51 protein-coding genes, 5 tRNA genes and 1 pseudogene (2 of these 57 cut by a window edge) are annotated in these 55,239 nt (G+C 73.2%); 27 read left to right on the plus strand and 30 right to left on the minus strand.

Going from position 1 to position 55,239, the window contains the following annotated elements:
• Both ACIP9D_RS13275 and ACIP9D_RS13280 read left to right on the plus strand, forming a co-directional pair.
• Window positions 1-105, plus strand: partial view of a histidine kinase gene (locus tag ACIP9D_RS13275; protein WP_350875294.1) — the final stretch only. Its footprint begins 1,455 nt before the window's first position; the window shows 105 of its 1,560 coding nt (coding positions 1,456-1,560); its start codon lies beyond the left edge, outside the window; its stop codon occupies window positions 103-105.
• Window positions 102-779: a response regulator transcription factor gene (locus ACIP9D_RS13280; protein WP_350875296.1), complete on the plus strand. Its 678-nt coding sequence runs from the start codon at window positions 102-104 to the stop codon at window positions 777-779. The genes ACIP9D_RS13275 and ACIP9D_RS13280 overlap by 4 nt, the downstream gene beginning before the upstream one ends.
• A gap of 10 nt (window positions 780-789) precedes the next feature.
• On the opposite strand, the gene ACIP9D_RS13285 is transcribed toward ACIP9D_RS13280, so the two are convergent.
• The 5 genes and pseudogenes from ACIP9D_RS13285 to ACIP9D_RS13305 form a co-directional block, all read right to left on the minus strand.
• Window positions 790-1,620, minus strand: a complete 831-nt coding sequence (locus tag ACIP9D_RS13285) for a polysaccharide deacetylase family protein (RefSeq protein WP_350875298.1) — start codon at window positions 1,618-1,620, stop codon at window positions 790-792.
• A 95-nt stretch (window positions 1,621-1,715) separates the two neighbouring features.
• Window positions 1,716-2,537 (minus strand): ABC transporter permease subunit, encoded by an 822-nt coding sequence (locus tag ACIP9D_RS13290; RefSeq protein WP_350875300.1) that lies wholly within the window; start codon window positions 2,535-2,537, stop codon window positions 1,716-1,718.
• Complete coding sequence (locus tag ACIP9D_RS13295; protein WP_350875302.1) at window positions 2,534-3,469, minus strand: ATP-binding cassette domain-containing protein; 936 nt, start codon at window positions 3,467-3,469, stop codon at window positions 2,534-2,536. Before ACIP9D_RS13295 ends, ACIP9D_RS13290 begins: the two co-directional genes overlap by 4 nt.
• 589 nt (window positions 3,470-4,058) lie before the next feature.
• Window positions 4,059-5,224 (minus strand): annotated as a pseudogene (locus tag ACIP9D_RS13300) (cytochrome P450); the annotation flags it as partial.
• 1 nt (window position 5,225) lies between these two features.
• On the minus strand, window positions 5,226-5,894 hold the full coding sequence (locus ACIP9D_RS13305; protein WP_350875304.1) for a 50S ribosomal protein L11 methyltransferase: 669 nt from the start codon (window positions 5,892-5,894) through the stop codon (window positions 5,226-5,228).
• Window positions 5,895-6,067: 173 nt separating this feature from the next.
• On the opposite strand from ACIP9D_RS13305, the gene ACIP9D_RS13310 reads away from it, so the two are divergent.
• Window positions 6,068-6,910 (plus strand): hypothetical protein, encoded by an 843-nt coding sequence (locus ACIP9D_RS13310; RefSeq protein WP_350875306.1) that lies wholly within the window; start codon window positions 6,068-6,070, stop codon window positions 6,908-6,910.
• 82 nt (window positions 6,911-6,992) lie between these two features.
• Here ACIP9D_RS13310 and ACIP9D_RS13315 read toward each other — a convergent pair whose 3' ends face one another.
• The 3 genes from ACIP9D_RS13315 to ACIP9D_RS13325 all read right to left on the minus strand — a co-directional run bounded on the left by ACIP9D_RS13315 (window position 6,993) and on the right by ACIP9D_RS13325 (window position 11,406).
• Entirely contained in the window at window positions 6,993-9,893 is a 2,901-nt protein-coding gene (locus ACIP9D_RS13315; protein WP_350875308.1) for a M36 family metallopeptidase, read from the minus strand.
• A gap of 192 nt (window positions 9,894-10,085) precedes the next feature.
• Window positions 10,086-10,667 carry a TIGR03086 family metal-binding protein gene (locus ACIP9D_RS13320; RefSeq protein ID WP_350875310.1) on the minus strand — a complete coding sequence of 194 codons (582 nt, stop codon included), beginning with the start codon at window positions 10,665-10,667 and terminating at the stop codon, window positions 10,086-10,088.
• Window positions 10,668-10,803: 136 nt separating this feature from the next.
• A complete protein-coding gene (locus tag ACIP9D_RS13325; protein WP_350875312.1) occupies window positions 10,804-11,406 on the minus strand; it encodes a TetR/AcrR family transcriptional regulator in 603 nt (200 codons plus the stop codon).
• A gap of 302 nt (window positions 11,407-11,708) precedes the next feature.
• On the opposite strand from ACIP9D_RS13325, the gene ACIP9D_RS13330 reads away from it, so the two are divergent.
• From ACIP9D_RS13330 to ACIP9D_RS13345, 4 genes are all read left to right on the plus strand, one after another.
• Window positions 11,709-11,781: transfer RNA gene (locus ACIP9D_RS13330), tRNA-Gly, on the plus strand.
• Window positions 11,782-11,815: 34 nt separating this feature from the next.
• Window positions 11,816-11,886, plus strand: a tRNA-Cys gene (locus tag ACIP9D_RS13335).
• A gap of 19 nt (window positions 11,887-11,905) precedes the next feature.
• A tRNA-Val gene (locus ACIP9D_RS13340) sits at window positions 11,906-11,980 on the plus strand.
• A gap of 522 nt (window positions 11,981-12,502) precedes the next feature.
• Entirely contained in the window at window positions 12,503-13,174 is a 672-nt protein-coding gene (locus ACIP9D_RS13345; protein ID WP_350875314.1) for a YceI family protein, read from the plus strand.
• A gap of 13 nt (window positions 13,175-13,187) precedes the next feature.
• Here the strand turns inward: ACIP9D_RS13345 and ACIP9D_RS13350 are convergent, their stop codons facing one another.
• Window positions 13,188-13,922: a GNAT family N-acetyltransferase gene (locus ACIP9D_RS13350; RefSeq protein WP_350875315.1), complete on the minus strand. Its 735-nt coding sequence runs from the start codon at window positions 13,920-13,922 to the stop codon at window positions 13,188-13,190.
• Window positions 13,923-14,012: 90 nt separating this feature from the next.
• The gene (locus tag ACIP9D_RS13355) at window positions 14,013-14,993 is read right to left on the minus strand and encodes a DUF5937 family protein (RefSeq protein WP_350875317.1); all 981 of its coding nucleotides are present in this window, start codon (window positions 14,991-14,993) and stop codon (window positions 14,013-14,015) included.
• A 70-nt stretch (window positions 14,994-15,063) separates the two neighbouring features.
• On the opposite strand from ACIP9D_RS13355, the gene ACIP9D_RS13360 reads away from it, so the two are divergent.
• Window positions 15,064-15,879 carry an isocitrate lyase/phosphoenolpyruvate mutase family protein gene (locus tag ACIP9D_RS13360; RefSeq protein WP_350875319.1) on the plus strand — a complete coding sequence of 272 codons (816 nt, stop codon included), beginning with the start codon at window positions 15,064-15,066 and terminating at the stop codon, window positions 15,877-15,879.
• A gap of 139 nt (window positions 15,880-16,018) precedes the next feature.
• On the opposite strand, the gene ACIP9D_RS13365 is transcribed toward ACIP9D_RS13360, so the two are convergent.
• Window positions 16,019-16,258: a DUF6458 family protein gene (locus ACIP9D_RS13365; protein WP_396698150.1), complete on the minus strand. Its 240-nt coding sequence runs from the start codon at window positions 16,256-16,258 to the stop codon at window positions 16,019-16,021.
• A 158-nt stretch (window positions 16,259-16,416) separates the two neighbouring features.
• Between ACIP9D_RS13365 and ACIP9D_RS13370 the strand changes: the two genes are divergently transcribed.
• From ACIP9D_RS13370 to ACIP9D_RS13380, 3 genes are all read left to right on the plus strand, one after another.
• Window positions 16,417-16,489 (plus strand) — tRNA-Gly (locus tag ACIP9D_RS13370).
• Window positions 16,490-16,540: 51 nt separating this feature from the next.
• Window positions 16,541-16,615, plus strand: a tRNA-Val gene (locus ACIP9D_RS13375).
• Window positions 16,616-16,777: 162 nt separating this feature from the next.
• Window positions 16,778-17,782 carry an NAD-dependent epimerase/dehydratase family protein gene (locus tag ACIP9D_RS13380; RefSeq protein WP_350875323.1) on the plus strand — a complete coding sequence of 335 codons (1,005 nt, stop codon included), beginning with the start codon at window positions 16,778-16,780 and terminating at the stop codon, window positions 17,780-17,782.
• A 100-nt stretch (window positions 17,783-17,882) separates the two neighbouring features.
• Here ACIP9D_RS13380 and ACIP9D_RS13385 read toward each other — a convergent pair whose 3' ends face one another.
• Window positions 17,883-18,851: an Acg family FMN-binding oxidoreductase gene (locus tag ACIP9D_RS13385; RefSeq protein ID WP_350875325.1), complete on the minus strand. Its 969-nt coding sequence runs from the start codon at window positions 18,849-18,851 to the stop codon at window positions 17,883-17,885.
• A gap of 211 nt (window positions 18,852-19,062) precedes the next feature.
• Here ACIP9D_RS13385 and ACIP9D_RS13390 point away from each other — a divergent pair, with 211 nt between their 5' ends.
• Complete coding sequence (locus tag ACIP9D_RS13390; RefSeq protein ID WP_350875327.1) at window positions 19,063-19,701, plus strand: response regulator transcription factor; 639 nt, start codon at window positions 19,063-19,065, stop codon at window positions 19,699-19,701.
• 200 nt (window positions 19,702-19,901) lie between these two features.
• Here the strand turns inward: ACIP9D_RS13390 and ACIP9D_RS13395 are convergent, their stop codons facing one another.
• The 5 genes from ACIP9D_RS13395 to ACIP9D_RS13415 form a co-directional block, all read right to left on the minus strand.
• Window positions 19,902-21,578 (minus strand): GAF domain-containing protein, encoded by a 1,677-nt coding sequence (locus tag ACIP9D_RS13395; RefSeq protein WP_400449916.1) that lies wholly within the window; start codon window positions 21,576-21,578, stop codon window positions 19,902-19,904.
• Between the two features lie 97 nt (window positions 21,579-21,675).
• Window positions 21,676-22,683: an Acg family FMN-binding oxidoreductase gene (locus ACIP9D_RS13400; protein WP_350875329.1), complete on the minus strand. Its 1,008-nt coding sequence runs from the start codon at window positions 22,681-22,683 to the stop codon at window positions 21,676-21,678.
• Between the two features lie 135 nt (window positions 22,684-22,818).
• A complete protein-coding gene (locus ACIP9D_RS13405) occupies window positions 22,819-23,757 on the minus strand; it encodes a universal stress protein (RefSeq protein ID WP_350875331.1) in 939 nt (312 codons plus the stop codon).
• Window positions 23,709-26,111 carry a phosphoketolase family protein gene (locus ACIP9D_RS13410; RefSeq protein ID WP_350875333.1) on the minus strand — a complete coding sequence of 801 codons (2,403 nt, stop codon included), beginning with the start codon at window positions 26,109-26,111 and terminating at the stop codon, window positions 23,709-23,711. Before ACIP9D_RS13410 ends, ACIP9D_RS13405 begins: the two co-directional genes overlap by 49 nt.
• Before the next feature lie 70 nt (window positions 26,112-26,181).
• On the minus strand, window positions 26,182-27,042 hold the full coding sequence (locus tag ACIP9D_RS13415) for a universal stress protein (protein WP_350875335.1): 861 nt from the start codon (window positions 27,040-27,042) through the stop codon (window positions 26,182-26,184).
• A gap of 166 nt (window positions 27,043-27,208) precedes the next feature.
• On the opposite strand from ACIP9D_RS13415, the gene ACIP9D_RS13420 reads away from it, so the two are divergent.
• The 9 genes from ACIP9D_RS13420 to ACIP9D_RS13460 all read left to right on the plus strand — a co-directional run bounded on the left by ACIP9D_RS13420 (window position 27,209) and on the right by ACIP9D_RS13460 (window position 35,228).
• Window positions 27,209-27,445: an HTH domain-containing protein gene (locus tag ACIP9D_RS13420; RefSeq protein WP_074318164.1), complete on the plus strand. Its 237-nt coding sequence runs from the start codon at window positions 27,209-27,211 to the stop codon at window positions 27,443-27,445.
• Window positions 27,445-28,026, plus strand: coding sequence for a Clp protease N-terminal domain-containing protein (locus ACIP9D_RS13425; RefSeq protein ID WP_400449918.1), 582 nt, complete (start codon window positions 27,445-27,447; stop codon window positions 28,024-28,026). The genes ACIP9D_RS13420 and ACIP9D_RS13425 overlap by 1 nt, the downstream gene beginning before the upstream one ends.
• A gap of 154 nt (window positions 28,027-28,180) precedes the next feature.
• Window positions 28,181-29,185 carry a diacylglycerol kinase family protein gene (locus ACIP9D_RS13430; protein ID WP_350875338.1) on the plus strand — a complete coding sequence of 335 codons (1,005 nt, stop codon included), beginning with the start codon at window positions 28,181-28,183 and terminating at the stop codon, window positions 29,183-29,185.
• Complete coding sequence (locus tag ACIP9D_RS13435) at window positions 29,178-30,179, plus strand: YihY/virulence factor BrkB family protein (protein ID WP_350875340.1); 1,002 nt, start codon at window positions 29,178-29,180, stop codon at window positions 30,177-30,179. Before ACIP9D_RS13430 ends, ACIP9D_RS13435 begins: the two co-directional genes overlap by 8 nt.
• A gap of 80 nt (window positions 30,180-30,259) precedes the next feature.
• Window positions 30,260-31,750 carry a phosphatase PAP2 family protein gene (locus ACIP9D_RS13440; RefSeq protein WP_350875342.1) on the plus strand — a complete coding sequence of 497 codons (1,491 nt, stop codon included), beginning with the start codon at window positions 30,260-30,262 and terminating at the stop codon, window positions 31,748-31,750.
• Window positions 31,751-31,757: 7 nt separating this feature from the next.
• A complete protein-coding gene (locus tag ACIP9D_RS13445; RefSeq protein ID WP_350875343.1) occupies window positions 31,758-32,561 on the plus strand; it encodes an endonuclease/exonuclease/phosphatase family protein in 804 nt (267 codons plus the stop codon).
• An 89-nt stretch (window positions 32,562-32,650) separates the two neighbouring features.
• Window positions 32,651-33,175, plus strand: a complete 525-nt coding sequence (locus ACIP9D_RS13450; RefSeq protein ID WP_350875345.1) for a SigE family RNA polymerase sigma factor — start codon at window positions 32,651-32,653, stop codon at window positions 33,173-33,175.
• The gene (locus ACIP9D_RS13455; protein WP_350875347.1) at window positions 33,172-34,377 is read left to right on the plus strand and encodes a hypothetical protein; all 1,206 of its coding nucleotides are present in this window, start codon (window positions 33,172-33,174) and stop codon (window positions 34,375-34,377) included. The genes ACIP9D_RS13450 and ACIP9D_RS13455 overlap by 4 nt, the downstream gene beginning before the upstream one ends.
• A 92-nt stretch (window positions 34,378-34,469) precedes the next feature.
• Window positions 34,470-35,228, plus strand: coding sequence for a hypothetical protein (locus tag ACIP9D_RS13460; RefSeq protein WP_350875348.1), 759 nt, complete (start codon window positions 34,470-34,472; stop codon window positions 35,226-35,228).
• On the opposite strand, the gene ACIP9D_RS13465 is transcribed toward ACIP9D_RS13460, so the two are convergent.
• Entirely contained in the window at window positions 35,203-36,345 is a 1,143-nt protein-coding gene (locus ACIP9D_RS13465) for an alpha/beta hydrolase (protein ID WP_350875350.1), read from the minus strand. The two genes, ACIP9D_RS13460 and ACIP9D_RS13465, sit on opposite strands and share 26 nt — an antisense overlap.
• Window positions 36,342-37,304: a TIGR03557 family F420-dependent LLM class oxidoreductase gene (locus ACIP9D_RS13470; protein WP_350875457.1), complete on the minus strand. Its 963-nt coding sequence runs from the start codon at window positions 37,302-37,304 to the stop codon at window positions 36,342-36,344. The genes ACIP9D_RS13465 and ACIP9D_RS13470 overlap by 4 nt, the downstream gene beginning before the upstream one ends.
• Window positions 37,305-37,509: 205 nt before the next feature.
• Between ACIP9D_RS13470 and ACIP9D_RS13475 the strand changes: the two genes are divergently transcribed.
• Window positions 37,510-38,838, plus strand: coding sequence for a cellulase family glycosylhydrolase (locus ACIP9D_RS13475; protein WP_350875352.1), 1,329 nt, complete (start codon window positions 37,510-37,512; stop codon window positions 38,836-38,838).
• Window positions 38,839-38,896: 58 nt separating this feature from the next.
• Here ACIP9D_RS13475 and ACIP9D_RS13480 read toward each other — a convergent pair whose 3' ends face one another.
• From ACIP9D_RS13480 to ACIP9D_RS13510, 7 genes are all read right to left on the minus strand, one after another.
• Window positions 38,897-39,217 (minus strand): multidrug efflux SMR transporter, encoded by a 321-nt coding sequence (locus tag ACIP9D_RS13480; RefSeq protein ID WP_350875354.1) that lies wholly within the window; start codon window positions 39,215-39,217, stop codon window positions 38,897-38,899.
• A gap of 11 nt (window positions 39,218-39,228) precedes the next feature.
• Window positions 39,229-40,500, minus strand: a complete 1,272-nt coding sequence (locus ACIP9D_RS13485) for a sigma-70 family RNA polymerase sigma factor (RefSeq protein WP_350875459.1) — start codon at window positions 40,498-40,500, stop codon at window positions 39,229-39,231.
• 3 nt (window positions 40,501-40,503) lie between these two features.
• Complete coding sequence (locus tag ACIP9D_RS13490; protein WP_350875461.1) at window positions 40,504-40,896, minus strand: YciI family protein; 393 nt, start codon at window positions 40,894-40,896, stop codon at window positions 40,504-40,506.
• Between the two features lie 113 nt (window positions 40,897-41,009).
• Window positions 41,010-43,166, minus strand: a complete 2,157-nt coding sequence (locus ACIP9D_RS13495) for an alpha-galactosidase (protein ID WP_350875355.1) — start codon at window positions 43,164-43,166, stop codon at window positions 41,010-41,012.
• Complete coding sequence (locus ACIP9D_RS13500; RefSeq protein ID WP_350875357.1) at window positions 43,163-44,074, minus strand: carbohydrate ABC transporter permease; 912 nt, start codon at window positions 44,072-44,074, stop codon at window positions 43,163-43,165. Before ACIP9D_RS13500 ends, ACIP9D_RS13495 begins: the two co-directional genes overlap by 4 nt.
• Window positions 44,071-45,021, minus strand: a complete 951-nt coding sequence (locus ACIP9D_RS13505; RefSeq protein WP_350875359.1) for a sugar ABC transporter permease — start codon at window positions 45,019-45,021, stop codon at window positions 44,071-44,073. The genes ACIP9D_RS13500 and ACIP9D_RS13505 overlap by 4 nt, the downstream gene beginning before the upstream one ends.
• A gap of 21 nt (window positions 45,022-45,042) precedes the next feature.
• Window positions 45,043-46,368, minus strand: coding sequence for an ABC transporter substrate-binding protein (locus tag ACIP9D_RS13510; protein WP_350875361.1), 1,326 nt, complete (start codon window positions 46,366-46,368; stop codon window positions 45,043-45,045).
• A gap of 275 nt (window positions 46,369-46,643) precedes the next feature.
• Between ACIP9D_RS13510 and ACIP9D_RS13515 the strand changes: the two genes are divergently transcribed.
• Both ACIP9D_RS13515 and ACIP9D_RS13520 read left to right on the plus strand, forming a co-directional pair.
• Window positions 46,644-48,656 carry a beta-galactosidase gene (locus ACIP9D_RS13515; protein WP_350875363.1) on the plus strand — a complete coding sequence of 671 codons (2,013 nt, stop codon included), beginning with the start codon at window positions 46,644-46,646 and terminating at the stop codon, window positions 48,654-48,656.
• A 27-nt stretch (window positions 48,657-48,683) separates the two neighbouring features.
• Window positions 48,684-49,460: a DeoR/GlpR family DNA-binding transcription regulator gene (locus ACIP9D_RS13520; protein WP_350875365.1), complete on the plus strand. Its 777-nt coding sequence runs from the start codon at window positions 48,684-48,686 to the stop codon at window positions 49,458-49,460.
• A gap of 22 nt (window positions 49,461-49,482) precedes the next feature.
• On the opposite strand, the gene ACIP9D_RS13525 is transcribed toward ACIP9D_RS13520, so the two are convergent.
• Entirely contained in the window at window positions 49,483-49,701 is a 219-nt protein-coding gene (locus tag ACIP9D_RS13525; protein ID WP_350875367.1) for a hypothetical protein, read from the minus strand.
• A gap of 167 nt (window positions 49,702-49,868) precedes the next feature.
• Entirely contained in the window at window positions 49,869-50,489 is a 621-nt protein-coding gene (locus ACIP9D_RS13530; RefSeq protein ID WP_350875369.1) for a TetR/AcrR family transcriptional regulator, read from the minus strand.
• Between the two features lie 40 nt (window positions 50,490-50,529).
• Here ACIP9D_RS13530 and ACIP9D_RS13535 point away from each other — a divergent pair, with 40 nt between their 5' ends.
• From ACIP9D_RS13535 to ACIP9D_RS13545, 3 genes are all read left to right on the plus strand, one after another.
• A complete protein-coding gene (locus ACIP9D_RS13535) occupies window positions 50,530-51,687 on the plus strand; it encodes a glycosyltransferase (protein ID WP_350875371.1) in 1,158 nt (385 codons plus the stop codon).
• Window positions 51,688-52,010: 323 nt separating this feature from the next.
• Window positions 52,011-52,919 (plus strand): aldo/keto reductase, encoded by a 909-nt coding sequence (locus ACIP9D_RS13540; RefSeq protein WP_400449882.1) that lies wholly within the window; start codon window positions 52,011-52,013, stop codon window positions 52,917-52,919.
• Between the two features lie 179 nt (window positions 52,920-53,098).
• A complete protein-coding gene (locus tag ACIP9D_RS13545; protein ID WP_350875375.1) occupies window positions 53,099-54,055 on the plus strand; it encodes a sporulation protein in 957 nt (318 codons plus the stop codon).
• Window positions 54,056-54,106: 51 nt separating this feature from the next.
• Here the strand turns inward: ACIP9D_RS13545 and ACIP9D_RS13550 are convergent, their stop codons facing one another.
• Both ACIP9D_RS13550 and ACIP9D_RS13555 read right to left on the minus strand, forming a co-directional pair.
• Window positions 54,107-54,487: a hypothetical protein gene (locus tag ACIP9D_RS13550; RefSeq protein WP_350875378.1), complete on the minus strand. Its 381-nt coding sequence runs from the start codon at window positions 54,485-54,487 to the stop codon at window positions 54,107-54,109.
• Between the two features lie 208 nt (window positions 54,488-54,695).
• Window positions 54,696-55,239, minus strand: the end of a protein-coding gene (locus tag ACIP9D_RS13555) for a glycerophosphodiester phosphodiesterase family protein (protein WP_350875379.1). Its footprint extends 1,499 nt past the window's final position; 544 of the gene's 2,043 nt are visible here — the last part of the coding sequence; the start codon falls outside the window, past its right edge; its stop codon occupies window positions 54,696-54,698.

Genomic DNA, 55,239 nt, shown 5'->3' on the forward strand with positions numbered 1-55,239 from the left:
GGCTGCGAGTACTACACCGACGGGAACTTCCCCCTGGCCCAGCCGACCTGGCGGCTCTGCTTCGCCGACGGCCGGCTGATCAGCAAGGAGCGGATCGACCAGTGAGCACCGACAGCGCCGAGGCCGTCCCGGTCCGGGTCGTCCTGGCCGACGACGAGGCGATGATCCGGGCCGGTGTCCGGGCGATCCTCGCCACGGACCCGGGGATCGAGGTGGTCGCGGAGGCGGGCGACGGCCGCGCGGCGGTGGAACTGGTCCGGGCGCACCGACCCCAGGTCGCCCTGTTGGACATCCGGATGCCGAGGTTGGACGGGTTGAGCGCGGCCGCGGAGATCCGCCGCCTGGTGCCGCAGACCGCCACCGTCATGCTCACCACCTTCGGCGAGGACGACTTCGTCGCCCGGGCGCTCGGGCACGGGGCGAGCGGCTTCCTGCTCAAGTCCGGCGACCCGCGCGAGCTGATCGCCGGGGTGCACGCGGTCGCCGACGGCGGGGCGTACCTGTCGCCGCGGGTGGCCCGCCGGGTGATCGAGCTGGGCGGCGGACGGCTGGCTCGGCGACCGGCGGCCCGGGAGCGGACGGCCGGCCTGACCGACCGGGAGCGGGAGGTGCTGGCGCTGGTCGGAGCCGGGCTCTCCAACGCCGAGATCGCGCGCCGGCTGTACCTGGTCGAGGGGACCGTGAAGGCCTATCTGACCAGCATCTTCACCCGGCTGGAGGTGCGTAACAGGGTGCAGGCGGCGATCGTCGCGTACGAGGCCGGGCTGGTCGAGCAGTGACCGCACCCGGTCAGTTCACGTAGTCCTCCAGCAGCGCCGGGGTGAGCCCGGAGCGGTAGATCGCCTTGAGCGCTCCGAGGAGGTCGTCCATCAGCGCCGGCCGGAAGTGCATCAGCAGCACGTCGCCGGGCTGCACCACCTTCGTCGGGGTCTGATAGCGCACCTTGCCCTTGTCGACGGTCTCGCTCCAGTGGAAGACGGCCTTCATGCCGCAGTCGTGCGCGGCCCGCAGCGTGCTCGCGTCGCGGTTGCCGAACGGCGGGCGGAACAACGTCGGCCGCTTGCCGAACAGCTCCTCCAGCTTCTCCGCCGCCCCGCAGATCTCGTGCTTCTGGAAGGCGTACGACCGGCCCGACAGCGACGTGTGGGTGATCGTGTGGTTCTCGACCACCCCGCCCGCGGCCTCGATCTGCTTGAAGTAGTCGGTGTGCGCCGCGGCGGCCGGGGAGTTCAGGAACATGGTGACCGGGATACGCGCCTCCCGGATGAAGTCGATCGCGGCGGGCGGCCGGGCCAGCCCACCGTCGTCGATGGTGATGAAGGCGACCTTCTGCTCGGTCGGCACCCGGTGCCAGAACGGGGCCGCGCCGCTCGCGGGCAGCGGCACCCGCTGCGGGGGCGGGGCCTCGGGGAAGTCCGGCACCTGGGCCAGGTACCAGGCCAGACTCTTGTACGCGGGCGGCACGCTGGCCGACGGCGAGGGCGACTGCGGCCCCGCCCGCCCCGCCGAGGGCTGGGGCGAGGCGGTCGGGCCGCGCTGGTCCGCGGTGAAATGCCGAGCGGTGTACGTGGGGCGGGCCGCGCAGCCGGTCACGGCGAGCAGAGCCAGGAGCGGGAGCACGGCAAGGAGGCGACGAGCGGGGGCGGATGGCACGCCGGCAACCTATCGGGCGAAGGTGAAGATCTGTCAGCCGGACGCCCCGGGCCCGAGGGGATTCAGGCGTCTCGGCGGCGCAGCGCGGCCCGGCCGAGCACGAGCGCGGCGAGCGCCCAGCCGGCGAGCAGCAACAGCCCCACGACGGCCGGATAGGGGTCGGCGTCGCCGGCCAGGAAGTGTCCGCCGGCCACCCCGGGGAAGCCGTCCGCGACCCGGTTGAGCACGGTGATGTCCGGCTCCTGGAGCGAGAGCGGCACGATCATCAGGACGGCGACCAGCACGGTCAATGTGAGCACCGCGCTGCGCAGGGCGGCGCCCAGGCCGAGCGCCAGCACCCCGATCAGCGCCAGGTAACCGGCGACCGCGAGCACGTCCCGTGCCGTGCCGGCCGCCGGGGCGGTGCCCCACTCGCCGAGCACCGGCCGGGCGACCAGCGCGCCGATACCGCCGACCAGCAGCCCGACCACGAACGTCACGGTCCCGGTCACCACGGCCTTGGCCAGCAGTACGCGCCCGCGCGACGGCGTGCAGCGCAGCGTCGTACGGATGGTGCCGCTGGTGAACTCGCTGGTGATGGCGAGCAGCCCGAGCGCCAGCACGGCGTACTGGGTCAGCTCCATCGAGCCGATGACGATGTGCCCGACGGTGACGATCCCGGCGTCGTCGGCCGGGTCGTCGTTGGTGTTCGCGTTGGCCGCGTAGATCGCCAGTTGTCCGGCGGCGGCCGCGGTCAGCACCACCGCCGCGAGCAGCGTCCACCAGGTGCTGCGCACCGACCAGAGCTTGGTCCACTCGGCGGCGACCGTGCCGCCGAAGCCGGCGAACCCGGCCGGCCCGGTGGGACGGGTGGTGGGTCGGGTGCGGGTGAGGGTGCTGCTCATCGGGCGGCCTCGCTTCCGGTCGGTACGCCGGCGTACTCGACGCTGTCGGCGGTGAGTTCCATGAAGGCCTCCTCGAGCGAGGCACCCTGCGGGCTGAGTTCGTGCAGCCGCAGCCCCAGCTCGTACGCCAGGTCACCGACCCGGTCGACGCCGGCGCCGGTGACGGTCAGCTCGTCCGGGCCGGTCGCGTCGACGCCGGCCCCGATGGCGGTGAGCCGTCCGGCGAGCGCGGCCAGCCCGTCGGGGTGGGGGCTGCGGACCCGGACCGCGACCGGCCTGCCCGCGACCACCTCGTCGACGGGCGCGTCGGCGAGCAGCCGCCCCCGGCCGATGACGACCAGTTGGTCGGCGGTGAGCTGCACCTCGCTCATCAGGTGACTGGAGACGAAGACGGTGCGCCCCTGCCCGGCCAGGGACCGCATCAGCTGCCGGACCCAGCGCACCCCGTCCGGGTCGAGCCCGTTCACCGGCTCGTCGAACATCAGCACCGCCGGGTCGCCGAGCAGCGCGCCGGCGATGCCGAGCCGCTGGCCCATGCCGAGCGAGAGGGTGCGCCCCGGCTTGGCCGCGGCGCGGTCGTCCAACCCGACCGCGGCGAGCACCTCGTCGACGCGGCGGGCCGGGATGCCGTTGCTGCGTGCCATCGCCAGCAGGTGCGCCCGGCCGGAGCGGGCCGGGTGGATCGCCGTCGCGTCGAGCAGCGCCCCCACCTCGTACAGCGGGTGCCGCAGCTCCCGGTACGGCCGGCCGCCGACCAACGCCTGCCCGGCGCTGGGCCGGTCCAGGCCGAGGACCATCCGCATGGTGGTGGACTTGCCGGCCCCGTTCGGGCCGAGGAAGCCGGTGACCCGGCCGGGCGCGATGTCGACGGTCAGGTCGTCGACCGCGGTCGTCCCACCGAACCGTTTCGTCAACCCACGTAGTGTGATCATGCGCCGACGCTAGGCGAGCGGGCCGCCGTCCCGCCGTGCCCGAACGGCACCACGGCACCCTGACTTTCGTCAGCCCAGGGCCGGGTCGAGGGCTGCCGCCGTCTCCGTTCGCTCGTTCGCTCGTTCGCTCGTTCGCTCGTTCGCTCGTTCGCTCGTTCGCTCGTTCGCTCGTTCGCGATGCGAGCCGGGTCGAGGCGCCGCCGCGCTGTCGACCTGCCCCAAATCTGGGCCGGTTTCGGGGCCGCCGGGTGCCCGCCGCGTCGGATCGCGGCCGTTTTCGGGGCCGCCGGGTGGCCGCCGCGTCGGATCGCGGCCGCTGTCGGGGCCGCCGCGTCGGATCGCGCCGGTGTCGCGAGCGCCGGCTGGCTGCCGCGTCGGGTCCTGGCCGTGCCGGGATGGGCCGTTGCGTCGGACCAGCTTCGGGTGCTGCCCCGTCTCCTGCTGGGTCGGCCACCTACTCAAATATGGGGCAGTTCGACAGGAGCGCGTGCCTGGTGTCGGGTCCGCTCGGCTGGCTGCTCGCGCCGGCTGGGCCCGCGTTGGCCGGCCGGGGCCGTGGCGATGGTGGCGGTCGCTCGGTCGCGCCGACCCGGCGGACGACGAAGGCGTCGGGCATCCGGAAGGTGAGGTTGTCCGGGCACCACGGCGGTCGGATGACTGTCACTCCGTCCAGCAGCGGCGCGGCCTCGGCCACCACCACGGCCGCCTCCATCCGGGCCAGCACGTCGCCGACGCAGCGGTGCGCGCCGGCCCCGAACGCCAGGTGCCGGCGTGAACCGCGCTGGCCGGGGCGGAACTCGTCGGGCGCGTCGACGGTCGCCGGATCGCGGCCGGCCCGGCCCAGCCAGAGCACGACGCTGCTGCCGGCCGGCACCGCCGTACCACCCAACGTGGTGTCCACCGCCGCGACGCGGCGCCAGGTGACGATCGGCGGTTCGAGCCGCAGCCCCTCCTCGACCACGTCGGCGACCGCGACCTCGCCGGCGCGCAGCCCGGCCCGCACCGCGGGCTCGCCGGCCAGCCGGTGCAGCAGCAGGGTGAGGAACTGCGAGGTGGTCTCCTGCCCGGCCACCAGCAGGAAGAAGAGCGCGCCGACGACCACGTCCGGCGAATGCCCGACCGCGCGCAGCTGGGCGGCCAGTCCGCCGCCGGTCGCCGCGAAGTCGCGGAGCACCCCGTGGAACCGCCCGACCTCGGTGGCGAGCGCCAGTTGCCGGTCGGCGTCCAGCGGCGCCCAGAACAGCTCCAGGGCCGCCCGGGCGAACTCCTTGACCGCACCGACCGGCGCGTCCGGCAGCTCGACCAGCCGGGCCAACACCAGCAGTGGCAGGTCGGCGGCGAGTTCCGCGTAGAGGTCGACCGACTGGCCGGCGTCGAGCGTCGCGCTCAGCCGGGTGACCCGCTCCCGGACCAGCGCGGTGAGCCAGGGACGCTGCGCGGCGACCCGGGCGGGGTGCAGCGCGTCGGCGACGATCGCCCGGATCTCCGGATGGCTGGCCCCGGAGTTGTTCGCCAGCGTCGGCGGCAGCCGGAACCGGTGCCCGGCCAGCACCCGCAGCGCCGTCACCGGCATCGGGGTCACCGCGTCGAGCGCGTTGTCCGGCCGGAAGGTGACCGGATCGGTGAGCACCTGGCGGACCAGCGCGTGCCGGGTGACCACGAGATGCTCCACGCCGACGTGGTCCGCCACCCGGGCCACGTCCGGCCACCTGGTGTCGGCGACCTGCGCCCAGCTGCGGAACAGCACGCCGACACGCTAGTCGGCGGCCTTCGGCAGGCCGGGCCGCAGCTGCCAGACCGTGGTGCGCTTCACCCGTACGGTCTCCAACGCCGGCGGGACCGGCACGTCGTAGACCGCCAGTTCGTCGAAGCGGTCCCGGGGCAGGAACGCCCGGCCGGGGTCGCCGACCAGCACCAGCGCCCCGGCGCGGGCGGCGCGCAGCAGGAACCGCAGCACCCGGTTGGCCATCGCCTGGCTGTAGAAGACGTCCCCGGCGAGCACCACCTGCGCGTCGCCGGCGTCGCCGTCGAGGATGTCGGCGAACTCGGCGTCGACGCGTACCGCGTTGGCCTCGGCGTTGAGCGCCACAGCGGCCACCGCCAGCTCGTCCACCTCGACGGCGCGGACGGTGGCCGCGCCGGCCCGGGCGGCGGCGATGGCGACCAGGCCGGAGCCGGAGGCGAGGTCGAGCACCCGGCGCTCGGCGACCAGCTCCGGGTGGTCGGTCACGTAGCGGGCGAGCGCCTGGCCGCCGGCCCAGGCGAAGGCCCAGAACGGCGGCGGGCGGTCGCTGCTGAACTCACCCTCGGTCAACTCCCAGAGCCCGATGGGCTCGTCCGCCTGGTGCAGTCGCACCTCCGGAACGAACGCCACCGGGGTGAGCCGGGCGTGCAGCCGGACGAAGGCGCTGGAGAGTTCGGGCATCCGGCGATTCTCTCCCACGGCGTTTCACTCGCGTGGCGGGAGTGTCGGGTGACCGGTTCACCACGCTCGGTGATATCAGCCCTTCTCCTTGGCGACCGGTGCGAAGACACCCGTCTGGCCCGCCCACCCCCGTGCTCCTAGCGTTCCCGGGAGGGACGAGGAGAAGTGAGGCGGTGGTGATCGTGTGGCGGTACGCGCTGCGGCTCGGGGTGGTGCTGGCCTGCGTTACCGGGGCGGCGCTCGCCCAGGCCGGGCCGGCGCAGGCCGCCTTCAGCACCCGGCTGAGCGGTCTGCCGGAGCGGTTCACCGCCGGCGGCGAGGTCCGCACCGTCTCCGCCGTGGTCTCCCGCACCGACGGCGGCTGCGTGAAGGTGCGCTGGTCGCTCGTACTCACCGTGCAGGACATCCGGCTGGACCAGGTGAAGGTGGACCGGGTGGAGGAGGACGGGTCGTTCCCGTTCCAGATCCGCACCGACGGCGACGTGGCCCGGCTGACCGACCGTCAACTCGACCCGGGCACGCTCTGTCCGGGCCGGACGGTCACCGCCCACTACCGGGTGGCCTTCGCCGAGGACATCGGCCGCGGCCGGGTCACCCTCGCCGCGGAGGCGTACGACGCCCGGCTGCGGCTGCTCTCCCGGCAGGCCGCCAGCCGGACCGTGGTCGGCGCCGAGGCGACGCCGAGCAAGTCGGCACCGGAACCGACCGAGAGCGTGGCCGAGCCGACCGAGCCGGCGACCGCGGGGGGCGACGAGGAGACCGCGGCGAGCGAGGAGCCGCTGGCCGCGGAACCGGCGGCCGGAGCGGGCCGGCCGGTGTCCGGGTCCGGGGGCTTCGGGACGGTGCAGGCCGCCTTCCTGCTCGGCGGGCTGCTGCTCTCCCTCGGGCTGGGTCTGCTGCTGCGGCTGCGGCACCTGACCCGCACGTCCGGCGCTGCGGACGAGGACGAGGCGGTGTCGGACGGCCGGTGGCCCAGCCCTGGCGGCTACCGCCGCCGGGAACCCGTCCGCTGGTGAACGGCCGCCGGCCCGGGCGGAATCCGCCCGGGCCGGCGCGAGCTGTGCCGCCGGGGCCGGCCGTGGCCGACCCCGGCGGGCGTCACTTCGAGAACGCCTGGAACTCGGCGATGCGGACCTGGTCGCGCGCCGGGCTGGCGGTCGCGCAGTCGGTCGTGGTCGCCGGGTCGTTGTCCTGCTCACCGGCGTACGCGGGACCGCCCGTGCACTGGCTGTCCAGCACCTCCAGCCGCAGGTGGGTGGCGAGGGTGGTGGGCACCGGGAACGAACGCAGGTTGATGTCCCGGGTGTACGCCCGGTACGCCCCGCCTGGGAAGGCGTCCGTCGCGCTGGTGTGGATCCGCCGGAAGTTCGCCGGGTTCGCGCAGTCGGTCGTCTTCGCGTTGCAGGCCAGCACCGCGAACGACCGCAGCGCGCTGAGCGCGTTCTGACTGCCGGCGTCGGCGTCGCCGGTGATCGCCGGGCGCAGCATGGCGCTGACGTTCACCCGCTTCACCACCTGCGGCGCGTCCCCGGGCAGCGCCACGGTGACCTGCTTGCCGGTCACCCCGTCCAGCGCGGCCCAGTTCGTCGCCTCGGTGTCGTCGCCGAGCCGGTCCAGGTTGACCCCGTCGCCGCTGATCGTGGCGCCGGAGGCCGTCGAGGCGAGGTTGCGGCTCATCCGCAGGTCGATGTAGCCGTCACGATCGGCCTTGGCGACCACACTGAGCCGCTGGTGCCCGAACCCGGGTGCCACCGCGAGCAGGTCGTACGTGCCGGCCACCAGCTCCACCGTGTCCGGCAGCGGGGTAGCCGGGTCGGTGTCCGCGATCGGCGTCGCCCGAGCCTCGTACTCCCCGACGTAGAGCCGGATCGGCGCCTCGGCGCTGTCCCCGCGGGGGCGGAGGGTGAACGTCGCGTTGCCGCCCTGCGGCGCGGCGAAGCTCGGCGTCGGGTCGGTGTCCGCGGCGCCGTTGGTGACGGCGTCCCGGCCCATCCCGGAGCGGGCGAACTCGGCCCAGATCAGGTCCTGGTTCGCGCCGCCGAAGCGGAGCTGGTCGGCGGTCAGCATGTTGTCGCGCATGTCGAGCATGCTGACCTGGCTCGCCGCCTGCAGCAGGAACGAGTCGAAGACCAGCTGCGACCAACGCCGGTTGCCCGGGCACTTGTCCGCGGCCACCTTGCCCTGCGCGCACTCCAGCTGCCGCTGGGGCGTGCCGAGGCCGTACCGCTTCACCAGGGCGGAGCGGACGCGGTAGTTGGTGGCACCCCAGATCTCCCCGTCGGCGTGCACGGCCGGGCCGCCGGTGTTGTAGCCGACGTCGGAGTAGTTCAGCGGGCTGCGGCTGAGGTCGTAGTTGCGGATGCCGCTGACCAGGTTGCCGGTGACGTAGCCGCCGATGATGAACGGCGTCTCGCCGGGGGCGCGCAGGTTGTGCTGGAACAGGTACTCGGCGGCGAGCAGGTCGCTCCACGACTCACCCATCGACCCGCCCTGGTGGCCGCCGATCCCGCTGTCCGGGCCGGCGATCATCCGGTTGCTGATCGCGTGGGTGTACTCGTGGCCGATCACCGTCATGTCGTAGTCGCCGTCGACGCAGGGCGGGTAGGGCCCGCCGGCCTGCGGCTGCCACAGGTACATGTTCGTGGTGGGCGGCAGGCCGTCGCGCGGCGTGCCCTGGTTGGCGTTGTTCCGGTTGCCGCTGAGCGCACCCTGCTGGGCCCGACCCTGCTCGGCGTCGTTGCCCAGGCCGTCCGGGGTCAGGTTGACCGCCTGCAGGTTCCAGGCCGACTCGGTGAAGCCCAACTGGTACGCCCAGTCGTGCATCCGGTTGTGCATGGCGAAGAGGTTGCTGATCGCGGCGTCCGCGTCGTTGCGCTGCGCGGAGGTGAAGACCTCCGGGTTGCACTTCGACTGGTGCCACTGGTCGGTGAACGGGTACTCGTAGCGCCGCTCCGGGCTGGGCGTGGCCGGTACGGCCGGAGTGCCGGCGCCCCAGGAGACCACGTTGTTGGCGGAGTTGCCGCGCGAGGTGAAGGTCGGCGTGCCGGTGGCCAGGTCGACGTCCCACGGCTGGCCGCTGGCCGGGTCGCGGAACGCGGCCTGGCAGCCCGGCGCGGGGTCGCCGCACCAGCGGACCCGCGGGTCCTGGCCCGGGCCGAGATCCCGCGGCGGGGTGGCCGGGAAGACCGCCCAGCTCGGATTGTCCGAGTCGAAGTCGACCAGGTCCTCGCGGACCAGCACCCGCCCGGTGATCCCGTCGACGTACGTGGTGAACGCCGCCGGGTGGTCGGTGTCCGATCCGATGAGGGTGACCTCGTAGGCGCTGCGCGGACCCTCCAACGGGGTGGGTACGGCGACCGCGCGGACACTGTGACTGGCCACGCCGGCGGAGTCCAGCCCGGCGTCGGCGAGCGCGGCCGCGTACGCCTGCTCCTCGGTGAGGGTGGCCGGCGCGGGGGCCGCGGAGTCCCGGGCGAGCGAGGAGCTGACCGAGATGACCTTCCCGCCGGTGACCGCGACGGTGACCAGGCCGTCATGCCCGGCGGGCAGGTCGCCGAAGCGCTGCCGGAGGGTGACCACCGCGCCGCTGCCGATCGGGCGCACCAGCACTCGCTCCATCTCGGCCACCGCGGCGGCGTCCAGCCCGAAGAGGTCGCGCTTGTCGGCGAGGTAGGCGCGGGCGGCGGCCTCCGGCTCGGCGGGCAGCCCGGTGGCGAGCGGAGCACTGCCCGGGCCGAGCGCGTGCGGGGTGCCCAGCCGGTTCCACCGGACATCGGGGTCGGCCTGGCGGGCGAGCCCGCGCTGGCGGGCGTCCGGGGCCGCCGTGCCGGCCCGGTTGTCGACGTCGGCGTGCTGGTGTCCCTCCGCGAACGGGCCGGAGCGACGTTCGGCGGACGCGGCACCGGCCGGCGCCGCGGCGCCGACTCCGGTGGGCAGCAGGGCGGCGACCACCGCGCTCGCCGCCAGGACGGGAATGAGCCGGCGTCTAGGCCGGCTCATCCAGGTTGACCACTCCGGGTGTGGCACAGGACCTCCTCGTGGGAGCGGGATGGCCGGCACACTGCCGGCCCCACGCTGCGCGATGACGCATGCGCATCTGTGGATACCAGCCCACTCGGTCGGGGGACAAGGCCCAGGCCACTGCGGGATGAGATGCCGCCGTGCCGCCGCCTCCTGTGAAGGGCGTCCGGTTCAGTCGGCGGGGGCCCAGTTCGGGTCACGGCCGAAGGCGGCGAGGAGCCGATCCTGCTCGTCGGCGCCCGGCGGCAGCTCCACCTCGGAGCGGACCAGCTGGTCGCGCCGGTAGTCGCCGATCCGCCCGGTGAACCAGCGCGCGCACTCGCGGACCGCGTCGGGGTCGAGCCGGGGCTCGGCGCCGATGGCGACGGCGAGGTCCCAGCCGTGGATGAGGTGCTCGGCGAGGAGTTGGTGCAGGTACTCGGCGGCCGGCGTCTCTCCGGCGGAGAGGTGCACGGTGCGCTCGACCGCCCCGGGGTGGGTGGCGGCGATCTCGGCCTGCGCTGCGGCGTCGCGAGCGGCGGCGATCGGGTCGTCGCCGAGCTGGTCGCCGTCGAACCGGTCGCCGACCTCCGCGATGGTGCGGCCGGCGAGCAGTGGGACGCTCCACCGGTCCTCGCCGACCACGTGGTTGACCAGCGTCCGGACGTCCCAGTCGGGGCAGGGGGTCGGCTCCGACCACTGCCCGGGGCCCACCTGGTCCACCCGGTCGGTGAATTCGGCCAGGCTACGGCGGTACGTCTCCAGCAGGTCCATGCCGCCGATTGTTCCGGCCACTGAGGCCGGATGAGCCGTTTTGCCCGCTTCGTGCCGGGTCGACCAGCCGTGATCCACCGGTCGGTCAGCCGGCCTGCCCGCGCGTCGGTCGACCCCTCCGCCCGTGGTGGCGGCCTCAGTCCAGCTCGGTCGGGTCCAGCCCCAGCTCCCGGGCGGTGACCAGGCGTACCCACTCGGTGAACTGTCGCCGCGAGATGACCCGGTCGTGCACCGCCAGCTGCACGGCCAGCCCGTCCATCACCGCACTGATCCGCCAGGCGGCGCCGGCCGGGTCGGCGCAGTCGAAGGTGCCCTCCCGTACGCCGTCGGCGATGACCTCGGCGAGGTCCTCCCGCCATCGCAGGTCGAGCCGCCGGGAGACCCGCTCCAGCTCGGGCGTGCGCAGCGACTCCGACCAGCCGTCGATCCACATCGACCACGACGTCGGGCGCCCGGCCGGGGTGTAGAGCTTGATGATCCGGCGGAGCTTCGTCAGCGGCGGGGCGGTGGAGCGGACCACCGCGTCGAGCCGGGCCAGGTCCTGCTCGACCGCGTACGCGAAGGCCTGGGCGAGCAGCCGTTCCTTGGTCGCGAAGTGGTAGAAGACCAGGGCCTGGCTCACCCCTGCGGCCTGCGCCACGTCGGCCGTCCGAGTGTTGGCCAGACCGCGTTCCGCGATCACGTCACAGGCCGTGCGCAGCAGGGCATCCAGGCGGATCTCGGCCGCACGTCTCGTCACGACGGTTACCGTAACCCATCGGGATGAACACGGGCAGTTACCGTGATGCCCTGAATCGCTGCGAGAACAGTCGGAAGCCGGACACTTCTCACCGGCTCTGGCCTGGGCATCCCCCTCCCGTCGCCAGCTCGTCGGGCTTCAGACCAGTCTCCTAGGAAGCCATAGGGATAGTCGCCTCGCCGCACGGGCTGCGGAAGAATCGGCCGGAACGGGACGGGACGCGCCGACAGGCACCCCGAGTTGGCAACCGTTCCGCGGCTCGGCTAGAGTTCTCATCCGTCACCGGGAAACGCCGATGACACGCGGACGTAGCGCAGCTGGTAGCGCATCACCTTGCCAAGGTGAGGGTCGCGGGTTCGAATCCCGTCGTCCGCTCGGAGCTGCCGCCACGCATGACGGGGGCAACCTCGGTGGGGTGGCCGAGAGGCGAGGCAACGGCCTGCAAAGCCGTGTACGCGGGTTCAAATCCCGTCCCCACCTCGGCAAGACGAACAGACGCGGGCGATTGGCGCAGTGGGAGCGCGCTTCCTTGACACGGAAGAGGTCACTGGTTCAAACCCAGTATCGCCCACCAGTAGGCACAGCACGACGGCTCGTTACCGGTAACCCGGTAGCGAGCCGTTTTGGTTTCCGCGCCCACGCATCCGCCGCACGCCGAACAGAATGCGATGTCGATTGGCGCCTCACGGGCGCTGTGACGGCAAGACCACTATCGGTGGTCCGCCGAAACCGCCGATTGCGCTATCGGGTCGTCCATTCAATTTGCTTATAAACGACCCGCTTATTCGGGTGAGATTCTTCACGCCGGCGTCCGCGTCACAGTTGGCAACCGGCTTTCCGCATCGACGCCGAGCGACGCGCGCCCTGATCGGCGGGGGTCGCAATCCCTTTGTTCGCTTGGGGATCGGCGCGATCCGGCGCGATCCGGCATCCTCTCCGGAAAGCGCGACTCCCGTGGACGTCGACTCGTCGCCGTTCAAGAGACGCCATCTCGTCACGCCTATCCTGAGGGCGGGGGGAGTGTCCACGGCCATCGCGGCAGGTGGCGGCGTGGGCAGCCAGACGGACCCCGAGGTTCAGGGAAAGGCAAAGAAAAATGACGGGTCCCGCCACGCGGAACTGGGATGGCCTGACGGTCCCGGCCTCCGGCACCTATCTGCTCGACCAGGCGCACAAGCGGATCGGGTTTGTCGGCCGGCACATGATGGTGAGTCCGGTGCGTGGCGAGTTCACCGAGGCGGAGGCCCAGATCGTCGTGGACGACGACCCGTTGCGCTCTTCGGTGACCGCCACCATGCGTTCGGCGAGCATCGTCACCGGGCACGACGATCGGGACGTGCACCTGAAGAGCGCCGATTTCCTCGATGTGGAGCGCTATCCGACGCTCGAATATCGCAGCACCGGGGTCAAACTCCAGGACCAGACCGACTCGATTTTCTACTGGGCCCGGCTGCGCAGCAGCAACCGGCTGGTGGGTCGCCGCGGCGGAGTCGACCTCGCGTCGCAGCCGGTCCGTACCTCGGGGCGGTTCGTGCTCACCGGAGAGTTGACCATCAAGGACATCACCCGGCCCGTCGATCTTCAGGTGGAGTACGGCGGGGCCCGGCGCGACCCCTACGGGCAGGACATCTTCGGGTTCACCGCGCGAGCCGAGATCGAGCGCGAGGACTACGGACTGCTCTGGAACGTCGCGCTGGAGGGCGGCGGCGTGCTGGTCGGCAAGAACGTGCGTATCGAGATCGCCGGCGAGGCGATCCGTCAGTCGTGACCCCGGCCGCGGGTCAGAACGACAGCAGCCGGAACGTGCCCACGGTGCGGAAGCCGAGGCGCCCGTAGAGCGACTCACCGGCGGCGCTCGAGGTGAGAGCGGCGGTGCGTACGCCCCGCTCGCGGGCCAGGTCGAGCGCGGCGGCCGTCATCGCGGCGCCGACGCCCCGGCGGCGGTGCTCGGGCTGGGTACCGACGAAGTAGAGCGTGACCAGGCCGTGGTTGAGCCAGGCGACCGCCGTCCCGGCGATCCGTCCGTCGTCGAAGCGCCCGGCCAGCCTGATCACGGTGCCGTCCGCGGTGAACGCCTTCTCCCGGTCGATCGCGGCCGGCACGCCCTCCGGTGGGACTCCGGAGACCCGGGCGTAGGCGGCGACGAACTCGTGCGGGTCGGTGCTTTCGCTGATCCGCAGCCCGGTCGGCGTGGGCGCGACGGTCGCCTGGTCGATCGTCGTGGTCATGATCGGCAGGCGGGCGACCTCGACCGCGCCGAGGGTGAGCAAGGCCTCGGCCGTGCCGGGGTCGCTGTCCGGGCCGGCCCACCAGATCCGGGGCACGCCGTGCAGGCGGTGGCGGGCCTCGACGAGCGCGTCGCGCGGCGTACATCCGGTCACGCGCAGCACGCCGTTCAGGGGTGCGTGCGGCACCTCGCTGCGGTAGGTGAGTAGCTCCGGGCCCCCGGCGGTGCCGATGTTCCAGCCGAGGAGATAGGCCCGGTGCGCGGCGAGCACCGTGTCGAGGGACTCCATGAGTTGGATCTTAACGCGGGGTCGAACCCAGCTGACCAGCGACAATGCGTCGTCCTCGGCCTCCCGCCCGGTCGCGAGGAATACGCGGCCTCAGCCGGCGGCGGAGAGCAGCGCCTCGGCGAGGTCGGTGCGGGAGCTGAGCAGTGCCCGGCCCCGCCGGTGGGTCGTCACCAGACCGGCCGCGCGTAACGAGGTGAGGTGCTGGGAGACCCCGCCAGGTGACATCCCGGTGCGCCGGGCCAGCTCCGTGGTGCTCACCGGCGAGGCCAGCTCGGTGAGCAGCCGGGCACGTCCCCGGCCGATCACCGCGGCCAGCGCGTCCGGGACGCCGCTCGGGCGCTCCCAGAGCGCGCCGAGGCCACGGGCCGGATAGGCGAGCTGCGGTACGTCCCCGGCGGAGACGCTCAACACCGACGGCCAGACGAAGACCGAGGGGACCAGCACCAGACCCGGCCCGCTCGCAACGTCCGGGGCCAGGCAGTGCCGCTGCGCGATCAGCAGCGTGTCGTCCTCCCAGCGGACCTGCTGATGCAGGTCGTTGAGAAGCCCGGCCGCGCCGTCCTCGGCCAGCCGGCGGGCGCGGGCGGCGATCTCGGTGTCGAGCAGCAGCCGCAGCCGGGGCCACTGCGGGGCGAGGGCGATCCGCCAGTACGACTCGATCTCCTCGGCCAGCCGGCGCAGCCCGGCCGGCGGGTCGGCATACAGGGCGGCGACGGCCGGGGCGCGGTCACCCGGGCAGAGGTCCAGGTGGGCCCGGACAGTGTCCGCCGGGGTGGCGCGCAGGGCGTCGAGTTCGGCGGCCAGGTCCGCGTTGAGCCCGGCGGGCGGCGGGGTGAGGAAGTCGGGCAGGTAGCCGGGCGGCGCCGGCACGAGCTGCCAGAGCAGCCCGCCGTCGGGGCCGACCAGTCCGGCGGCGGTCAGCTGCGGACGGACCCGGCGTACCCACGGCAGGTGGATCGCGTGGTCCCCGGGGTCGCGCAGCACCCGGACGCTCGCGACGACCTCCCACAGGCAGGAGACCGCGAACCGGATGCGGGCGACGGCGCCCGCCGACAGGCCGATCGCGACCACGGCACCCCCGGTGGATTCAGCTGGGACTGAAACATTACTGCGGCGTCGCGGGCTGGCCGAGACTTGCCGGGTGAGCGAACACCACACCCGAGCTGAACTGTTCCGATCCCTGCACACCCCCGGGGCGCCGCTGGTCCTCGTCAACGCCTGGGACGCCGCGAGCGCCCGGATCGTGGCGGCCGCGGGGGCCCGCGCGGTGGCCACCACCAGCGCCGGCGTCGCCTGGAGCCTGGGCGCCGCCGACGGCGACGTCCTCGGCCGCGACGCGGCAGTCGACCTCGTACGCCGGTTGGTCGCCGCGGTGCCGCTGCCGGTCACCGCGGACATCGAGTCCGGGTTCGGCGCGACGCCGGACGAGGTCGCCGCGACCGTACGGGCGGTGATCGCCGCCGGTGCCGTCGGCGTGAACGTCGAGGACGCCCGGCGCGACGCCGGAACGCCGTTGCGCGACCTGCCGGACCAGTGCGCCCGGCTCGCCGCCGTGCGGGCCGCCGCCGACGCGGCCGGCCTGCCGCTCTACCTCAACGCCCGGATCGACACGTTCCTCAGCGGCACCGGGGGCGTCGGCGAGACCGTGGCCCGGGCCACCGCCTACCTCGCGGCCGGCGCGGACGGCATCTTCGTGCCCGGGGTGGTCGACCCGGAGACCGTCGGCGCGCTGGTGCGGGCGATCCCGGCCCCGCTGAACGTGCTCGCCGGCCCGGGTGCGCCGCCGATCGCGGAGTTCGCCCGGCTGGGCGTGGCCCGGGTGAGCCTCGGCTCGGCGATCGCCGAGGCCGCGTACGCGGTCGTCCGCAAGGCGGCGGACGAGGCGTTCGGCGCGGGCACGTACGGCGCGCTGGCGGACGCCCTCGACTACGGCACGCTCAACGCGCTGATGCGCTGAGCGGCGGCCGGCGCCGGATGGCCGGTGCCACGCCAGGCCGCCGGGCCGGGCGATCAGGCGCGGCGGGCCGGCCACCTCGGTCGAGGTGGCCGGCCCGGGCGGTCAGCGTTCGGTGTAACCGGCGAGGGCCGGCGTGGGGTCACAGCGGCGGGGCGACGTCCCGCCGCTCCTCGACCCGCCGGTACTCGACCGGCTCGCTGGTGGTGACCACCTCGCGGCGGCGGCCCCAGACGAGCGTGGTCATGATGAGACCGAGCACGCCGGCTGCCATCAGGATCCAGCCGACGACGTCGAGGTTGATGCCGCCGAGGCTCGCGTCGAGCGCGAAGGTGAGGATCGCGCCGACCGCGATCAGGAAGATGCTGGTGCCGATACCCACGACAGCCTCCTTCTCCTGGGGATGTGGATGTGGTGCGCTGTCGAAGGGCTTCAGTACCCCGCCGTTGAGCAGCGCAACCATGGCCGGCCGGGTCGCCGCGTCGGGCGATCTTGGCATCGGGTAGAGTTCCACCCGTCGCCGGCTGACGCCGGCGGCACGCGGACGTAGCGCAGCTGGTAGCGCATCACCTTGCCAAGGTGAGGGTCGCGGGTTCGAATCCCGTCGTCCGCTCGCGACCCGCCCCGAGATGTGCCCGGCTTACCGGGCGTGGGCGGTGACCACGGGCGATTGGCGCAGTGGGAGCGCGCTTCCTTGACACGGAAGAGGTCACTGGTTCAAACCCAGTATCGCCCACCACCTTCACGGACAGTTCGATCGGCTCGTCACCGGACCTGCGGTGACGAGCCGTTCTGCTTGTGCCCCCTGCCGCCGACGGCTTCGGGGGCGTTCTGCCGACGGCAGATCCGCTCACCGTGAACATCGCACCGATCCGCGCCTGTCAGCGGGCACAGTGGCCGGATGAGACTTCTGGTGCTGGGTGGTACGGGCTTCGTGGGCGGCGCGACGGTGGCGGAGGGGCTGCGCCGGGGTTTGTCGGTGACGGTCTTCAACCGGGGGATGCACGGGACGCTGCCGGCAGGCGTACACCGGCTGCGGGGTGACCGGACCGCGCCCGGCGGCCTGGCCGCGCTGGCCGGCGGCGAGTGGGACCTGGTGGTGGACACCTGGGACGGCGCGCCGCGCGTCGCCGGCGACGCGGCCCGCGCGCTGGCCGGATCGGTCGGGCACTACGTGTACGTGTCCAGCGGTTCGGTCTACGCCGAGCCGGTCGAGCCGGGCTCGGACGAGGACGCGCCGCTGGTCGAGGCCGCCGCGGACGCCGACGACGGTGACTACCCGCGGAACAAGGCCGGCGCCGAGCGGGCGCTGCGGGAGGTCCTCGGCAAGCGGGTCCTGCTCGCCCGGGCCGGGTTGATCCTCGGCCCCGGGGAGGACATCGGCCGGCTGCCGTGGTGGCTCGGGCGGATCGCCCGGGGCGGCGACGTGCTGGCGCCCGGCCCGGTCGACCTGCCGCTGCAGTACATCGACGTGCGCGATCTGGCGGCCTGGCTGCTGGACGCGGGCGCGCGGGGGCGCGGCGGCGCGTTCAACGTGGTGAGCCGGACCGGGCACGCCACCATGGGCGAGCTGCTCGACGCCTGCGTCGCGGTGACCGGCTCGGACGCCCGGCTGCGCTGGACCGCGCCGGAGCCGATCCTGGCCGCCGGCGTGATCCCCTGGAACGATCTGCCGATCTGGGTGCCGCTCGGCCACGAGTACCGCTGGTTGCAGGAGCGCGACGTCGAGCGCGCGTACGCCGCGGGGCTGACCTGCCGCCCGCTGGCCGAAACGGTCGCCGACACCTGGCGGTGGTTGGGCGAGGTGGGCACCGTGCCGCCGCGCGCCGGCCGCCCGGCCCGGTCCCCGGTCGGCCTGGATCCGACCCGCGAGGCGGCGCTGCTCGCGGCCACGCCCGCGGCCTGACCGGTCTGGGGCTGACCGGTCGGGACGAATGCGCGGCGGGCCGACCGACGGGGGCGGTCCGCCGCGGTGGCGGAACACACCACGGCTCCGCCGGTCCTGCTCAGGGCGCCGGCAGGTCGAGCACCTCGTCGACCGGGCGGCGCGGGGTCGGCCAGCCCGGTTGGCCGTACCCGATCCGCAGCACCATCTGCGGGGTGCCGAAGCGGCCCAGCGAGAGCCGCAGCTGCTCGCGCGCGGTGGGCACCTCGATCGGTTGGGAGAGCAGCGACGCGCTCAGCCCGGCGTCGGTCGCGGCGAGCAGCACCCGCTGCAACGCCTGCCCGGCGATCACCTGGTCGATCGCCGTGTTGCCGACCGAGCCGAGCACCGCCACCAGCGGCTCCGGTTCGAAGTCCCGTCCGGGCGCCCGGTCCCGCCCGCCGAAGCCGCGGGACGGCAGCGGGTCGTGCGGCTCGCCCCGTGGGCCGCCGGAGGCGACCGGCACTCCGTCGGGCGCGGGCGTCACGCGGACCCACTCGTCGCGTTCGGCCCGGTATGCCGGGTCGCGTTCGAGCACCCGGTGGGCGCCGCGGGCGATCTCGGCGAACGCCGCCACCGCGCTCACCCCGATCAGCAGCTCCAGCCAGCACTGTTCGGCGCGGGCCGCCTCGCCGAGCCGCCAACGGGCGTCGGCGGGCACCGGGTCCGGCCAGAAGGGCGCGCGGTTGCTGAACCGGCGGGGAATCGCCGCGTACAAGGCCTGTTCGGCGGGGGTGGGCCGGCGCGGGGTCTCGGGGTGCAGCCGGGCCAGCACGTCCGGCTCGGCCGGGTACGGGCGCAGCCGCACCGAGGCGGGGATGCCCGCCACGGCGAGCGCGAGCCGCAGGTTGAACAGCGCCGCACCGCAGGCGATCCGGACGCCCCAGCCGCTCGGGTCGGTGGCCGGCAACCGGCGCGCCGGGTCCGCCAGCACCTCGATCCCGCCGTCGCGCAGCCGGAACCGCCACGGCTGGGTGTTGTGCAGGGAGGGCGCCCGGACGGCGTCCGCGGCGGCAGCCCGCAGCTGCGCGGCGGTGTAGCGGGTCTCCATGATGCTGCTCCCTCGGGGCTCGCCGAGCTGGTCGTCGCGGCCGGTGACGATGCGCCGGCCGGGTGGTGCAGCTCCACGGTGCGCCCGGGCGGCCGACGGCGGGCAGGGCCGGACGTCCCGACCGGCCGGGACCGACCGACCCGCCGCAGGCCAGCCGGGTCGGGACCTTCGGCCCGTGCGGCACCCGGTGGGCAGCGGGTAGAAACGAGGGATGATCCGGGTGTTCCTACTCGACGACCACGAGGTCGTCCGTCGTGGCCTTGCCGACCTGCTGACCAGCAGCGGCGACATCGAAGTGGTCGGCGAGTCCGGCTCCGCGCCGGAGGCGACCCGCCGCATCCCGGCGCTACGGCCGGACGTGATGATCCTCGACGCGCGGTTGCCCGATGGCAACGGCATCGACGTGTGTCGGGACGTCCGCGCCGTCGACTCCAGCATCAAGGGGCTGATCCTCACCTCCTACGAGGACGACGAGGCGTTGTTCGCCGCGATCATGGCGGGCGCGGCCGGGTACGTGCTCAAGCAGATCCGCGGCACCGACCTGGTCGACGCGGTACGCCGGGTGGCGGCCGGTCAGTCGCTGCTCGACCCGGCGATCACCACCCGGGTGCTGGAGCGCATCCGCAGCGGGGTGGAGCAGCCGCAGGAGCTGAAGTCGCTCACCGACCAGGAGCGGCGGATCCTGGAGTACGTGGCCGAGGGGCTCACCAACCGGGAGATCGCCGGGAAGATGTTCCTGGCCGAGAAGACCGTGAAGAACTACGTCTCCAGCGTGCTGGCCAAGCTCGGGCTGGAGCGCCGCACCCAGGCCGCGGTGCTCGCCACCCGCCTGCTCGGCCAGCGCCACTGAGCGCACGCGGAACGGTCGGTCACCCCGCTCGCGCTGAGCGCGCCGGCGGCGACCTGCGCGCGCGATATACCTCAGGGGCATCAATATGCCGCTGAGGTATCTCGCTCTGGCGCACCCGTCCGGTCACGCCGGTTCGACGCGGCGCGCGACGATTCGTGCGGGCCACCCCGGCAACCCACAACCGCGAGCCGCCGCCCGGCTCAGTCGCGTAACGGGGCTGACCAGCGCAGCTCGGTGCCGCGCGGGTGCGCCGCCCGCAGCGTGAACTCGCCGCCGTGCCGCTCGGCGCGTTCGCGCAGGTTGACCAGGCCGCCGCGCGGGGCGGACGGTTCGCAGCCCACCCCGTCGTCGGTGACGGTGACGGTGACCTCGCCGGCGTCCACCCGGACGGCGACGGCCACGTGGTGCGCCTGCGCGTGGCGGACCGCGTTGGACAGCGCCTCCCGCAGCACGGCGGTGAGCTCGGACCGCAGCGCGTCGGGGACGGCGCTGTCGACCGGCCCGGTCAGCTCCAGGCTGGGCCGGAAGCCCAGCGACTCGGCGGCGAGCTCGACGGCCTCGCGGATCTCGGTGCGCAGCGCGGCGGTCATCGGGGTACGCAGCTCGAAGATGGTGCGGCGGATGTCCTTGATGGTGGCGTCCAGGTCGTCGACCGCGGTGTTGATCCGCTTGGCCAGCTCGGGTCGGGCGCTCATCGGGGCGGCGCTCTGCAGTTGCAGGCCGGTGGCGAAGAGCCGCTGGATCACCACGTCGTGCAGGTCCCGGGCGATCCGCTCGCGGTCCTCCAGCACCACCAGCAGCTCCCGCTCCTCCTGGCCGCGAGCCCGCTCCATCGCCAGCGCCGCCTGCCCGGCGAAGCTGCCCAGCATGGCCACATCGTCGTCGGTCGCCGCGCCGCCCCGCTCCGGCCGGTGCGCGATCACCAGCACCCCGTGCAGGGTGTCGGCGGTGGTCAGCGGGGCGATCACCGCGGGCCCGGTGCGCAGCAACGCGGGCCACGGCGCGGCGTGGGCCAGGTCGTCCACCTGGTCGTGGCGGCCGGCGGCGGCGGCCGCGCCGAAGCTGGTCTCCGCGGCCGGCAGCACACTCCCGACCAGCGCCCGGGCGGGCTCGTCGGCGCCGTCGACCACCTCGACCGTGAAGGCCTCGGCCTCGGGGTCGTAGAGCAGCACCAGGGCGAGTTCCGCCTCGGCCACCTCGCGGGCGCGGCGGGCCACCAGCGCCAGCGCGTCGGTGCGGCGCACCTCACCGAGCAGCACCGAGGTGATCTCCGCGGTGGCCGACAGCCAACGTTCCCGCCGGTGGGCCAGCGCGTAGAGCCGGGCGTTCTCGATCGCCACGCCGGCGGCCGCGGCGAGCGCGACGACGATCTCCTCGTCGTCCTCGGTGAACTCCGCGCCGTCCTGCTTCTCGGCCAGGTAGAGGTTGCCGAAGATCCGCTCGCGGATGCGTACCGGCACGCCCAGGAAGCTGTGCATCGGCGGGTGGTTCGCCGGGAAGCCGTAGGAGCGCGGATGTTTGGTGATGTCGGGCATCCGCAGCGGGCGCGGCTCGTCGATCAGCAGGCCCAGCACTCCGCGCCCGTGCGGCAGGTCTCCGATCTTCGCGTGCAGCTCGGGGGAGATGCCGTGCACGATGAAGTCGTGCAGCAGCCGGTCCGGGCCGACCACGCCGAGCGCGCCGTAGCGGGCGCCGACCAGCTCGCAGGCGGCCTGCACGATCCGCCCCAGGGTGCTGCGCAGGTCGAGGTCGGTGCCGATGCCGACCACGGCGTCGAGCAGGGCGCGTAGCCGTTCCCGGCTGGCGACCACCTCGCCGACCCGGTCCAGCATCTCCTGGAGCAGCTCGTCGAGGTGCACCCGGGACAGCGGGCTCAACCCGAGTGACGGCGTCGGTCGAGACTCGGGCCGGGGGTGCGGGGTGCGGGGTGCCACCGGGCGATGTTATCGCCGGCCGGGATCCGGGTGACGCGCCTCAGCCGTGCTCGCCGCGTACCGCGGAGGTGTCCACCACCTGGTGGGCGGCGAGCCGCGGGGTGCGCGGCGGGCCGGCGTGCGCCGGGTCCGCGATCCCCAGCCGCAGCACGAGGTACGGGAAGCCGATCCCGGCGAGCAGTTCGCGCAGGATCTGCCGGGTGCTGTCGACCTCCACCACACCGCTGAGCGGCACCATCGAGACGCCGAGCCGGGTTGCGGTCAGCCAGCCGGCGGAGAGTCCCTCGCCAGCGCGCAGCCAGCTCTCCGGCTCGTCCTCGTCGCCGAAGAGCAGGGCGTACGCGGCCGCGCGGTCGTGCCCGGGGCCGACCGGCAGGCTGCCGGAGCGGCCGAAGTCGCGGGCCGGGACGGTGGTCTGCGGCGCCTGCTCGGGCAGCACCTCCGGCGGCAGCCCGGTGCCGGTGCCCGCCCGGCTGGTCCAGTACGCCAGCTCCTCGCGTGTCTCCGGGTCCTCCGCCTCGACGATGTCGGCGTGCGAGGCGGCGGCGGCCAGCGCCATGACCTGGTCGGAGTCGAGGATCTGCAACCTGCTGCCCTCGGCGGCGACCGCGTGGGTGATCTCCTCGATCGCGCTGTCGGGCACCGGCTCCTCGCTCACCGGGCGGCGGTCGGTGTGCCGGATCTGCATGCACTGCACCAGCCGCATCGCGTCCGGGTCGAGGTCGGTGCGGGAGAAGCCGCTCAGCCGGGCCAGCAGCTCCGGCTCGGCCGGGTCGGGCAGCCGCTCCACCATCGCGGTCCAACCCTCGGCGGCGAGCGCCATCCGGGCGTGGTGCAGGGCGATGCCGCAGCTGAGCACCAGCAGCCGCGCCTCCGGGTCGGCGGCGGCGAGCTGCCGACTGCGGGCCATCCGCAGCTCCAGCGCGTCGGGCAGCACCCGCCACTGCCAGGGCTGGGTGTTGTGCACCGAGGGAGCATGGCCGGCGGTCGTGGCCGCCTCCGCCAACGCGGTGGTCAGCGGTCGGTCCGTCGGGCTCTGCTGGCTCATCGTCCACCCTCTCGTCTGCGCCCGTTCCCGTCGCTCCACGTGCGGCGGGCAGCTGGTTTCTTCATCCTGTGCCCTCGCGCCGGCCGCCGCACGGCCCGCAGGTCCCGTCCGGGCGGGCCGTTGGACCCTGCGGCGTCAGCGTTCACGGACGACCGCGACCGGGCAGAGCGCGTGCTGGATGAGCTGCTGACTGACCGAGCCGAGCAGCATTCCGCGCAGCCCGCCGCGCCCCCGGCTGCCGACCGCCACCAGTTGCGCGCCCCGGCTCGCCTCGACCAGCAGCGACGCCGGACCGCCGGCGGCCACCTCGACGCTGATCGCCAGCTCCGGGAAACTCTGCCGCCAGGGGGCGACCGAACCGTCCACGGCGGCCCGTTCGGCCGCGGTGGCCTCGTCCGCGTCGGTCGCCGCCCCGCCGCCGGGGCCGCGCCAGGGCGGTTCCGGCGGTGACCAGGCCCGGATCACCCGTAGCGGAACCCGCCGCTGCACCGCCCGCTCGACCGCGAAACCCAGCGCCGCCAGTGACACGTCGGAGCCGTCGACCCCGACCACCACCGGGCCGTCCGTGGGCGCCGCCGGAGCGGTCTCGGACGGAGTGCGGACCACCACCACCGGGCAGTGCGCGTGCGCGGTGACCGCGACCGCGGTCGAGCCGGCGAGCAGCCCGCCGAACCCGCCGTGGCCTCGGCTGCCGAGCACCAGCAGAGCGGCCCGCGCCGAGTGTTCCTGGAGCACCAGCGCGGGCGGCCCGTCGAACACCTCACCGGTGACGTCCAGGTCCGGGTGCGCGGCAGCGGCCTCGGCCGCCGCCCGGCGGACCAGCTCCTCGACCTCGCGCCGGGCGGTCTCGTCGGGCCAGGCGCCGGGGGCGACGCCCGGGCCGAGCCAGCCGACCACGGTGAGCCACTCGAAGACGTACGCCAGCCGGACCGGGCGACCGCTGCGACTCGCCTCGTCCAACGCCCATTCCAGGGCGAAGGCGGCGTCCGGGGAGCCGTCGTAGCCGACCAGGATCTGCTCGCCGGTCACTGCCCGCTCCGCAGGCCCGGCTCGGTCTCGCGGATCCACCGCCACTCCGACACCCGGGGGTCGTCCTCGCCGTACCGGCGGGTGTAGTCCCGGCAGGACTGCCGTTCGTCGACCATCTGCTGCCGCAGGTGCGCGGCGCGGGCGGCCAGCCCCGGCACCCGGTCGATGACGTCGATGACCAGGTGGAAGCGGTCCAGGTCGTTGAGCATCACCATGTCGAACGGCGTGGTGGTGGTGCCCTCCTCCTTGTAGCCGCGCACGTGCAGGTTGTCGTGGTTGGTGCGGCGGTAGGTGAGCCGGTGGATCAGCCACGGATATCCGTGGTAGGCGAAGATGATCGGCCGGTCGGCGGTGAAGATGGTGTCGAACTCGTTGTCCGGCAGGCCGTGCGGGTGCTCGGTGGGCGGCTGCAGGCGCATCAGGTCGACCACGTTGACCAGCCGTACCTTCAGGTCCGGCAGGTGCCGGCGGAGCAGGTCCGCCGCCGCGAGCGCCTCCAGGGTCGGCACGTCGCCGCAGCAGGCGAGCACCACGTCCGGCTCGCTGCCGGCGTCGGTGCTGGCCCACTCCCAGATGCCCAGGCCCCGCCGGGTGTGCTGGATGGCCTCCGACATGGTCAGCCAGTTCGGGGCGGGCTGCTTGCCGGCCACCACCACGTTGATGTAGTGCCGGCTGCGCAGGCAGTGGTCCATGGTGGAGAGCAGCGTGTTGGCGTCCGGCGGCAGGTAGACCCGCACGACCTCGGCCTTCTTGTTGACCACGTGGTCGATGAAGCCCGGGTCCTGGTGCGAGAAGCCGTTGTGGTCCTGTCGCCAGACGTGGCTGGAGAGCAGGTAGTTCAGCGAGGCGAGGGGCTGCCGCCAGGGGATGGCCCGGGTCACCTTCAACCACTTGGCGTGCTGGTTGACCATCGAGTCGACGATGTGGATGAACGCCTCGTAGCTGGTGAACACGCCGTGCCGGCCGGTCAGCAGGTAGCCCTCGAGCCAGCCCTGGCACAGGTGCTCGGAGAGCACCTCCATCACCCGCCCGTCGGGGGAGAGGTGGTCGTCGCTGGGAACCGTGGCGGCCACCCAGGCCCGGCCGGTGACCTCGAAGGCGGCGCCGAGGCGGTTGGAGGCGACCTCGTCCGGGCCGAACAGGCGGAACGACTCCGGGTTCGCGGCGATCACGTCGCGGATCCAGCCGCCGAGCACCCCGGTGGCGCCGGCCATCGGTTCGCCCGGCCGGGGGACCTCGATGGCGTAGTCGCGGAAATCGGGCAGGTCCAGATCCCGCAGCACCACCCCGCCGTTGGTCACCGGGTTGGCGCTCATCCGCCGGTCGCCGCGGGGCGGCAACGCGAGCAGCTCGGCGACGGGCGCGCCGGTGGCGTCGAAGAGCTCCTCGGGCCGGTAGCTGCGCAGCCAGGTCTCCAGCTCGGCCAGGTGCGTCGGGTTGGTGCGTACCTCGGAGAGCGGCACCTGGTGCGCGCGGTAGGTGCCCTCGACCTGCTTGCCGTCGACGTCCCGCGGACCCGTCCAGCCCTTCGGCGTACGCATGATGATCATCGGCCAGCGCGGACGTTCGGCGGCGCCGCCGGTGCGGGCCCGGCGCTGGATCGCGGCGATCTCGTCCAACGCCCGGTCCAGCGTGGCGGCGAGCGTCTGGTGCACCTGCGCCGGGTCGTCCCCGGCGACCACGTACGGCTGGTACCCGAATCCGTGCATCAGCTCCAGCAGGTCCGGCTCGGGGATCCGCGAGAAGACGGTGGGGCCGGCGATCTTGTAGCCGTTGAGGTGCAGGATCGGCAGGACCGCCCCGTCGCGGGCCGGGTTGAGGAAGACGTTGGAGAGCCAGCTGCCGGCCAGCGGACCGGTCTCCGCCTCACCGTCGCCGATCACGCAGGCGACCAGGAGGTCCGGGTGGTCGAACGCGGCGCCGTAGGCGTGGCTGAGCGCGTACCCCAGCTCGCCGCCCTCGTGGATGGAGCCCGGCACCTCCGCCGCGACGTGGCTGGGGATGCCACCGGGGAAGGAGAACTGGCGGAACAGCCGGGCCATGCCGGCCTCGTCGCGGTCGATGCCGTGGTAACGCTCGCTCCAGGTGCCCTCCAGCCAGGTGTTCGCCACGATGGCCGGGCCGCCGTGGCCGGGGCCGGTGATGAACATGGCGTTCAGGTCACGGCCGACGATGACCCGGTTGAGGTGGGCGTAGAGCAGGTTCAGCCCGGGGCTGGTGCCCCAGTGCCCGAGCAGCCGGGGCTTGATGTCGTCGGGGGTCAGCGGGTTGCGCAGCAGTGGATTGTCCAGCAGGTAGATCTGCCCGACGGTGAGGTAGTTCGCCGCCCGCCAGTAGGCGTCCAGTCGGCGCAGCTCGTCGTCGGTGAGCGGAGGGTTCGCGTCGAGAGCGGTGTCCATGATGCTGAGCCTCTCGCGGGTAGGGAGTGGGGCATCCGGCGTCCAGCATCGCCAAGGCCGGCGGCCCGGGTCAGGGCCGTTGGTCCCGGTCCGGGCGGGCGTCGGACCCGGTCAGCGGCGCCTCGGCCAACCCGCGGACGACCATCACCGGGGCCGGGGAGTGGTAGAGCAACGACTGGGCGACCGCGCCCAGCATGCCGCGGCCCGGCTCGTCACCACGGGCGGCGACCAGCGCCACCTGCGCCGAGCGGGAGGTGTCGACCAGCACCTGGCCGGGATCCCCCTCGACGACGCGGCACTCGGCCGCCACGTCGGTGCGACGGGCGGCGTAGCGGTCCATCACCTCGGTGACCGCGTCGGTGACGGCCTGGGTGTCCTCGTCGGGCTCCACCACCCGCAGCGCCAGCAGCTCCGCGCAGCGCAGGGCGGCGCACTCGAGGGCCCACTCCAGGGCGAGGTTCGAGCTGGGTGAGCCGTCCACCCCGACCAGCACCGGGCCCTTCGGCGGCGGCTCGCCGCGTACGACCATCAGCGGGCAGCCGGCCCGCGCGGCGAGCTGCACGGCCGGTGCGTCGGACGGGACGCACTCGGCGCTGCCGGCCATTCCGCCGTCACCGACGGCGAGCAGGAAGGCCGCCTCGGACCGGCGGATCAGGGTGGGCAGCATGGCGCCCTCGACGATCTCGCTGCGGACGGTCAGCCCCACCTCGATCTGGTGGGCCAGCTGAGCGGCCCGGGTGATCAGATCCTCGGCCTGGTCGCGGGGCGCGGCGACGCTGTCCGCGGCGAAGGCCGCCTGCCAGTCGAAGGTGTGCAACAGGTGCAGCGGTCGACGGTGCGCGGCGGCCTCCTGCGCGGCCAGCCGGACGACGCCGAGGTCGCGGTCCGAGCCGAGGCCGACCAGCACCGCTGCATCGGCGGATGCGGCCATCCGACATCACCTCCCGGGCGTCGCGCCCGGCACGACCAGCTCCCTCGACCGAGGGTAGTCGTGCGGTCGTGGCGGCGGGCCGGATCGGGCAGCGCCGTCGACGCCGGTCGGGCCGGCTCGTCAACAAAGGTTGACAGGAGTGGCGCTGTCAACGTATGTTGACGACATGAGTCAGGCGACGGAACTCGCGGCGGCAGCCGGCAGCACCGACCCCCGGGTCGGGCTACGCGCCGTCCGCGCGCTACGTCGGTTGCTCGAGCGCCTCGAGGTCGTCCAGGTGGACAACGCCCGTCGACAGGGCTGGTCCTGGCAGGAGATCGCCGACGCGCTCGAGGTCAGCCGGCAGGCGGTCCACAAGAAGCACGCCGGGCGACCGGCGGTCAACCAATCCTGGGAGGCGTGATGTTCGAACGGTTCACCGACCGGGCGCGCGGCGTGGTCCGGCGGGCGGTGCAGGAGGCCCGGGTCGAGGGCCAACGGCCGGTCGGCACCGAGCACCTGCTGCTCGCGCTTCTCGCCGACGAGGCCGGGCTGGCCAGCCGGGTGCTGGCCGACGCCGGAGTCCGCGCCGACGACCTGCGCGAGCGCATCCGCCGGCACACCGCCGACGGCGGAGCCGGCCTGGGCGACGCGGACGCGGCCGCGCTGCGCGAGATCGGCATCGACCTGGCCGCGATCGTGGCCCGCATCGAGCAGTCCTTCGGCCCGGACGCGCTGCGCGAGGCCGTGCCGGCGCCGCGGCGGTGGTGGCGGCGCGGGCGGCGATACCTGGGCGGGCCCTTCTCGCCCCGGTCGAAGAAGGCCCTCGAGCTGTCGCTGCGCGAGGCGCTGCGGCTGCGCCACCGCCACATCGGCACCGAGCACATCCTGCTCGGGCTGCTCCGGGAGGGGCAGGGGCTCGGTGCCCTGGTGCTCAGCGAGGCCGGGGTCGACCTCGACGATCTGCGCCGAAGGGTGGAGAGCGCACTGCGCACGGCGGCCTGACCATCCGGTGATCAGCGGTCCGGGGCGGCGCGCCTCGGCTGGATCGGGTGAGCGGGCCGATCAGCCACGGCCACGTTGAAACCTGTCTGTGGCACTTCCGACCCGGGCCGCTCGCGGGCTCGCTGAAGCGGCTCCGGTCCTGCACACTGACGCCGTGGATGCTGGACAGGACAGCCGGCCGTCGGGCCGCGACGGTGGGCTGCGCTCCGCCGTGGTGGTCAATCCGGTGAAGGTCGCCGATCTCGACGAGCTGCGCCGCACCGTGAACGACGCCCTGGCCGGCGCCGGTTGGCCCGAGCCGCAGTGGTTCGAGACCACGGTCGACGACCCGGGCCGTGGCCAGACCGAGCAGGCCGTCAAGGCCGGCGTCGACGTGGTCTTCGCCTGCGGCGGCGACGGCACCGTGATGTCCTGCGTCAGCGCGCTCGTCGGCACCGACGTGGCGCTGGCCGTGCTGCCGCAGGGCACCGGCAACCTGCTCGCGGCCAACCTGGGCCTCTCCACCGACCTGGCCGCCGGGCTGCAGGTGGCCGTCGACCGGGGCCGGCGGCGGCTCGACGTCGGCGAGGTCGACGGGCGGTACTTCACGGTGATGGCCGGCATGGGCTTCGACGCCCAGATGCTCGCCGCCACCTCCGAGACGACCAAGGCGCGCATCGGCTGGCCCGCGTACGTGATGGGAGCCGCGCGACACCTGCGCGACCGCCCCATGCGGGTGTCGATCCGGATCGACGACCGCCCGCCGGTGCGCCGCCGCGCCCGCTCGGTGCTGATCGCCAACGTCGGCCGGTTGCAGGGCGGGGTCCGGCTGCTCACCGAGGCCGAACCGGACGACGGTTGGCTGGACGTGGCCGTACTCACCCCCAACAACCTGCGGCACTGGGCGGCGCTCGGCTGGGCGGTGATCCGCCGTCGTGGCCGGGTGCCCCGGATGGAGGTCTTCCGTGGCCGGCGGGTGGTGATCACCAGCACCCGGACCCAGCCCCGGGAACTCGACGGCGACCTGATCGAACCGGGCCGCCGGCTGCGCGCGGTGATCCGGCCCGAGGCGCTCTGGCTCTGCGTGCCGCAGCCCGAGCGCGCGCCGGATCTCGCCGTCGACGCGAGGGACGCCGCCGAGCGGGGTGAGCAGCTGGTCGAGGAGGCGCGCCGTGAGTAGCACCCGGATGGTGCCCGAGACCCGGCTGATGTCGAACGAGGAGCTCTCCGCCGACGACGCCTGGCACACCCTGCGCCGCGAGGGCAGTTGGCACCTGCTGCGCGACGCGTTCATCCGGTTCCGCTACGGCGACGGGTTCAGCCACTCCCGCGCCTTCGCGCTCCAGCTCTGCCTCGCCGTGGTGCCGTTCCTGATCGCCCTCACCGGCCTGATCACCGAACTCGGCGTCGAGGAGGGCGGCCAGGTGGTCGCCGACACCGTGCTGGCGCTCACCCCCGGGCAGAGTGAGCAGGTGGTGGCCGAGCTGCTCGGCGAGGGCGAACGCGTCGAGGACGCCGGGGAGCTGGCGCTGACCCTCGGTCTGCTCACCGGCCTGGTCGCGCTGACCACGACGATGGCCCAGATCGAGCGGGGCGCCAACCGGATCTACGGCGTGGAGCGGGACCGTCCGGCGCTCTGGAAGTACCTGCGAGCCGCGGTGCTCGCGGTCACCGCCGGCGTGCCCGCGCTGGCCGGCTTCCTGATCCTGGTCGGCGGCGGGGCGATGGGCGACTCGGTGCGCGAGCACTACGAGTGGGGTGAGGCCGCCAACGGCGTCTGGGACGTCATCCGCTTTCCGCTGAGCCTCGGGTTGACCGTGCTCGCCGTGGCGGTGCTGTTCCGGCACGCGCCGCGCCGCCGGCAGCCCGGCCTCTCCTGGCTGTTCTTCGGCGCCGGCATCGCCACCGCGCTCTGGTGGCTGGCGAGCCTGCTGCTCGCCGCGTACGTGCGGTTCAGCGACGGCTTCGGGCAGACCTACGGCGCGCTCACCGGCATGATGGCGCTGCTGCTCTGGGCCAACCTCACCGGCATGGCGCTCTTCGGCGGGCTGGCCTTCGCCGCCCAGCTGGAGGCGTTGCGGATCGGGGTGCAGGAGCCGGCCCAGCCGGACCTGTGGGAGCCCGAGGCCGAACGCGCGGAGGTGCTCGACACCGGCGAGATGACCGCGCTCTGACCTGGCCCGGCCCGCTCCCGGTGTACGGCCCCCGCTGATCGGGTAAAGCGCCACGCCATGGGCGACAAGGGAGGTGCGGGGTGACCGCGGTCAAAGAGGTGCTGCGGCGACCGCTCGGGCATTTCACGGAGCGGAGCGTCGCCGGGCTGATCGCCGTCACCGGCGCCGGCGTCGCGTTCGGCCTGCTGCTGATGCTGGTCCGGTTCCGGTGGAGCCCGTTGCAGGACGCCGACCACGCCGTCGCCGAATGGTTCAACCAGCTCGTGTCGCGGCACGGCCCGCTGGTCACGGTCCTGCAGGCGGTCACCGACCTCGGTGGACGACCGATCCTGATCTGGTTGGTCACCATCGCCGTGATCGGCCTGCTGATCCGCCGACAGCCCCGACTGGCCGTTTATCTGATCATCACGGGCGTCGGCGGGTTGATCCTCGACCCGTCGCTCAAGACGCTGGTCGGCCGGCTTCGCCCGGTGGTCGACGTGCCGGTCGCCAGCGCGCCGGGCAACAGCTTCCCCAGTGGGCACGCGCTGGGCTCGTTCGTCGCGTACGGGGCGCTGCTGCTGGTCTTCCTGCCGGCGCTGGCGCCCCGGTGGCGCAAGCCCGCCATCGCCCTGGTCGCCACGCTGGTGGCGCTGATCGGGCTGACCCGGATCGCACTGGGCGTGCACTTCGTCTCCGACGTGCTCGCCGGCTGGCTGCTCGGCGCGGCCTGGCTCGGCGTCACCGCGTACGCCTTCCGGCTCTGGCGGCGTGAGCGTGGCCGGCCGGTGCCGCCGCTGACCGAGGGGCTGGAGCCGGAGGCGGGACACGACATCGCCGCGGCCCCGGCGGAGGAGCACGTGCTGGAGCATCCGCGCTCCGCGGTGGCGGAGCTGCTGGTCGGTTGGGTGCTGGTCTTCGGCGCGCTCTACGGCTTCGGGATGTTCGTCAGCTACTACGCCGGCGGGACGTTCCTGGCGACCCTCGACACCGAGGTGCCGCGCTGGTTCGCCGAGCGGCACACCGAGGTGCTGACCGACGTGAGCTGGTGGTGGAGCAAGTTCGGCGACACGCACGCGATCCTGCTGATCTCGCTGGTGTTCTGCCCGCTGGTGCTGGCGGTGTGGCGGCGCTGGCGGCCGGTGCTCTTCGTGGCGCTGGCCATGGTCGGCGAGTTGACCCTCTTCCTCGCCTCGGCCCGGGCGGTCGACCGGCCACGCCCGCCGGTGGAGAACCTGGACGGGCCGATGCCCACCTCCTCGTTTCCCTCCGGGCACATCGCGGCGACGATCTGCATCTGGCTGGCGATCGCCGTCATCGTGCTGCCGCGCACCGACCGCTGGTGGCGCTGGATCTTCGTGGCCCTGGCGGTGATCATGCCGGTCGGGGTGGCCGTCTCCCGGATGTACCGGGGCATGCACCACCCCACCGACTTCATGGGCGCGATCCTGCTCAGCGCGCTCTGGATCGGGCTGCTCTACTGGGTGATCCGCCCCAACGCCGACCTGCGGGAGGGCAACCGGCCGAGCATCGAGTCGGAGGACGTCGACACCCTCGACGACGAGCTGGCCAAGGCCGGTCGGGTGGAGTGAGCGCGTCGTGCTGCGGGTGATGACCTGGAACATCCGGACCGGCGGGCGGGACGGCGACGGCCGCGACCGGCGGGACGCGATCGTCGAGGTGATCACCGCCCAGCGGCCGGACGTGCTGGCCCTGCAGGAGCTGCGCGGCTTCGACGCGGACCTGCTCGCCGGGTTCGCGGACCGGCTGGGCCTGCGGCCGCACCTGGCCCGCAGTTGTCTCGGGCAGCCGGTCGCGGTGCTGGTGCGGCCGCCGCTGCGTACCCTCGCGGCCGGGTCGCTGCGCCGGCCGTTCCACCACGCCGCCGCGCGGGTGGCGCTGGCCACCGACGCCGGGCCGCTCACCGTGCTCGGCACCCATCTCAACCCGTACTCGGGTGGCTGGCGTCGCATCGAGGTCGACTGGCTGGCCCGGGCGGTCCGGCGGGCGCCGGGCGGGTTGGCGCTGCTCGGCGGGGACCTGAATGCCCTCGACCCGGCGACCGACCATGCCGGACGGCTCGACCGGCTGCCGCCCGCGTACCGCCGCCGGCACCTGCGCCGCGACGGCCGCACCGTGGACACCCGTGCGGTGGCGGTGCTGCTCCGGGCCGGCCTGGTCGACCTGTACCGGGCGGCGGGCGGTCCGGACGAGGCCGAGGGGCTCACCGTTCCGACCCGGCACGGCGGGGCCGAGTTCGCCGGGATGCGGCTGGACTACCTGCTCGGCACCCCGGCGCTGGCCGCGAGGACGCGGGACTGTCGGGTGGTCCGGGGCGGCGCCGCCGATTACGCCTCCGACCACTATCCGGTGCTCGCCGAGGTGGCGCTGGATCCGGCCTGACGGGCGACGCCCGGACACCGGTGCAACCGGATCGGGCTCCGGCCGCATCCGTACGGTGACAGCACCGGCAGCCGGAACGGGAGTGGTCGATGCAGGCCGTGCAGCGGCAGGAGTACGTGGATTTCGTCACGGGCGCGACGGGGAAGCTGCGGCGCACCGCGTACCTGCTGACCGGCGACGCGCACCGGGCCGACGACGTGGTGCAGCAGACCCTGACCCAGCTCTTCGTGAAGTGGAGCCGGGTGCGGCGGGCCGACGACATCGGCGCGTACGTGCACCGGATGCTGGTCAACGCCTTCCGGCAGGAGCGGCGGTCCCGCTGGTGGGGTGTGCAACTGCTCGACCGGACACCCGAACCGGTGCCCCGGGGCGACCCGGGCGGCACGGGGGAGGCCGCGGCGGACGCGGTGGCGGTGCGGACCGCGCTCGCCGCGGTGCCGCCCGGCCAGCGGGTGGTGCTGGTGCTGCGGTTCTACGCCGACCTCAGCGTCGAGCAGACCGCCGAGGTGCTGGGTTGTTCGACCGGGAACGTGAAGAGCCAGACCGCGCGCGGGCTGGCCGCGCTGCGCCGCCAGCTGCCGTTGGACGCCGAGGCGAAGGGAGAGGTCCGATGATCGATCGGGAGGAGACGCTCGTCCGGCGGCTGCTGGCCGACGCCGCCGAGGACCTGCCGGCCGGGGGAATGCCGACGGACGCCCTGCTGGCCGAGGGGGAGCGGGCCGTCCGGCGCCGCCAGCGCCGGGCGGTCGGCGCGGCGGCCGTGGCGACGGTGGTCGCGGTGCTCGGCGCGGCCGTTCTGTTGCAGGGGGTACGCCCACAGGCGCAACCCACGCCAGGTGGCGGTGTCTCCCCGTCGTCGACGGCACGTCAAAGTGCGACGCCGTCGCCGGCCGTGACCGGCAGTGGTCAACCGCCGGCCGTGGCGCCGGCCGGGTTCGACCCCACCCGACGGCTGTTTCGGATGGGCTGGCTTCCCCCGGGAGCGACCCACCAGACGCTGGAGACGGATCGCCGGCTGCTCTCCGTGAGCGCGGAGGTGCCCGAGGGGGCCCGGGTGGGCGACCCGTGGGAACCCGGGCCAATGATGGGGATTGCCAGGTCGGTGACGGTCCGGATGGGGGCACGTGGAGTCGATCTCTTCTGGAACGAGCGGGAGCCGGCTGTGTTTCCGGGTCAGACGCCGTCGTCGGTGGACCTGCCCGGCACACCGGTCGCGCCGATCGACGGGCACCCGGCGTTTCTCTATCCGAGCGAGGACCGAATGGTGCTCTCCTGGCAGTACGCACCGGAGGGTTGGATCTCCATCACCGTCTACCGCTACGACGACCCCGAGATGGTCGCCCGCCAGGTCGCGGCCGCGCTGATCTGGGAGACCGAGCGGGTGACGGTGCCGTTCGCGCCGGTTGGTCCGCCGAACGGCACCACGATCGGGGGCACCGAACTGCGCGTGTACCGCGGGACGTGGCTGGACGCCCGGGTCCGCTACGTCGCGTCCACCGCCCCCGGTACCGGGGAACTGCGCCGGGATGTCGCCCTCGGAGTGAGCAACGGAATCTTCGCCGGGGACGGCAGCGACGCCGGTGGCGACCGGGTCGTGGTGGCCGGCCGGGTTGGAGGGGCGACCGACGGCCCGAAGGGCTTCGGGGTCTACCGGGTGGCGCAGATGCCTGGCTGCCCGCGCTGCGTCGCCGAGGTCGGCTCGGAGAGCGAGGCGGGGTGGACCGCGATCGGCGGCCGCAGCGGCGCGCTGGATCTCGCCGCCTCGATCCGGATGGTCGACGGCAGCGACGACCTGGCCGCCTGGCGTCCGCTGTAGCGGCGCACCGGCCGCCCCGGCCATGCCGACGCCGACGCCGTGCCGACGCGGCGGTGGGGGAAGTGGTTGCCGTCGCTGGCTACGGTGACCGCGTGATCGACACCCCGTCGCCGCCCCGCCCGCCGGCCCGGCCGGAGACGGCACCACCGCCGCTGATCGCCGCCGTGGCGCGGGGGATCGCGCTGGTCGTGGTGGTGCCGGTCCGGCTGCTCTGGGAGTTCGTCGCCGCGGCCGGCGGGTTGCTGCATCGGTGGCTGCTCGCGCCGGTCGGCCGGTTCCTGGCCCGCTGGCTGCTCCGCCCACTCGGCTGGCTGCTGCACCACCTGCTCTGGCTGCCGCTGACCTGGCTCGGGCGCGGCTTGGCGTGGCTGATCCGGGTGCTGATCTGGGTGCCCCTGCGCGCACTCGTCCGGGCGCTGGGCTGGCTCGGCCGGACGCTGCTGTGGCGGCCACTGGTCTGGCTGGCGTACCACCTGCTCTGGTTGCCCGCGGCCTGGCTGGCCCGGCTGCTCGCGCCCGTCGGGCGGCTGGTCGCGGCCGGGCTCGCGGTGCTGGGCCGGTGGCTGTGGCGCGGCGTCGTGGCCGTCGCCGCAGTGCTGTTCGACGCGCTCGGCTGGGCGTGGCGGGTGGCGGGCCGGTTGCTGTGGTGGTGCTACCTGGTGACGCTGCGACCGGTGCTGCTCGCCGGGGGCTGGCTGTGGCGGCACGCAATCGCGCCGGTCGGGCGGGCGGTGGCCGTCGCCTGGCGGGCGACGGTCACGCCGGCAGCCCGGTGGCTGCGCGACGCCGTGGTGCGGCCGACCCGGCAGGCCAGCCGCGAGGTGCTCATCGCGCTCGGTCTGCGCCGCTGAACCGCCAGCCCCGGCCCCGCCGGTCCGGCCCCTGCCGCTGAGCGGGCGGTGTCGGCGTCAGAACACCAGGTTGAGCAGGACGGTCAGCACGATCGAAGCGAGAATCGAAAAGAGGATCATCAGCAGGCAGCCGAGGCCGCCGCCGAGTGGGCGAATCTCCACGTTGCCGAAGCGCATCGGTCTCACCTTCGTCAGTCTCGGGCCGCAGGGCGGGAGTCGGGTCGAGCAGTCCGCGGATGGCCGCGGCGACCTGTGTCGGGGCGGTGGTGACCACGTTGTGCGCGGCGCCCGGCACGACGAGCGCCCGGGCGTGCGGCACCAGCCGGACGACCTGGTCCCGCCAGGCCGCCGGCGCCACCGAATCCCACGCGCCGGCCAGCACCAGCGTCGGGGCGGTGATCCGCACGAGGTCCGCCTCGACGGCGTTGCGTACCGAGTGCGACAGGGTCGCGGCGACCCGCCAGGGCCGGGCGTCCCACAGGTCGCGCAGGAGGATCGGCGCCTGCGCCTTCGCCTCGCGCCGGGTGTCCACCAGCCAGCGGCCGATCTGGGCACGCCGCGAGCGGGCCGCCGGATCGCTGGTCGGTCCGGCCAGGACCAGCGCGCGGACCGCGTCCGGGTGCCGGGCGGCGAGCGCGGCCGCGACCTCCGCACCGAACGAGTGCCCGAGCACGCAGGCCGGCGGCAGTCGATGGGCGGCGAGCCAGGCGGCCAGGTGCGCGGCGTGCCGCGCCACGTCGTACGCCCGCCCCGGGCGTTCGCTGAGCCCGAAGCCGGGCAGGTCCGGCACGTACACCGGATGGGTGGTGGCCAGCGCGACGGCCAGTGGGGTCAGGTAGCGGTGTGACACGGCCAGGCCGTGCACCAGCACCACCGGCGGGGCGCCGGTGCCCGGGTCGACCCCGCGTCGGGTGTGGGTGCGTACCCCGTCGACCAGCCGCCACTCGCTGCTCAACCCGGCGGCGGGTCGGGGCGCGGCGAGCGCCAGCCGCAGCTGCGCGATGCGGAACCGGCCGGCGGGTGTGGGTCGGGTCTGCTCCGGACCGGTTCGGGGGCGCGGGGGCCACGCCCCGGCCCGTCCCGACCCGTCGAGCCGCGCCTCCCGCAGTCGGTTCACAGTTCGCGTAGCCGAGGTAGCAGCTGCTCCTGCGCCCAGTCCAGGAACATCGGCTGGCTCTCGCCGCCCACCTGCAGCAACGCCACATGGGTGAAGCCGGCGTCGACGAACTTGCGGAACGCCTCGACGTGCTGCTCGACGTCCGGGCCGCAGGGGATGCCCTCGGCGACGTCCTCCTCCCGCACGAACTGGGTGGCGGCGGTGAACGCCTCCGTCCCGGGCAGGTCGGCGTTGACCTTCCAACCGAGGCCGAACCAGCGGAACTGGTCGTGCACGATCTTGCGGCACTCCGCCTCGTCGGGGCCGTAACAGATGGCCACCTGCCCGTAGCGGGGCTTGCCGGCGCCACCCGCGTCGTCGTAGAGCTGGATGATCCGCCGGTCGGGCTCGCTGGAGATCATGCCGCTGGCGTACTCGGCGGCGAGGGTGGCCGACTGCGGGCCGGAGGCGGCGACCGCCATCGGTACCGGGGTCTCCGGCCGGTCCCAGACGTACGCGTCGGGCACGTCGAAGTGGTTGCCGGAGAAGGTCAGCGTCTCGCCGTTCAGCAGCGGACGGATGATCTGCAACGCCTCCTCGAACATCTCGTGCCGCTGCTGCACGTGCGGCCAGCCGCCGACCACGTGCTCGTTGAGGTTCTCCCCGGCGCCCAGCCCGAGGGTGAACCGGCCGTCCGAGAGCACCCCGATCGTGCTGGCCTTCTGCGCGACCACGGCCGGGTGGTAGCGCCGGATCGGGCAGGTCACGAAGGACATCAGCTCGGCTCGGGAGGTGGCGTGCGCGACCGCGCCGAGCACCGACCAGGCGTACGGGGAGTGGCCCTGGGAATCCAGCCATGGGTAGTAGTGGTCGGACATGACCAACTGGTCGAAGCCGGCCGCCTCGGCGCGCACCGCGTGGTCGACCAGCTGCTTCGGGCCGGCCTGCTCGCACATCAGGGTGTAGCCGACGTTGACCATCGTGGTGTCTCCCTCCACCGGCGGATCGTCCCCGAATACCCCGGACGGCCCGGGTCAACCCTCGGCGTCCGGTTGTCGGCGCCGTCCCATCGACCTACGCTGATCCCTGCGCCGCGGATCCGGGCGGCGGCTGTCGGGCTGCAGCCGCCTTCCCCTGTCACGTCCCACCTCGGCCGGGCACCGAGGGTGCTCCCTGAGGAAGGCCATGAAGACAAGACTCTCCGCCGCCGGCGCGGCCCTGCTCGCGTGCCTGCTCGCCGTGTTGGCGTTCGGGCAGCCCGCGCACGCCGCAGCCGGCTTCTCCGTCGCCGACGGCCGGCTCTACGACGCCAACGGCACCGAGTTCGTGATGCGCGGGGTCAACCACGCGCACACCTGGTACCCGCAGCGGACCAGCTCGTTCGCCGACGTCAAGGCGCTCGGCGCGAACACCGTGCGGGTGGTGCTCGCCAGCGGTGACCGGTGGCCCCGCAACAGCAACGCCGACGTCGCCAACGTCATCGCGCTCTGCAAGGCCAATCGGCTGATCTGCGTGCTGGAGGTGCACGACACCACCGGCTACGGGGAGCAGAGCGGGGCGATCAGCCTCGGCCGGGCGGTCGACTACTGGCTCAGCATCGCCGACGTCCTCGCCGGTGAGGAGGAGTACGTCATCGTCAACATCGGCAACGAGCCGTACGGCAACCAGAACTACGCCTCCTGGGCCACCGACACCGCGAACGCGGTCAACCGGCTGCGCGCCGCCGGCCTGACCCACACGATCATGGTGGATGCGCCGAACTGGGGTCAGGACTGGTCCTTCACCATGCGGGACAACGCCGCCGCCGTCTTCGCCGCCGATCCGGCGCGCAACACGGTCTTCTCGATCCACATGTACGGGGTCTTCGACACCGCCGCGGAGATCACCGACTATCTCGGCCGGTTCCGCGCGGCGGGGCTGCCCATCGTGGTCGGCGAGTTCGGCTTCAACCACTCCGACGGCGACCCGGACGAGGACACCGTCCTGGCCTACAGCCAGGCCAACGGGATCGGCTGGCTGGGCTGGTCGTGGAGCGGCAACGGCGGCGGGGTCGAGTACCTCGACATGGCCACCGGCTTCGACCCGGCGGCCCTGACCAACTGGGGTCAACGGATCTTCAACGGCGCCAACGGCATCCGGCAGACCGCCCGGGAGGCCAGCGTCTTCGGCGGCGCCCCGCCGACCACGCCGCCCCCCACCACGCCACCACCGGCGGGCGGCTGTACCGCGATGTACACGATCGTGAACCAGTGGCAGGGCGGTTTCCAGGGCGAGGTCCGGGTCACCGCCGGCGCGGCTGCCGTCACCGGCTGGACCACCCGGTGGACCTTCGCCGACGGGCAGAGCGTCACCCAGTCCTGGAACACCGCGCTGACCAGCAGCGGGTCGAGCGTCACCGCGCGCAACGTGGCGTGGAACGGTCGGCTGGACGCCGGGGCGAGCACCAGCTTCGGCTTCCTGGGCAGCGCCACCGGCGGCAACACCCGCCCCACGGTGAGCTGCGCCGCGAGCTGACCGACCGACACCGGTGGCCGGCCCGCCCGGGGCCGGCCACCGGCGCGGCGTACGACCGTCAGTGCGCCCCGGTCAGGTTCACGATGACCACGCCCGCGATGATCAGCCCGATGCCGGCGAGCTTCACCGCGCCGACCGGCTCGCCGAGGAACACCGCGCCGATCGCCACGATCGTCGCCGTGCCCAGCCCCGACCAGAGTGCGTACGCCACGCCGACCGGTATCTCCTTCACCGCCTGGGAGAGCAGCACGAAGGCCACCAGGTAGCCGCCCACGCAGCCGAGGGTCGGCCAGAGCCGGGTGAACCCGGCGGTGCTCTTGAGCAGGCTGGTGGCCAACACCTCCGCCGCGATCGCGATGCCCAGCAGGACGTACGCCACGTGCCACCTCGTCAGTCGTCGGTCGGTGCGCCCTGGCCGGCGGCCAGGCGCGCGGCGCGCATGGTCAGGTAGCGCTGCTCCGGCAGGCTGCTCGTCCGGCCGGCGGCGGCCCGGTAGTCGGCCACCGCGGCGGCCCGATCGCCGGCCATCTCGAGCAGGTGCGCGCGGGCGGCGTGCAGCCGGTGGTGTCCGGCCAGCCGCGGATCGGCGGCCAGCTCGGTCAGCGCGGCCAGGCCGGCCGCCGGGCCCTGCACCATCGCGGTGGCCACCGCCCGGTTCAGCGCGACCACCGGACTGCCCGACAGCCCCGCCAGGACCTCGTAGAGGGCGAGGATCTGCGGCCAGTCGGTCTGCTCGGCCGTCGGCGCCTCGTCGTGCAACGCGGCGATGGCGGCCTGCACCTGGTAGGGGCCGACCGGCCCGCGCGGCAGCGCGTGGGTGACCAGGGCGATCCCCTCCGCGATCGCCGTGGCGTCCCACCGGCCGCGGTCCTGGTCGGCCAGGGAGATCAGCTCGCCCGCCGGGCCGGTCCGCGCCGGGCTGCGTGCCTCGGTGAGCAGCATCAGCGCCAGCAGCCCGATGGTCTCGCTGTCGTCGGGCAGCAGCGCGTGCAGCGCGCGGGTCAGCCGGATCGCCTCCGCCGACAGGTCCACCCGGTGCAGCTGGGGGCCGGCGCTGCTGGTGTGACCCTCGGTGAAGATCAGGTAGAGCACCTGCCGGACGGCGGCCAGCCGGCTCGCCCTCTCCGGCTGGTCGGGCATCCGGAACGGCTCCCCGGAGGCGCGGATCCGCTGCTTGGCCCGGCTGATCCGCTGGGCCATCGTGGCCTCCGGCACCAGGAACGCGTGGGCGATCTCGGCCGTGCTCAGGCCGCCGACCGCGCGCAACGTCAGCGCGACGGCCGACGCGGAGGAGAGCGCCGGGTGGCAGCAGAGGAAGAGCAGCACCAGCGTGTCGTCCCGCTCCGCGGTCAGCTGCTCGTCCGCCGCGGGGGCGGCCTGCCGGTGCTCGGGCTCGCGCCGCGCCGCGAGGTCCTCGCGCCGCCGGCGTGCGGTCTCGGCGCGGACCAGCTCGATCATCCGGCGGTAGCCGACCTGGATCAGCCAGCCGCGCGGGTTCGCCGGCACGCCCTCGGCCGGCCACTGCGTGACGGCGGCCAGCAGCGCCTCCTGGACGGCGTCCTCGGCGGTGGCGAAGTCACCGAAGCGTCGGGCGAGCACGCCGAGGACCTGCGGCGCCAGCTCGCGCAGCAGGTCCTCGGTGCGTTGGTCGGTGGTGGCCAGGCGTCACAGCTCCTGCGGCGGTGCGGACATCACCGGGTGCACCTCGACGGGCATGTTCAGCGGCCGGCCGCCCGGTCCGGGCGCGGTGGAGATGTGCGCGGCGATCTGCACGGCCCGCTCCGGGGTCTCGCAGTCCACGATCCACCAGCCGGCGAGGAACTCCTTGGTCTCGGCGAACGGCCCCTCGGTCACCACCGGCGCACCGCCCTCGCCGGCCCGGACGATTCTGGCCTGCTGCGGCCCGCCCAGGCCCTCGCCCTGGACCCACTCCCCGTCGGCGACGAGCTTCGCGTTGACCTCGCCCATGAACCCGATGTGCGCCCGGATCTCCTCCGGGGTCCACGTCTCGATCGACGGGAAGTCGGCCCCGGCGGCGCTGAACTGCATCAGCAGCATGTACTTCACGGTTGGCTCCTCACGCCTGCGCACCCCATTCTCGGTGCTCTCATCCAGAGGTAGAAGCAGGCCCCGCCGTTCTCGACAGGTCCGGCCAAAAATCTTGCCGGATCTCAGTCGACCGCGGTGACCTCGAACAACGCCGCCTGCTCGGGGTGCAGCGCCGGCACCTGCAGGCCCACCGTGGCCAGCGCCGCCCCGGTCAGCGTCACGCCGGCCGGCAGCCAGGCCGGCTCCGTCCGTTGCAGGGTCGCCGGCGCCGGCGCGCCCTCGACCGGGCGGACCGCGTACCGGCGACGCCGGTCCAGGCCGGGCAGCCGGACCGCGCCCGGGAACTGGGCCACCGAGGTGGCCAGCCGGCTGACCGCGTACACCGCCGCGGAGCCGTCGTGGGCGACCACGCCGTGCGCCCAGACGGCCGGGTCGGGATGGTCCACCCGCACCGTCCGGCCGGTGTGCAGCAACGGCCGGAGCCGCTTGTGCAGCGCCACCCAGGCGGCCAGCTCGGCCCGCTCGGCCGGGCTGATCGAGGCTATGTCCCACTCGATGCCGTAGTGGCCGAAGAGCGCGGTGGTGGCCCGGAAGCCGAGATCGTGCACCCGGTGGGTGGTGTGCGAGCGCTCCGGGCCGATGTGGCTGCCGACCAGCTCGGGCGGGAGCAGCAACCCGGTCCAGCGCTGGATGGCCAGTCGCTCCAGCGCGTCGTTGCAGTCGCTGGCCCAGACCCGGTCGGTGCGGGCCAGGATGGCGAGGTCGACCCGGGCGCCGCCGGAGGCGCAGCTCTCGATCTCCACGCCCGGGTGCCGGCGGCGCAGCTCGTCCAGGAGCCGGTAGATCGCCTCGGTCTGCGCGTGCACCCCGGGCCGGCCGTCGTGGCCGGCCTCGGTGAGGTCCCGGTTGTGGTCCCATTTCAGGTAGCCGATTCCGGGATGCTCGGTGAGCAGCGCGTCCAGGCGGCCGAGCAGGTGCTCGTACGCCTCGGGGCGGGCCAGGTCGAGCACCTGCTGGTTGCGCCAGGACGGCGGCAGCCGCCCGGGGGTGGCGAGCACCCACTCCGGGTGGGCGCGGAAGAGATCCGAGTCCGGGTTGACCATCTCCGGCTCGACCCAGAGCCCGAACTGCAGGCCGCGGCCGGTGACGTGGTCGATGAGCGGGTGCAGGCCGTCCGGCCAGACCTCGTCGTCGACGTACCAGTCGCCGAGCCCGGCGGTGTCCGCCCGCCGGCCCCGGAACCAGCCGTCGTCCAGCACGAACCGCTCGACCCCGACCTCGACCGCGTGGTCGGCGAGCGCCCGCAGCCGTTCCAGGTCGTGGTCGAAGTAGACCGCCTCCCAGACGTTGAGGGTGACCGGCCGGGCCGAGCGCGGATGCTGCGGGCGGGCCCGCAGCTGGGTGTGCAGGGCGTCGCTGAGCCCGTCCAGCCCGGCGTCGGACCACACCGCGTAGAGCAGGGGGGTGGCGTACGACTCGCCGGGGGAGAGCACCACCTCGCCGGGGGTGAGCAGTTCGCCGCCGCCGAGGGTGGCCTCGCCGGTGGGGCGCCGCTCGGCGAAGGTGACGTGGTCGCCGCTCCACGCGGTGTGCACCGCCCAGACCTCGCCGTGCCCGAAGCCGAACCCGGTGGTGCCGGCGACCAGCAGCAGGGTCGCGTCGTGACCGGTACGTCCGTGCCGGCCCTCGCGGACCCAGGCGCCCATCGGCCAGGGGTGCCGCTGCGGGGTGCGTTCCCGGCACCACCGGCCGGTGAGGTCGAGCAGCTCGGTGGCGACCGCCGGCACCGGCAGCACCGGGGCGAGCTCACGCAGCTCGTACGGGGTTTCCCCGTCGTTGCGCAGCCGGTGCCGCAGCAGCAGCACGCCGGTCGGGTCGAGGGTGAGTTCGACGGTGAGCGACAGTCCGGCCCCCGGGTCGACGGCCCGGACGGTGAGCCGTGCCGCGCTCGGGTCGGTCGGGTCGGCGATGGTCGCCGAGTCGTCGACGTCGAGCGCGTCGAGCCGGAACGCGGTGGACCAGTCCGCCCGTCCGCGGTGCCCGGCCAGCGCGGGCCGACCACTCCAACCGGCGCTCGCCTCGGGCAGGAGGGAGAGCACCGTCGGCGCGTCGAAGCTGCTCGGCACCACCGGCGGGACGGTGGCCTCCGCGAGCTGCCGCAGGCCGTCGTCGTCGAGGTCGCCGACGTCGCCACCCCAGTGGACCACCCGGGGCAGCCCCGGGCCGCGCGCGTCGAGCACCAGGCTGGTCCGCGCGCGGCGCAGGTGCAGGACCGTCATCCCTTGCTAGCTCCTAACGTCAGGCCCCGAACGAAGTGCCGCTGGAGCAGGAAGAAGATCACCAAGGTGGGGATCGCGACCAGCACGCTGCCGGCCGAGACCAGGTTGTTGTCGGTGAAGAACTCGCCGCGCAGGTTGTTCAGCGAGCTGGTGACGGGGAACTTGTCCCCGGTGCGCATGAGCACGGTGGCCCAGAAGAACTCGTTGTAGATCCAGGTGACCTCGAGCGTGGCCAGCGCGGCCAGGGCCGGCCGGCACAGCGGCATGGTCACCTGCCAGTACTGCCGCCAGATGCTCGCCCCGTCGACCATGGCCGCCTCGTACAGGTCGCGCGGCAGCGCCTTCATGTAGTTGCTGAGCACGAAGACGCAGAAGCCGCACTGGAACGCGACGTTGACCAGGATGAGTCCCCAGTAGCTGTCGTAGAGCAGCTCCGAGTCGCTCATGAACTCCGGCAGCGGCACCTGGGTGAAGAGCCGGAACAGCGGGATGAGCAGGGCCTGCTGGGGCAGCAGGTTGGCCGCGGTGAAGAGGCCGAGCAGCACCAGGTTGAGCTTCCAACTGAACCGGGCGATGACGAACGCCACGCAGGAGGCCAGGAAGAGGGTCAGCAGCACCGCCGGCACGGTGATGTAGACCGAGTTGAGGAAGTGCTTGCCGAACTCGGCGGTCCGCCAGGCGGTGATGTAGTTGTCGAGGGTCCAGCCGCCGAGCGAGACGTAGCCGTTGGTGGCGGTGTACTCGTAGGAGCGCAGCGAGGTGAGCACCGCCCAGAGGATCGGGAAGAGCCAACCGACCGCCACCGCGGCGAGGAAGACGTGCAGCAGCACCCGCTGCGGGGTGAGGCGGCGCCGGGGCGGCGGCGCCTCGTCGGCGACCGGCGGCCGGGGCAGGGTCGCGGTGCTCATCGGTCCTCCCGCATCACGGTGGCCAGGTAGATGGTGATGAAGACCAGCGACACGACGAGCATGATGGTCGCCAGCGCCGAGCCGAAACCGATCCGGCTCGCCTCGCCCACCACGTTCTGGGTGACCAGCGCGGAGAGCAGTTCCAGGCCGTTGCGCCCCTTGTTGACCACCCAGACCAGGTCGAACGCGCGCAGCGACTCGATCACCGTCACCACCAGCACGATGATGTTGATCGGACGCATCACCGGGAAGACCACCCGGAAGAAGCTCTTCGCCTCCGAGGCGCCGTCGACGGCGGCGGCCTCGCGCAGCGACGGGTCGACGCCCTTCAGCCCGGCCAGGTAGAGCAGCATGATGTAGCCGACGTGCCGCCAGCCCGAGGCGACCATGACCGCCCAGATGTTGACGCCCGGGTCGCCGTACCAGTCGACGTCGGTGCCGAGCACCGCGTTGACCAGGCCCTGGTCGCGCGAGTAGAGCAGTTGCCAGACGAAGCCGATCAGCGCCAGCGAGAGCACCACCGGCAGGTAGAGCGCGGTCTGGTAGAACCGGGTGCCGCGCAGCTCCTTGTCGAGCAGCACGGCCAGGAACATGCCGAACGGGGTGGCCACCAGGAAGAGCACCGCGAGCCAGAGCAGGTTGTGCTGCACCGCGGGCACGAACGGCGGGTAGATGTTCACCACGTCGCTGTAGTTGCGGCCGCCGACGAAGTCGATGTCGGACAGTGGCCCGATGCCGTCCCAGTCGGTGGTGGAGAGCAACACGGTGGCCAGCGCCGGCAGCCACACCAGCGCGGTGACGAGCAGCAGCGGTACGAGCACCATCAGCGTGATCACCACGCGGTCGGTGCGGGACAGGAGCCGTAGCCGACGGCGGCGACCACCCGTGGTGGTCGCGGCCGGCGGCGGTACGGCGCGATCCGCTTGGATCAGGGGCAGGTCGGACACGGTGTCCTCCCCCTCTCGCCGTCAGCTGGTGAAGATCGACTTTTTCTGGTTCTCGATGCTGTTGGTGAGACCGTCGATGTCCTTCGGGTCCTTGATGAACTGCTGCAACGCGGGGATGATCACCGTCGAGGCGAAGTCCGGGCGGGTGTCGCGGTCGAGGAACTGGGCGATCTCGGTGGCCGAGCCGACCAGTTCGGCCGCCTTCTTCTGCAGAGCGCTGTAGCCGCTGGTGTCCGCGCCGGTGTTGGCGACCAGGGTGCCGGGGTCGGTCTTCACCGCGATGTTCCCCGCGTCGACGCCGCCGATGTACTCCAGCAGCTTCTTGGCGTTGTCCTCGGACTTCGGCTTGCGGGCCATCATGTAACCGTCGATCGGCGCGTCCAGGGCCTTGGCCCCGATCGACGGGTCGATCTCGGGGAACGTGAAGAAGTCGATGTCGTCCTGCTCGTCGGCGTTGAACTGTTGGGCGACGAAGAGGCCGAGCAGGTACATGCCGCTCTTCTTCTGCTGCAACGACTGGGCGGCCTCCTGCCAGGTGCGGCCCAGGCTGTCCGGCTGGTGCAGCGGCAGCAGCCCGGCCCAGGTGTCGAAGACCTTCTTCACCTTGTCGGAGGTCCACGCCTCCTTGCCGGCCATCAGGTCGATGTGGAACTGGTAGCCGTTGATCCGCAGGTTGAGGATGTCGAAGGTGCCCATCGCCGGCCAGCCGTCCTTGTCGGCGAAGGCGATCGGGGTGAGGCCGTCCTTCTTCATCTGGGCGCCGAGGGTGTTGAACTGGTCGAGGGTCGTCGGCACCTGGTAGCCGTGCTGCTGCCAGACCGACTTGCGGTAGAAGACGGCCCACGGGTAGTAGGAGAACGGCACGAAGTACTGCTTGCCGTCGTCGCCGGTGGAGGCCTTCTTGAACGCGTCGGAGAAGCCGGTGAGCTTGCCCCAGACGTCGCTGACGTCACCCGCCAGGCCGCGTTCGGCGAAGAAACGCATCCGGTAGCCGGCGAACCAGGTGAAGACGTCGTCCGGCTTGCCCTGCAGGTAGTTGTTGATGTTCTCCTGGAACGTGTTGTGGTCGACGGTGTTGATCGCGGCATCGAGGCCCGAGGAGGTCTTGAAGGCCGCGGTCACCTTGGCGAGGACGTCCTTCGGCGTCGGGTCGGACGCGTTCGAGCCCACCGACACCGTCTTGCTGCCGGCGCCGGAGTCGTCGTCACCGCAGGCGGTGAGCAGTCCGGTGCCGAGCAGAGCGCCCGTGCCGGCCGCGGCGGTGAGCAGCGTGCGTCGGTTGACGCCGGCGACGGAGGGCGGTACGAGCCTGGCCAGGTACTCGGCTTGGGTTCGGGGACGGGACATGGTTCCTCCTGCGGATGAAGAGGTGCGTGCGCCCAAGGGCCATGGGGGTGGCGGTCGGCTCCCGTGATCGCACATCGGGATCCACCGTGAATCCACATTGACAAACACGAACTGCCAGTGGCGCCTCAAGCTACTCGTCCGCACGGCGCTGTCAAGAGGGTGGAGAAGTGCCGATAACCCAGTCGTGACGGGGCTGTTATGAGGTAAACGTTGTAAAGCAGATCGATGTTGGAAACTGTTGACTTGGCCGATGGATCGGGGCACGCTCTGCTGCCATGCGGCGATGGCAGGGCGACCGGATCTACTTTGGCGGTGACTACAACCCCGAGCAGTGGCCGGAGCAGACCTGGGTCGAGGACGTCGAACTGATGCGCCGGGCCGGGGTCAACCTGGTGTCGGTCGGGATCTTCTCCTGGGCCCTGCTCGAACCCACTCCCGGCCGGTACGAGTTCGACTGGCTGGACCGGGTGCTGGACCTGCTGCACGACGGGGGCATCGCGGTCGACCTGGCCACCGCGACCGCCAGCCCGCCGCCGTGGCTGGCCCGGGCGCATCCGGAGACGCTGCCCCGCCGGGCCGACGGCACGGTGCTCTGGCCGGGCGGCCGGCAGGCGTACTGCCCCAGCTCGCCGGTCTTCCGGCAGCGGTCGCTCGCGCTGGTCGAGGCGATCGCCGGCCGGTACGCCGAGCACCCGGCGGTGGTGATGTGGCACGTCTCGAACGAGCTCGGGTGCCACAACGTGCACTGCTACTGCGACGTCAGCGCCGAGGCGTTCCGGGGCTGGCTGCGCGAGCGCTACGGCGACCTGGACGGGTTGAACGACGCCTGGGGCACCGCCTTCTGGAGCCAGCGGTACGGCGACTGGGCCGAGATCAACCCGCCCCGCGCCGCGCCGACCTTCGCCAACCCCACCCAGCAGCTCGACTTCCTGCGCTTCTCCTCGGACGAGCAGCGCGCCCAGCTGCGCGCCGAACGCGACGTGCTGCGCGGGCTGGTCCGCCAGCCGGTCACCACGAACTTCATGATCGGCACGGGCATCAAGTACCTGGACTACCACTCCTGGGCCGCCGATGTGGACCTGGTCGCCAACGACCACTACCTGACCGCGGCCGACCCCCGGGCGCACGTCGGGCTGGCGCTCTCGGCCGACCACACCCGCGGCGTCGCCGGAGGCGAGCCCTGGCTGCTGATGGAGCACTCCACCAGCGCGGTCAACTGGCAGCCGCGCAACGTCGCCAAGACCCCCGGGCAGCTGCGCCGCAACAGCCTGGCGCACGTCGCCCGGGGCGCCGACGGGGTGCTCTTCTTCCAGTGGCGGGCCTCCCGGGCGGGAGCGGAGAAGTTCCACTCGGCGCTGGTGCCGCACGCCGGGCCGGAGACGAAGGTGTTCCGCGAGGTGTGCCAGCTCGGCGCAGACCTAACCGCGTTGGCCGAGGTCCGGGGCAGCCGGGTGGACGCCGAGGTGGCCATCCTCTTCGACTACGAGGCGTGGTGGGGTGTCGAGCTGGACTCGCACCCCAGCACCGACGTCACCTACACCGACCGGCTGCGGGCGCTCTACGAATCGCTCTGGCGGGCCGGCATCACGGCCGACATCGTGCACCCCTCGACCGATCTCACCGGTTACCGGCTCGTCCTGGTGCCCACCCTCTACCTGGTCCGCGACGCCGACGCCGCGGCGCTGGGCCGGTTCGTCGAGGCCGGCGGCACCGCGCTGGTCAGCTACTTCAGCGGCATCGTCGACGAGCACGACCACATTCGGCTCGGCGGCTATCCGGGGGCGTTCCGCGAGCTGCTCGGCCTGCGCACCGAGGAGTTCTTCCCGCTGCGGGAAGGGGAGCAGGTCCGGCTCGACGACGGCGCCAGCGCCGACGTGTGGGCCGAGTGGCTGCACCCGGAGGGCGCTGAGGTGCTCGCCGCGTACGCCGACGGCCCGCTGCCCGGGGTGGCGGCGGTGACCCGGCACCCGGTCGGTGCCGGCGCGGCCTGGTACGTCGGCACCCGGCTGGACCAGCCGGCGACCGACCGCCTGGTGGCCCGGCTGGTGGCCGAGGCCGGGGTCGAACCGGCCGCGGTGGCACCGCCCGGCGTGGAGGTGGTCCGCCGCCGCGCCGGCGAGCGCGGCTGGCTGTTCGTCATCAATCACACCGGCGACGAGGTGCGGCTACCCGCCGCCGGCACGGAGCTGCTGACCGGCGCGCGGTGCGACGGTGAGCTGGTGGTGCCGGCCGGTGAGGTGGCGGTGGTCCACGAGGACACGCCGCCGCGCCGCCCCGGGCGCCGATGACCCGGCGGGTCCAAGGAGGTCGACCAGATGCTCGCCCAGCAGCGGCAGAGCGCCATCCTCGATCTGATCCGGCAGCGCGGTGGCGTGCGGGTGAGCCACCTGGTGAGCCGGTTCGGCGTGTCGGACATGACCATCCGGCGCGACCTGGAGGTGCTGGCCGAGCGCGGCCTGGTGGACAAGGTCCACGGTGGCGCGACGCTGGCCGGCCCCGGTTCGGCCGAGGAGCCCGGGTTCGCCGCGAAGTCGATCCGCCAGCAGGCGGAGAAGCGGTCCATCGCCGAGCGGGCGGCGGCCATGGTCGAGCCGGGGATGGCCATCGCGCTCTCCGCCGGAACCACCACCGCCGCGCTGGCCACGCTGCTCTCCGACGTACGGGGGCTGACCGTGGTGACCAACTCGATCCCGGTGGCCGACGCGCTCTACCAGAACCCGCGCGCCGACCAGACCGTGGTGCTCACCGGCGGCATCCGGACCCCGTCGGACGCGCTCACCGGGCCGGTGGCCGAGGCGGCGATCAGCTCGCTCAACGTCGACCTGCTCTTCCTCGGCGTGCACGGGCTCAGCCCGCGGACCGGCTTCACCACGCCCAACCTCTTGGAGGCCGGGGTCAACCGGTGCCTGATCGGCGCCGCCCGCCGGCTGGTGGTGCTGGCCGACCACACCAAGTGGGAGACCATCGGCATCGCCACCATCGCCCCCCTGGAGGCGGCCGACGTGCTGATCACCGACGGCGGACTGCCGGCGGAGGCGCGCACCGCGATCGGCGAGCAGGTCGGCGAGCTGATGGTCGTCGAGGCCGGCTGACGGCCTGACGGCGAACGCAGCCTCAGTGCGGCCGCCCGGCTCCCCGCCGTTTGGCGGCGTACGGCAGCGCGAACAGGTACAGGCCGGTGAAGAGGAGCAGAGCAAGGGGGAGCAGCGGCACGTAGGACATCCAGACGATCGGCTCGTCCTGCGCCAGGGCGACGAAGGTGACGATGACGGTCACCGTGAAGGCGATGGCCAGCCAGCGGTGAATCTGCCGAACCCACTTGTTCGAGCTCACGGGGAACCTCCTCCTGGGACGAGCGTCCCCAGACCCCGGCGTGCTGCCGGCGGGACGTCGATGGCGGCCACGCTAGCCGCGGCTCGGTGACCGCGGCTTCTCGATTCCTGACCGGTCCGGTCACCTGACCGCCGGTCGTTCGGCGCGTCCGGTCAGCGGCGGGAGGATCAGCCCGGGGGCAGCAGTGCCTCGGTGGCCCGGTCGACCAGCCACCGCTCCGCCTCGTCGTAGGACCAGCCGCCCTCGTCCACGAGTTGCGGCCAGGAGTGCAGTCCGAAGTAGAACCAGAGCACCTGGGTGGCCTGCTCCACGGTGAGGCCCGGACGCAGGGCGGACAGCTCGTCCAGCCGTGCCGCACCCACCCGCAGCGCCTGCCGGTAGGCCGCCGCCCCGTCGCGGGCCGCCGCCGCAGCGCTCGCCGTCATGCCGGGCGCGGCCCGCATCAGCTGGATGGTGTGCGGACGGCTCTGATGGCCGTACCGGGTCCCGACACCGATCAGACGCAGGACCTCGCGGGGCTCGGCGGCGACCGCGATCGCCGCCACGTTCCGGGCGGTCTCCGGGTCGTGCACACCCGCGTCGATCAGCGCCCGCAGCACGGTCGGCTTGCCGCCGACGCTGGTGTAAACGGTCGCCACGGCCACCCGGGCGCGGGCGGCGATGTCGTTGACCGTCGTGGTCGCGTAGCCCTGGGTGATGAAAAGGTCCTGAGCCGCTTCCAAGATCAACCGTCGGGTCTGCTCGGCGCTCTCCTGGCGCCGGCTGGCGCGGGGCTGAGCGGCTGCCACCAGGGCACTATACGGCCCATCTCATCAGAAGGCTATTCTGATGACTATGCGAGTCCTCTTCTCAACCACGCCCGTCTTCGGGCACTTTCTCCCGCTGCTGCCCCTGGCCCGGGCGTTCCGGGCCCAGGGCCACGACGTGGCCGTCGTCACCGCCGTGGGGATGACCCCGCTCGTCGCGCCCGAGGGCTTCGAGCTGCTGCCGGCCGGACCCATGCCGGACGTGCTCTTCGCCGAGGTGGGGCGCAAGCTGGGCAGCAACCCCGCGACCTCGCCCACGCCGGAGGCGGTCGCCGAGTTCTTCGCCGGCGTCCGGGTCGACCTCACCGCCGACGAGGCGACGACGGCGGCGAGGCGCTGGCAGCCGGACCTGGTGATCAACGAGATGGTCGACTTTGTGGGCCCGCTGGTCGCCGCCGGCCTCGGCGTGCCGCTGGCCACCCTCGCCTTCGGGCCGTCGGTGCCGGCCGAGTTCACCGACGCGCTGACCGCGGTGGTCCGCCCCCGCTACGAGCAGCGGGGACTGCCAGCGCCGGAGCGCATCCCGTTCGGCCGATGGCTGCTGGACACCTGCCCGCCCGGACTCCAGTTCGAGGACTTCGCCGTACCGCCGGCCGTGCAGCGGATCGCGCTGCGCCCGGAACCCCACCAGGCATCCGGTGCCCCGGCCGGCCCCGGCACCGCCTCGACCGGCGGGCGTCCGCGGGTGCTGGTGAGCTTCGGTACGGTCTTCGCCGATCCGGCGGTGGTCGGCCCGCTGCTGGGCGCACTGACCGCCCTCGACGTCGACGTGGTGGCCACACTCGGCCTGGACGGCAAGCCGGAGGACTACCAGCTCGACTCGGACCGGGTGGAGTTCAGCCCGTTCGTGCCGCTGGCGCAGCTGCTCGAGAACGTCGCCGCGGTCATCACCCACGGCGGCGCGGGCACCACCCTCGGCACGCTGGCCCGCGGCATCCCACTGGTGGTCGTGCCGCAGGGCGCCGACCAGTTCATCCAGGCGGACCGGGTGGCCGCCTCCGGGGCGGGTCTCGCGCTGGCACCGGGACAGGCCGAGCCGGCGGCGATCACGGCGGCCCTGCGCCGGCTGCTCGACGAGCCCACGTTCACCGCCGCGGCGCGCCGGATCGCCGCCGAGGTCTCCGCGATGCCGTCCCCTGACGCGGTTGCCGAACAGCTCCGCGCCGAACTGGCTGGCTGACCACCGACTACCCCGCGTCCCCTGGTTGCTCCCTTCGCTCTGCCGCACCGAGGCGGTGTTCACGCGCGCCGCGCCAGAGCGAAGGGCGCCAGGGGTACGGGCCACCCGCGCTCGGCGCGGCCTGGCGTCGCCGGCGAGGCATCTGGCGCGATTAACCGCCGGGCCGGTTGGCCGTCTGATCCACTGGCGTGGGGCGGGCATCGGCGGGATGGGGGCGCGGTCATGGGGACTCTGGCCTGGTCAACCTACGTCGCCGGGCCGAAGCAACACGCTTCAGCGGGCGGCGAGCCCTTTCTCGCTCCGAGCCCCGAATCGAGATGACCATGACACGCGAGTCCACGCCCTCCCTGCCCACGATCACCATCGGCGGTGACCTTCAAGTCGGTCGGGTCGGCTTCGGCGCGATGCAGCTCACCGGCGAGCAGGTGTGGGGTCCGTACCCGGACCACGACGGCGGCGTCGCGCTGCTGCGCGCCCTACTTGACGAGGGGGTGAACTTCATCGACACCGCCGACGTCTACGGGCCCCACACGAACGAACTCCTCATCCGCGAGGCGCTGCACCCGTACCCGCAGGGGTTGGCCATCGCGAGCAAGGGCGGCTTCGTCCGCGGCGGATACGACTACTCCACCCTCGGCTGGGTGGGCAACCCGAAGTACCTGCGGCAGTCAGCCATGCTGAGCCTGCGGCGCCTCGGCCTAGAGCGGTTCGACCTCTACTACCTGCACAGTGGCTACGCCACCGACGCGCCCTTCGAGGACCAGGTCGGCGAGTTGAAGAAGATGCAGGGTGAGGGGTACATCCGCCACATCGGCCTCTCCAACGTCACCGCCGCTCAGTACGAGGTCGCCCGGTCGATCGCCGACATCGCTGTGGTGACCGCGCTCTACAACATCGGCAACCGCACCGGCGCGGACCTGCTCGCCGCCGCCGAACAGTCCGGCGCGATCTTCTCCCCCTGGCACCCGGTCAGCCTCCGTGACGGCGGCGAGAACGCCGACGAGGTCGCCCGCACCCTGGCACCGCTAGCGGCCCGTTACGAGGCCACACCCCAGCAGATCGCGCTGGCCTGGCTGCTGCACCGGTCCCCGGCGATGCTGCCGATCCCGGGCACGACGAGCCTCGCCCACCTGCGGGAGAACATTGCCTCCGCGCGCATCCGGCTGACCGACGCCGAGGTCACCGAGCTGACCGCCCTGGCCCCCGAGCCCGCCGCGCGGACCGCCCACTGACGTGGTAGCGGTGTGCGGGGACGCCCTGACATCCGCGAAATGGAGCGGATGACGCCCGACGGGCCCGACAGACGCGCCGAGGCCGCTTCACAGCGACCTCACAGGGCCAGCCGATAGTGTGCGGTCGAGTCAACCTCCGGCTCCATGGTGGAGCCCTCGGCGGTCGCACGGGAGTTCCGATGGTCTTCAAGAAGATGATGAGCGCGTTCGGTGTGGGTGGGCCCAGCGTCGACACGGTGCTCACCAACCCGAACACCCGACCCGGCCTGGCCCTCGACGGGCAGGTCAACCTGCTCGGCGGTGATGCGCCGGCGAACATCGAGCAGGTGGTGCTCAGCCTCGTCACCCGGGTCGAGATCGAAGGGCACGACACCGAGTACGCCGGCATCATGGAGTTCCACCGGATGGTGGCCAGCGGCCCGTTGCAGCTGGCGCCGAAGCAGCAGCTCGCCATCCCGTTCCAGCTGCCGGTGCCGTGGGAGACCCCGATCACCGACGTCTACGGTCAGCGGCTGCGCGGCATGACGATGGGCCTGCGTACCGAGCTGGCGATCGCCCGGGCGGTGGACAAGAGCGACCTGGACCAGGTCGCCGTGCACCCGTTGCCGGTGCACGAGCGGATCCTGGACGCGTTCCAGCGCCTCGGTTTCCGGTTCAAGCACGCCGACCTGGAGCGTGGCCGGATCCACGGCGTGCAGCAGACGCTGCCGTTCTACCAGGAGATCGAGTTCTACGCCGCGCCGCAGTACGCGCAGACCGTCCGTGAGGTCGAGCTGACCTTCGTGACCAGCCAGCGCGGGGTGGATGTGGTGCTGGAGTGCGACAAGCGCGGCGGCTTCCTCAGCTCCGGCCACGACGCCTTCGGCCGCTACCAGGTGTCGCACGCCGACGCCGACCGGGTCGACTGGATGCAGGTGGTCGACGGCTGGCTGCGCGAGACGACCTCCCACTACGGTGGCCTGCGCGCCGCGGGCTTCGGCCAGGGCCACGGTCACGGGCGCGGTCGCGGCGCCGGCATGGGTGGCATGGTCGCCGGTGCGGCCCTCGGCGTGGCCGGCGGCATGATCGCCGGGGAAATGATCGAGGACGCCTTCGAGGGCGACTTCGGCGGGGACTTCGGCGGTTTCGAGGAGTGACGTGTCGGTGGCCTCCGGGGCGAGTCCCGGAGGCCACCGACCGTGGGCGCTTTAGCGCCGACCCTGGCGCCGCTCGCTCAGCGAACGCTTCGGCGACCCGGCCTTCGACAGTCCTCGGCTGACCAGGTAACCGGCGGTCAGAGCGGCGATGATCCACCACGACTGAACCGGGTTGTTGATGTTCAGCCCGTTGCCGGCCGGACCTTGCCAGAAGGCGGCGATCACCACGGCTGCGACCGCGACGGCGTAGACCCAGAACTCGGTCGTCAGGAACGCCTGCTTGGTCTCCGTGCCGGTCTGCGGCATCGGCTCCCGGTGCCCGTCCTGCATCACCGGCATCTGACGGGTCGGGGTCTCCTGCATCGCCGCGCGATTCTGCATGTCGGCGGCGGGCCGGTTCATCGGCCTGGTGGATGCAGCCTGCGTGCTCATCTGGTCCTCCTCAGGATGCGATGAGTCGTACCTGCATTCCCTCGCCCCGCTACCGCGTTTCGGCCACGGCACGGTTCGCGTTCACGGCGGGGACGCCCACCGACTACCCGAGGCCGATGAGGAGGTAACACCGGCCGGCGGCCGGAAATCTGCCGCGCACGGCCCGCCGGTAACGCCCCGTGCGGGGGCGCCACCGGCGGGGTACGCGTCAGCGCAGGCCGTTGCGGACCGCGACGCCGACCAGCAGTTCCGGGTCGTCGGTGATCATGCCGTCCGCCCCGAGGTCGATCACCCGCTGCATCACCGCGGCGTCGTCAACGGTGTAGGGGATCACCTTCAGCCCGTCGCGCCCCTGCAGGGTCCGCACGTCCGGTCCGTGGAAGTACGCCGGGTTCTCCCGCAGGTACCAGTCGGCGGAGGCGACCGTGCCCTGCGCCGGGTCGTGCACCTGCCAGTTCGCCGACACCGTTCCGGCGCCCGCGGCCCGGGTCAGCTTGCCCAGGTCCCGGTACTTCCACCAGTCCAGCCCGCCGGTCCACGGGCTCTTGACCGACCGGTCGCCGTAGACCGCCTGGAGCGAGCACTCGTCGGCGAGGCTGGCGCACTCGGCCTCGCCGTACTGCCAGACCAGCGCGACCGTGCCGATCCGCTTGTTGAGCTGGTGGGCGTAGGTGATGGTCCGCCAGTCGAAGGACTGGATGGTGGCCCGGCTGGTGAAGCCGGCCCGCTCGATCGCCGTGACCAGCTTGCGG

Source organism: Micromonospora sp. NPDC093243, from assembly GCF_044753725.1.
GTDB lineage: Bacteria > Actinomycetota > Actinomycetes > Mycobacteriales > Micromonosporaceae > Micromonospora.

What these genes read in the sequence shown, in the direction of transcription:
- ACIP9D_RS13345 (WP_350875314.1), top strand. Translation starts at nt 12,503, where the DNA reads ATGACGGGTCCCGCCACGCGGAACTGGGATGGCCTGACGGTCCCGGCC.
- ACIP9D_RS13290 (WP_350875300.1), bottom strand. Translation starts at nt 2,537, where the DNA reads ATGAGCAGCACCCTCACCCGCACCCGACCCACCACCCGTCCCACCGGG.
- ACIP9D_RS13320 (WP_350875310.1), bottom strand. Translation starts at nt 10,667, where the DNA reads ATGGACCTGCTGGAGACGTACCGCCGTAGCCTGGCCGAATTCACCGAC.
- ACIP9D_RS13450 (WP_350875345.1), top strand. Translation starts at nt 32,651, where the DNA reads ATGCAGGCCGTGCAGCGGCAGGAGTACGTGGATTTCGTCACGGGCGCG.
- ACIP9D_RS13540 (WP_400449882.1), top strand. Translation starts at nt 52,011, where the DNA reads ATGACACGCGAGTCCACGCCCTCCCTGCCCACGATCACCATCGGCGGT.
- ACIP9D_RS13545 (WP_350875375.1), top strand. Translation starts at nt 53,099, where the DNA reads ATGGTCTTCAAGAAGATGATGAGCGCGTTCGGTGTGGGTGGGCCCAGC.
- ACIP9D_RS13510 (WP_350875361.1), bottom strand. Translation starts at nt 46,368, where the DNA reads ATGTCCCGTCCCCGAACCCAAGCCGAGTACCTGGCCAGGCTCGTACCG.
- ACIP9D_RS13535 (WP_350875371.1), top strand. Translation starts at nt 50,530, where the DNA reads ATGACTATGCGAGTCCTCTTCTCAACCACGCCCGTCTTCGGGCACTTT.
- ACIP9D_RS13550 (WP_350875378.1), bottom strand. Translation starts at nt 54,487, where the DNA reads ATGAGCACGCAGGCTGCATCCACCAGGCCGATGAACCGGCCCGCCGCC.
- ACIP9D_RS13425 (WP_400449918.1), top strand. Translation starts at nt 27,445, where the DNA reads ATGTTCGAACGGTTCACCGACCGGGCGCGCGGCGTGGTCCGGCGGGCG.
- ACIP9D_RS13520 (WP_350875365.1), top strand. Translation starts at nt 48,684, where the DNA reads ATGCTCGCCCAGCAGCGGCAGAGCGCCATCCTCGATCTGATCCGGCAG.
- ACIP9D_RS13380 (WP_350875323.1), top strand. Translation starts at nt 16,778, where the DNA reads ATGAGACTTCTGGTGCTGGGTGGTACGGGCTTCGTGGGCGGCGCGACG.
- ACIP9D_RS13390 (WP_350875327.1), top strand. Translation starts at nt 19,063, where the DNA reads ATGATCCGGGTGTTCCTACTCGACGACCACGAGGTCGTCCGTCGTGGC.
- ACIP9D_RS13470 (WP_350875457.1), bottom strand. Translation starts at nt 37,304, where the DNA reads ATGGTCAACGTCGGCTACACCCTGATGTGCGAGCAGGCCGGCCCGAAG.
- ACIP9D_RS13475 (WP_350875352.1), top strand. Translation starts at nt 37,510, where the DNA reads ATGAAGACAAGACTCTCCGCCGCCGGCGCGGCCCTGCTCGCGTGCCTG.
- ACIP9D_RS13400 (WP_350875329.1), bottom strand. Translation starts at nt 22,683, where the DNA reads ATGAGCCAGCAGAGCCCGACGGACCGACCGCTGACCACCGCGTTGGCG.
- ACIP9D_RS13410 (WP_350875333.1), bottom strand. Translation starts at nt 26,111, where the DNA reads ATGGACACCGCTCTCGACGCGAACCCTCCGCTCACCGACGACGAGCTG.
- ACIP9D_RS13455 (WP_350875347.1), top strand. Translation starts at nt 33,172, where the DNA reads ATGATCGATCGGGAGGAGACGCTCGTCCGGCGGCTGCTGGCCGACGCC.
- ACIP9D_RS13350 (WP_350875315.1), bottom strand. Translation starts at nt 13,922, where the DNA reads ATGGAGTCCCTCGACACGGTGCTCGCCGCGCACCGGGCCTATCTCCTC.
- ACIP9D_RS13315 (WP_350875308.1), bottom strand. Translation starts at nt 9,893, where the DNA reads ATGAGCCGGCCTAGACGCCGGCTCATTCCCGTCCTGGCGGCGAGCGCG.
- ACIP9D_RS13415 (WP_350875335.1), bottom strand. Translation starts at nt 27,042, where the DNA reads ATGGCCGCATCCGCCGATGCAGCGGTGCTGGTCGGCCTCGGCTCGGAC.
- ACIP9D_RS13500 (WP_350875357.1), bottom strand. Translation starts at nt 44,074, where the DNA reads ATGAGCACCGCGACCCTGCCCCGGCCGCCGGTCGCCGACGAGGCGCCG.
- ACIP9D_RS13495 (WP_350875355.1), bottom strand. Translation starts at nt 43,166, where the DNA reads ATGACGGTCCTGCACCTGCGCCGCGCGCGGACCAGCCTGGTGCTCGAC.
- ACIP9D_RS13490 (WP_350875461.1), bottom strand. Translation starts at nt 40,896, where the DNA reads ATGCTGCTGATGCAGTTCAGCGCCGCCGGGGCCGACTTCCCGTCGATC.
- ACIP9D_RS13305 (WP_350875304.1), bottom strand. Translation starts at nt 5,894, where the DNA reads ATGCCCGAACTCTCCAGCGCCTTCGTCCGGCTGCACGCCCGGCTCACC.
- ACIP9D_RS13515 (WP_350875363.1), top strand. Translation starts at nt 46,644, where the DNA reads ATGCGGCGATGGCAGGGCGACCGGATCTACTTTGGCGGTGACTACAAC.
- ACIP9D_RS13295 (WP_350875302.1), bottom strand. Translation starts at nt 3,469, where the DNA reads ATGATCACACTACGTGGGTTGACGAAACGGTTCGGTGGGACGACCGCG.
- ACIP9D_RS13420 (WP_074318164.1), top strand. Translation starts at nt 27,209, where the DNA reads ATGAGTCAGGCGACGGAACTCGCGGCGGCAGCCGGCAGCACCGACCCC.
- ACIP9D_RS13385 (WP_350875325.1), bottom strand. Translation starts at nt 18,851, where the DNA reads ATGGAGACCCGCTACACCGCCGCGCAGCTGCGGGCTGCCGCCGCGGAC.